This is a genomic window from Terasakiella pusilla DSM 6293 (assembly GCF_000688235.1).
Lineage (GTDB): Bacteria > Pseudomonadota > Alphaproteobacteria > Rhodospirillales > Terasakiellaceae > Terasakiella > Terasakiella pusilla.
On the sequence record NZ_JHYO01000013.1, the window covers coordinates 1 to 57,671 of the forward strand.

Annotated in this window: 49 protein-coding genes and 1 tRNA gene (1 of these 50 running past the window's edge); 26 read left to right on the plus strand and 24 right to left on the minus strand. The window is 51.5% G+C overall.

What is annotated here, in order from left to right:
• On the plus strand, positions 1-201 hold a 201-nt coding region (locus Q397_RS21965; protein WP_038012863.1), incomplete at its 5' end, for a transposase.
• A 174-nt stretch (positions 202-375) separates the two neighbouring features.
• Here Q397_RS21965 and Q397_RS0110155 read toward each other — a convergent pair.
• On the minus strand, positions 376-1,698 hold the full coding sequence (locus Q397_RS0110155; protein WP_028879329.1) for an acetyl-CoA hydrolase/transferase family protein: 1,323 nt from the start codon (positions 1,696-1,698) through the stop codon (positions 376-378).
• Positions 1,699-1,836: 138 nt separating this feature from the next.
• Here Q397_RS0110155 and Q397_RS0110160 point away from each other — a divergent pair, with 138 nt between their 5' ends.
• Positions 1,837-2,469 carry a class I SAM-dependent methyltransferase gene (locus Q397_RS0110160; protein WP_028879330.1) on the plus strand — a complete coding sequence of 211 codons (633 nt, stop codon included), beginning with the start codon at positions 1,837-1,839 and terminating at the stop codon, positions 2,467-2,469.
• A gap of 28 nt (positions 2,470-2,497) precedes the next feature.
• Here Q397_RS0110160 and Q397_RS0110165 read toward each other — a convergent pair whose 3' ends face one another.
• On the minus strand, positions 2,498-2,782 hold the full coding sequence (locus tag Q397_RS0110165) for a DUF1330 domain-containing protein (protein ID WP_028879331.1): 285 nt from the start codon (positions 2,780-2,782) through the stop codon (positions 2,498-2,500).
• Between the two features lie 107 nt (positions 2,783-2,889).
• Between Q397_RS0110165 and Q397_RS21970 the strand changes: the two genes are divergently transcribed.
• Positions 2,890-3,759, plus strand: a complete 870-nt coding sequence (locus Q397_RS21970) for a LysR family transcriptional regulator (protein ID WP_051609907.1) — start codon at positions 2,890-2,892, stop codon at positions 3,757-3,759.
• 86 nt (positions 3,760-3,845) lie between these two features.
• On the opposite strand, the gene Q397_RS0110175 is transcribed toward Q397_RS21970, so the two are convergent.
• From Q397_RS0110175 to Q397_RS0110190, 4 genes are all read right to left on the minus strand, one after another.
• Positions 3,846-5,453 carry a fumarate hydratase gene (locus Q397_RS0110175; protein WP_028879332.1) on the minus strand — a complete coding sequence of 536 codons (1,608 nt, stop codon included), beginning with the start codon at positions 5,451-5,453 and terminating at the stop codon, positions 3,846-3,848.
• Between the two features lie 69 nt (positions 5,454-5,522).
• Positions 5,523-6,020, minus strand: coding sequence for an SspB family protein (locus Q397_RS0110180; protein WP_156950685.1), 498 nt, complete (start codon positions 6,018-6,020; stop codon positions 5,523-5,525).
• A gap of 97 nt (positions 6,021-6,117) precedes the next feature.
• On the minus strand, positions 6,118-6,618 hold the full coding sequence (locus Q397_RS0110185; protein WP_028879334.1) for a hypothetical protein: 501 nt from the start codon (positions 6,616-6,618) through the stop codon (positions 6,118-6,120).
• 11 nt (positions 6,619-6,629) lie between these two features.
• A complete protein-coding gene (locus Q397_RS0110190; RefSeq protein ID WP_028879335.1) occupies positions 6,630-8,117 on the minus strand; it encodes a carboxypeptidase M32 in 1,488 nt (495 codons plus the stop codon).
• Positions 8,118-8,261: 144 nt separating this feature from the next.
• Between Q397_RS0110190 and Q397_RS0110195 the strand changes: the two genes are divergently transcribed.
• Together Q397_RS0110195 and pip are read left to right on the plus strand one after the other, a co-directional pair.
• Entirely contained in the window at positions 8,262-8,915 is a 654-nt protein-coding gene (locus Q397_RS0110195) for a thermonuclease family protein (protein ID WP_156950686.1), read from the plus strand.
• A complete protein-coding gene (gene pip / locus Q397_RS0110200) occupies positions 8,915-9,871 on the plus strand; it encodes a prolyl aminopeptidase (protein WP_028879337.1) in 957 nt (318 codons plus the stop codon). Before Q397_RS0110195 ends, pip begins: the two co-directional genes overlap by 1 nt.
• Here pip and Q397_RS0110205 read toward each other — a convergent pair.
• Positions 9,852-10,646 (minus strand): sugar phosphate nucleotidyltransferase, encoded by a 795-nt coding sequence (locus Q397_RS0110205; protein WP_028879338.1) that lies wholly within the window; start codon positions 10,644-10,646, stop codon positions 9,852-9,854. The two genes, pip and Q397_RS0110205, sit on opposite strands and share 20 nt — an antisense overlap.
• Before the next feature lie 103 nt (positions 10,647-10,749).
• Between Q397_RS0110205 and Q397_RS0110210 the strand changes: the two genes are divergently transcribed.
• From Q397_RS0110210 to Q397_RS0110230, 5 genes are all read left to right on the plus strand, one after another.
• Positions 10,750-11,178: a DUF411 domain-containing protein gene (locus Q397_RS0110210; RefSeq protein WP_028879339.1), complete on the plus strand. Its 429-nt coding sequence runs from the start codon at positions 10,750-10,752 to the stop codon at positions 11,176-11,178.
• Between the two features lie 43 nt (positions 11,179-11,221).
• Positions 11,222-11,298, plus strand: a tRNA-Arg gene (locus tag Q397_RS0110215).
• Between the two features lie 116 nt (positions 11,299-11,414).
• The gene (locus Q397_RS0110220) at positions 11,415-13,535 is read left to right on the plus strand and encodes an ATP-binding protein (protein ID WP_028879340.1); all 2,121 of its coding nucleotides are present in this window, start codon (positions 11,415-11,417) and stop codon (positions 13,533-13,535) included.
• Positions 13,536-13,623: 88 nt separating this feature from the next.
• Positions 13,624-13,818: a hypothetical protein gene (locus Q397_RS0110225; RefSeq protein ID WP_028879341.1), complete on the plus strand. Its 195-nt coding sequence runs from the start codon at positions 13,624-13,626 to the stop codon at positions 13,816-13,818.
• A 290-nt stretch (positions 13,819-14,108) separates the two neighbouring features.
• Positions 14,109-15,548: a glyceraldehyde-3-phosphate dehydrogenase gene (locus tag Q397_RS0110230; protein WP_028879342.1), complete on the plus strand. Its 1,440-nt coding sequence runs from the start codon at positions 14,109-14,111 to the stop codon at positions 15,546-15,548.
• A gap of 87 nt (positions 15,549-15,635) precedes the next feature.
• Here Q397_RS0110230 and Q397_RS0110235 read toward each other — a convergent pair whose 3' ends face one another.
• Complete coding sequence (locus tag Q397_RS0110235) at positions 15,636-17,468, minus strand: SLC13 family permease (protein ID WP_028879343.1); 1,833 nt, start codon at positions 17,466-17,468, stop codon at positions 15,636-15,638.
• A 124-nt stretch (positions 17,469-17,592) separates the two neighbouring features.
• On the opposite strand from Q397_RS0110235, the gene fumC reads away from it, so the two are divergent.
• From fumC to Q397_RS0110250, 3 genes are all read left to right on the plus strand, one after another.
• The gene (fumC, locus tag Q397_RS21975) at positions 17,593-19,011 is read left to right on the plus strand and encodes a class II fumarate hydratase (RefSeq protein WP_051609908.1); all 1,419 of its coding nucleotides are present in this window, start codon (positions 17,593-17,595) and stop codon (positions 19,009-19,011) included.
• Entirely contained in the window at positions 19,008-21,665 is a 2,658-nt protein-coding gene (gene acnA, locus Q397_RS0110245) for an aconitate hydratase AcnA (protein ID WP_028879344.1), read from the plus strand. Before fumC ends, acnA begins: the two co-directional genes overlap by 4 nt.
• Before the next feature lie 256 nt (positions 21,666-21,921).
• The gene (locus Q397_RS0110250) at positions 21,922-25,017 is read left to right on the plus strand and encodes a tandem-95 repeat protein (RefSeq protein WP_028879345.1); all 3,096 of its coding nucleotides are present in this window, start codon (positions 21,922-21,924) and stop codon (positions 25,015-25,017) included.
• 56 nt (positions 25,018-25,073) lie between these two features.
• On the opposite strand, the gene Q397_RS0110255 is transcribed toward Q397_RS0110250, so the two are convergent.
• A complete protein-coding gene (locus Q397_RS0110255) occupies positions 25,074-25,553 on the minus strand; it encodes an Lrp/AsnC family transcriptional regulator (RefSeq protein ID WP_028879346.1) in 480 nt (159 codons plus the stop codon).
• A 118-nt stretch (positions 25,554-25,671) separates the two neighbouring features.
• Here Q397_RS0110255 and putA point away from each other — a divergent pair, with 118 nt between their 5' ends.
• The gene (gene putA, locus Q397_RS0110260; RefSeq protein ID WP_028879347.1) at positions 25,672-29,163 is read left to right on the plus strand and encodes a bifunctional proline dehydrogenase/L-glutamate gamma-semialdehyde dehydrogenase PutA; all 3,492 of its coding nucleotides are present in this window, start codon (positions 25,672-25,674) and stop codon (positions 29,161-29,163) included.
• 77 nt (positions 29,164-29,240) lie between these two features.
• Here the strand turns inward: putA and Q397_RS0110265 are convergent, their stop codons facing one another.
• Positions 29,241-30,119: a LysR substrate-binding domain-containing protein gene (locus tag Q397_RS0110265; protein ID WP_028879348.1), complete on the minus strand. Its 879-nt coding sequence runs from the start codon at positions 30,117-30,119 to the stop codon at positions 29,241-29,243.
• Between the two features lie 119 nt (positions 30,120-30,238).
• On the opposite strand from Q397_RS0110265, the gene Q397_RS0110270 reads away from it, so the two are divergent.
• The 3 genes from Q397_RS0110270 to putP all read left to right on the plus strand — a co-directional run bounded on the left by Q397_RS0110270 (position 30,239) and on the right by putP (position 34,486).
• Positions 30,239-31,417 carry an acyl-CoA dehydrogenase gene (locus Q397_RS0110270; RefSeq protein ID WP_038013464.1) on the plus strand — a complete coding sequence of 393 codons (1,179 nt, stop codon included), beginning with the start codon at positions 30,239-30,241 and terminating at the stop codon, positions 31,415-31,417.
• 12 nt (positions 31,418-31,429) lie between these two features.
• Entirely contained in the window at positions 31,430-32,659 is a 1,230-nt protein-coding gene (locus Q397_RS0110275) for a CaiB/BaiF CoA transferase family protein (RefSeq protein ID WP_028879350.1), read from the plus strand.
• Positions 32,660-33,019: 360 nt separating this feature from the next.
• On the plus strand, positions 33,020-34,486 hold the full coding sequence (gene putP, locus Q397_RS0110280) for a sodium/proline symporter PutP (RefSeq protein WP_028879351.1): 1,467 nt from the start codon (positions 33,020-33,022) through the stop codon (positions 34,484-34,486).
• Between the two features lie 80 nt (positions 34,487-34,566).
• Here putP and Q397_RS0110285 read toward each other — a convergent pair whose 3' ends face one another.
• The gene (locus Q397_RS0110285; RefSeq protein WP_028879352.1) at positions 34,567-36,021 is read right to left on the minus strand and encodes an NAD-dependent succinate-semialdehyde dehydrogenase; all 1,455 of its coding nucleotides are present in this window, start codon (positions 36,019-36,021) and stop codon (positions 34,567-34,569) included.
• Positions 36,022-36,032: 11 nt separating this feature from the next.
• Positions 36,033-37,322 carry a 4-aminobutyrate--2-oxoglutarate transaminase gene (gene gabT, locus Q397_RS0110290; protein WP_038013466.1) on the minus strand — a complete coding sequence of 430 codons (1,290 nt, stop codon included), beginning with the start codon at positions 37,320-37,322 and terminating at the stop codon, positions 36,033-36,035.
• 243 nt (positions 37,323-37,565) lie between these two features.
• Between gabT and Q397_RS0110295 the strand changes: the two genes are divergently transcribed.
• Positions 37,566-38,117: a cupin domain-containing protein gene (locus Q397_RS0110295; protein ID WP_028879354.1), complete on the plus strand. Its 552-nt coding sequence runs from the start codon at positions 37,566-37,568 to the stop codon at positions 38,115-38,117.
• Positions 38,118-38,124: 7 nt separating this feature from the next.
• On the opposite strand, the gene Q397_RS0110300 is transcribed toward Q397_RS0110295, so the two are convergent.
• From Q397_RS0110300 to Q397_RS0110315, 4 genes are all read right to left on the minus strand, one after another.
• Positions 38,125-38,949: an ABC transporter permease gene (locus tag Q397_RS0110300; protein WP_028879355.1), complete on the minus strand. Its 825-nt coding sequence runs from the start codon at positions 38,947-38,949 to the stop codon at positions 38,125-38,127.
• Positions 38,950-38,953: 4 nt separating this feature from the next.
• Positions 38,954-40,228, minus strand: a complete 1,275-nt coding sequence (locus Q397_RS0110305; RefSeq protein WP_084149020.1) for an ABC transporter permease — start codon at positions 40,226-40,228, stop codon at positions 38,954-38,956.
• Between the two features lie 75 nt (positions 40,229-40,303).
• A complete protein-coding gene (locus Q397_RS0110310; protein WP_028879357.1) occupies positions 40,304-41,344 on the minus strand; it encodes an ABC transporter substrate-binding protein in 1,041 nt (346 codons plus the stop codon).
• A gap of 74 nt (positions 41,345-41,418) precedes the next feature.
• Positions 41,419-42,522, minus strand: a complete 1,104-nt coding sequence (locus Q397_RS0110315; RefSeq protein WP_028879358.1) for an ABC transporter ATP-binding protein — start codon at positions 42,520-42,522, stop codon at positions 41,419-41,421.
• A gap of 312 nt (positions 42,523-42,834) precedes the next feature.
• Here Q397_RS0110315 and Q397_RS0110320 point away from each other — a divergent pair, with 312 nt between their 5' ends.
• Positions 42,835-43,125 carry a cupin domain-containing protein gene (locus Q397_RS0110320; protein WP_028879359.1) on the plus strand — a complete coding sequence of 97 codons (291 nt, stop codon included), beginning with the start codon at positions 42,835-42,837 and terminating at the stop codon, positions 43,123-43,125.
• Between the two features lie 14 nt (positions 43,126-43,139).
• On the opposite strand, the gene mobA is transcribed toward Q397_RS0110320, so the two are convergent.
• The 7 genes from mobA to Q397_RS0110355 all read right to left on the minus strand — a co-directional run bounded on the left by mobA (position 43,140) and on the right by Q397_RS0110355 (position 49,814).
• Entirely contained in the window at positions 43,140-43,862 is a 723-nt protein-coding gene (gene mobA, locus Q397_RS21980; RefSeq protein ID WP_084149022.1) for a molybdenum cofactor guanylyltransferase MobA, read from the minus strand.
• The gene (gene modC, locus Q397_RS0110330; RefSeq protein ID WP_028879360.1) at positions 43,859-44,932 is read right to left on the minus strand and encodes a molybdenum ABC transporter ATP-binding protein; all 1,074 of its coding nucleotides are present in this window, start codon (positions 44,930-44,932) and stop codon (positions 43,859-43,861) included. The genes mobA and modC overlap by 4 nt, the downstream gene beginning before the upstream one ends.
• On the minus strand, positions 44,929-45,600 hold the full coding sequence (modB, locus tag Q397_RS0110335) for a molybdate ABC transporter permease subunit (RefSeq protein ID WP_028879361.1): 672 nt from the start codon (positions 45,598-45,600) through the stop codon (positions 44,929-44,931). Before modB ends, modC begins: the two co-directional genes overlap by 4 nt.
• 104 nt (positions 45,601-45,704) lie before the next feature.
• The gene (locus tag Q397_RS24975; protein ID WP_156950687.1) at positions 45,705-45,857 is read right to left on the minus strand and encodes a hypothetical protein; all 153 of its coding nucleotides are present in this window, start codon (positions 45,855-45,857) and stop codon (positions 45,705-45,707) included.
• A 204-nt stretch (positions 45,858-46,061) separates the two neighbouring features.
• A complete protein-coding gene (locus tag Q397_RS0110345) occupies positions 46,062-47,303 on the minus strand; it encodes a glycerate kinase type-2 family protein (RefSeq protein ID WP_028879362.1) in 1,242 nt (413 codons plus the stop codon).
• Positions 47,300-47,995: a DUF2927 domain-containing protein gene (locus Q397_RS0110350; RefSeq protein ID WP_028879363.1), complete on the minus strand. Its 696-nt coding sequence runs from the start codon at positions 47,993-47,995 to the stop codon at positions 47,300-47,302. The genes Q397_RS0110345 and Q397_RS0110350 overlap by 4 nt, the downstream gene beginning before the upstream one ends.
• Before the next feature lie 31 nt (positions 47,996-48,026).
• Positions 48,027-49,814, minus strand: coding sequence for an ABC transporter transmembrane domain-containing protein (locus Q397_RS0110355; RefSeq protein WP_028879364.1), 1,788 nt, complete (start codon positions 49,812-49,814; stop codon positions 48,027-48,029).
• A 188-nt stretch (positions 49,815-50,002) separates the two neighbouring features.
• Here Q397_RS0110355 and Q397_RS0110360 point away from each other — a divergent pair, with 188 nt between their 5' ends.
• Entirely contained in the window at positions 50,003-51,169 is a 1,167-nt protein-coding gene (locus Q397_RS0110360) for a type 2 periplasmic-binding domain-containing protein (RefSeq protein ID WP_028879365.1), read from the plus strand.
• Here the strand turns inward: Q397_RS0110360 and spbR are convergent.
• A complete protein-coding gene (gene spbR, locus Q397_RS0110365; protein WP_038013471.1) occupies positions 51,166-52,305 on the minus strand; it encodes a SpbR family protein in 1,140 nt (379 codons plus the stop codon). The two genes, Q397_RS0110360 and spbR, sit on opposite strands and share 4 nt — an antisense overlap.
• 282 nt (positions 52,306-52,587) lie before the next feature.
• Between spbR and Q397_RS0110370 the strand changes: the two genes are divergently transcribed.
• From Q397_RS0110370 to Q397_RS0110395, 6 genes are all read left to right on the plus strand, one after another.
• Positions 52,588-52,986 carry a c-type cytochrome gene (locus Q397_RS0110370; RefSeq protein ID WP_028879367.1) on the plus strand — a complete coding sequence of 133 codons (399 nt, stop codon included), beginning with the start codon at positions 52,588-52,590 and terminating at the stop codon, positions 52,984-52,986.
• Positions 52,987-53,197: 211 nt separating this feature from the next.
• Positions 53,198-54,268, plus strand: a complete 1,071-nt coding sequence (locus tag Q397_RS0110375; RefSeq protein ID WP_028879368.1) for a hypothetical protein — start codon at positions 53,198-53,200, stop codon at positions 54,266-54,268.
• 28 nt (positions 54,269-54,296) lie between these two features.
• On the plus strand, positions 54,297-55,280 hold the full coding sequence (locus Q397_RS21985) for a hypothetical protein (RefSeq protein ID WP_051609911.1): 984 nt from the start codon (positions 54,297-54,299) through the stop codon (positions 55,278-55,280).
• A gap of 77 nt (positions 55,281-55,357) precedes the next feature.
• Positions 55,358-56,194: a hypothetical protein gene (locus Q397_RS0110385; RefSeq protein WP_028879369.1), complete on the plus strand. Its 837-nt coding sequence runs from the start codon at positions 55,358-55,360 to the stop codon at positions 56,192-56,194.
• A gap of 4 nt (positions 56,195-56,198) precedes the next feature.
• Positions 56,199-57,380 carry a transglycosylase SLT domain-containing protein gene (locus Q397_RS24100; protein WP_028879370.1) on the plus strand — a complete coding sequence of 394 codons (1,182 nt, stop codon included), beginning with the start codon at positions 56,199-56,201 and terminating at the stop codon, positions 57,378-57,380.
• 24 nt (positions 57,381-57,404) lie between these two features.
• Positions 57,405-57,671, plus strand: the 5' portion of a protein-coding gene (locus Q397_RS0110395) for a hypothetical protein (RefSeq protein WP_028879371.1). It continues 264 nt past the right edge of the window; the window shows 267 of its 531 coding nt (coding positions 1-267); it begins with the start codon at positions 57,405-57,407; the stop codon falls past the right edge of the window.

Sequence of the window (57,671 nt, forward strand, 5' to 3'; positions counted from 1 at the left end):
AAGGAAACTGTGGAACGCAGTTTTGCTGATGCCAAACAACTACATGGGCACCGCTATGCCCGTCTGAGAGGCCTGACTAAAGTGAAAGAGCAATGCTTGATGGCAGCCACCGCCCAAAACATCAAGAAAATCGCCCTCATCTTAGCCCGTCTCAGGTTTTTATGGCGATATTTACCCACTGGAACGCCCACATATGCCTGAAAATGAAGCAGTGGAGCAACCTGCTTAAAGAAATGTCCAACAGAACAAAAAAACACAACCTTATAGAAAATAACAAACCCCGCCAAAATTGACGGGGTTTGTCAGAGATCTGAAGCCTTTCCCCTGCATAAGAGGAAAGGCTTTTTCTTTAGTCACTGCGCACTCGGAATCGATTTACATCATTCCCATTTCATGAGCTTCTTTTTCCAGCTCTTCACGGAAATTTGGATGCGCGATATCGATTAAGGCACGGGCACGTTCCTGCAAAGAACGGCCTTTCATGTCCGCAATCCCGTATTCCGTCACAATATACTGGACATCCATACGGGGATCAGTCACGGCCCCACCCGTAATATGGGGGGTGATTCGCGAGACAGTGCCTTTTTTCGCCGTCGAATGAAGCGCGATAAACGATTTGCCGCCCGGTGACGCATAGGCCCCACGCACAAAGTCAAGCTGTCCGCCCGTCCCGGAGAACTGATGCCCGCCGATACTTTCCGAGTTCACCTGCCCGGTGAAATCAACTTCGATCGCCGCATTGACGGAAATCATATTGTGGTTTTTGCGAATCACGGATGGATTGTTCACATAAGCCACCGGATAACCGACGATGGACGGGTTATCATCCATAAAATCAAACATCGCCCGATCCCCAAGGGCCAATGTATAAACATGCTTATAAGGCAGCAGTGTTTTTTGACGACCATTCAAGACACCCTTTTTGATCAGATCGACCATGGGAGGAGAGAACAGCTCCGAATGAAGGCCAAGGTCTTTATGGCTATCCAATTGACCCATTACAGAGTTCGGCACTGCACCGATCCCCATTTGCAGAGTCGCCCCATCGGGAATACGTTCGGCAATGTAATGGCCGATTTTTTCGTCTTCGATGCTGCCGCCGCCAATAATCGTTTCCATCAAAGGCGGGCTATTTTCCACAATCATATCAACGTCAGTAATATGCAGCAGACATTCCCCAAAGGTACGCGGCATATTTTCGTTGACCTCAACAATGATTTTTTTGGCTTTGCGTACAACCGTTGCACCGTAGTCCGGGTTTGTCCCCAAGGAGAAATACCCCGCTTTATCCATTTTTGAAACCGTGACCACAAAACAGTCCGGTGAAATAGATTCTGTCAGCAAACGGCCTGCCTGATGGAACAGACACGGGACGAAATGCACCCATTCTTCGCCCTGATCATACCCTTGTTTCGCCAACTGGCGGTCATGCCCACTCATGAACAACGGGTGCGGTTTAATCACATCCATCAATTCCGGCACAAACAATGATTCGATCGCAGCAGCACTCGCATGCATGTAATAGACGTTCAGACGGGTGAACCATTTCTGTTTCGCACGACTCGCAACGGCTTCCATGATCGCCGGCGGCATTGCCACGCTCATCCCCAAGATCAGGTTGGAGCGATCAGCAATGCTGGCAACAGCATCATGGGCCGACATTTTTTTAGATTCGTATAGGTCAGTATAAAGTGACACGGGGTCCCCCTTCGTCATATCCGCGTTATCTTGTTATTAGAACAACATAACCGATCCTTTCGCAACTGCAAAAAGAAACTCTTTTGACAATTGTAAAAACTGTTTCAAACTCTCGCTCAACAGGAAGAAGGAGAGGACATGAACAAAGTCATCCAGCAGTGGAATGAGAAATATGACGGGGACGATCTGGTCTTTGGATCAACCCCCAACGGGTTTTTGACCACACAAGCGCCCCACCTTAAAAAAGGCGGCCATATCCTGTGCGTTGGCGACGGGGAAGGTCGCAATGGGGTGTGGTTGGCGGCGCAAGGTTTCAAGGTGCATTCCGTCGATGGTGCCATCAACGGGGTGACGAAAGCTCGTGCACAAGCCGAGCAACGCGGCGTTGCGGATCTGTTTACAGGTGAATGTGCGGATCTCACCCAATGGGACTGGCCAGTTGATCAGTATGACGGTGTGGCCTGCCTGCATCTTTACTTTATGCCTGATGAGCGGACCGCGCTCCATCACAAAATGATTTCGTCTTTAAAGGATGGGGGGCTTTTTATACTGGAAGTCTTTCACCCCGACAATGTGGGGCGAAATTGCGGCGGGCCAAAATTACGTGAGCTTTGTTACAGTGCGGATATGCTGCAAGCAGACTTTCAGGACATTGCCGAGATTCTGTTACTGGAAGAAACCGAAAGGACGGTTGCACCCTCAAGTTTTCATAGTGGCGGTGTCGGAAAGGTGACACGATTGGTCGCGAGGAAAAAAGGGGTGGATGAATAAACACCCCTTTTCCAATCGCAAATTCAGATCAGCCTAACAGATGAATAGACCAATTTGCCGCCTTCATGCGCAAGTCATGAACATGAGCAAGGTCTTCATCATAACGCCATGCTTTTGCCGCTTCGATAGTAGGAAAAGATAAAATCACCGCCATCTCAGCCTGCCCGTCTGCGCCTTCCAATTTTGTCAGATCGAGGCTGGAAGACACCAACGCACCATCGTGCTTTTTAAGGGCAGTCGGTGCATGCTCCCGGTATTTTCCCAATGCTTCAAGATCGATATTCTTTGCCAATGCAACACAATAAACCGTCATTTTCTCTCTCCATTAAACGGGTTATGAAACAATAAACAGAGACTAGCGCAGGTCAGGCTGTGCGAAAATTATGTAAATCTTCAATCCTCTTGTGCAATAATGCAGATATGAAAAGCTGGGATGATCTAAAATACGTACTCTATGTCCATCGTCACGGAGGCTTGAGCGGGGCTGCACGTGCACTGGGTGTCAACCACACCACGGTGTCCCGGCGCCTAACCACCCTTGAAGATCAGATGGGCGTGCGCCTTTTTGATCGACTGCCGGGCGGCTTAAAGATAACCATGCATGGGGAACGCTGTCTGGAAGCCGCACAGGTGATAGAAAAACAGACCCTAGATTTGGATTTATCCATCGCTGCGAAAGATCAAGATTTGGCAGGACCGCTTAAAGTTTCCGCCCCCCAATTGCTTTTTCAACTTCTCCTCGCTGAGATTGTTCTCAAGTTCAAAAAACAATATCCCCAAATAGACTTGACCCTGATTGCCACCACGGATGCAATCAACCTTTATCGACGTGAAGCCGATGTTTCCCTACGCGTGGTAAATGAGCCGGAAAGTACCTTGTGGGGGCGCAAAGCTTTCTCGCAAAACTGTATGTATTATGCGTCACGAGAATATATGGAGAACCACAAAGACAACAGCAAGCTGGACTGTATCAACTTTTTATGGCGTGGGGATGAACCAGCGGGCGAAGTCCTGAAAGCCTATCCAAACGCCCAGGTCATTGCAAAGTTTGACGACATGATCGCGGTCCTGGGTGCCGTGCGCGCCGGTATGGGGATTGCCCGTATGCCCTGTTTTATCGGTGATTCCCAAACGGATTTTGTGCGCGTACCCAATATTGAAAGGGCACCTTATCATGATCTCTGGATTCTCACCCATCCCGATTTGAAAGATGTCGCACGCATTAAGACCTTTATGCGCTTTGCGACCTTAGAACTTAAAAAACATGAAAAGGCTTTCTTGGGGGTCTAATCATTTTTCGCCTCACCCAAAAAATAAAAACCCCGCCTGAAGCAGTGCTCCAAGCGGGGTTTTCTGTGTTCAAAAGATCGCGAGGATCAGACGAATTCTTTAAAGAAGTCGTTGCCTTTGTCATCCACGATGATGAAGGCGGGGAAATCTTCGACTTCGATTTTCCAAATCGCTTCCATACCCAGCTCTGGATATTCCAGACATTCCATATGTTTGATGGATTTTTGCGTCAATTCAGCAGCAACCCCACCGATGGACCCAAGATAGAAACCACCATATTTGTTACATGCATCTGTCACCGCTTTGGAACGGTTGCCTTTTGCCACCATCAACATGGACCCGCCATGGGATTGGAACAAATCAACATAAGCGTCCATACGACCCGCGGTTGTCGGACCGAAGGAACCGGACGCATACCCTTCCGGTGTTTTTGCCGGACCGGCGTAATAAACCGGATGGTCTTTAAAATATTGCGGCAGTTCTTTGCCTTCATCCAACAGCTCTTTCAGCTTGGCGTGGGCAATATCACGCGCAACAATCATGGTGCCTGTCATTTTAACGCGGGTTTTCACCGGATATTGTGACAGGGTTTTACGGATTTCATCCATCGGCTGGTTCAAATCGATCGCCACTTCCTGCGCTTCGGCTTCATCCGCTGTTGGCAGATAATCTGCCGGATTATCACACAGCTTTTCAATAAACACACCGTCTTTGGTGATCTTGGCAAACAACTGACGGTCCGCGGAACAAGACACACCGATGGACACCGGGCAGCTTGCACCGTGACGCGGCAAGCGGATCACACGCACATCGTGACAGAAGTATTTGCCGCCAAACTGCGCGCCCATGCCCAATTCTTGTGACAGTTTAAGAACTTCTTGTTCAAACGCCACATCACGGAAGGCTTGGCCTTTATCCCCGCCTTTGGTCGGCAGGTTATCGAGATATTTTGCAGACGCAAGCTTGGTCGTCTTCAGGTTGGTTTCCGCAGAAGTGCCGCCAATGGTGATGGCAAGGTGATACGGCGGACAAGCCGCTGTGCCCAAGGTGCGGATTTTCTCATCCAAAAACGCGAGCAAGGATTTTGGGTTCAGCAACGCTTTGGTCTGTTGGTACAGGAACGTCTTGTTCGCAGACCCGCCACCTTTCGCCATGAACATAAATTTATACGCGTTGCCTTCTGTCGCATAGAGGTCAATCTGTGCGGGCAGGTTGTTGCCGGTATTGACTTCTTCATACATATCAACAGGGGACACTTGCGAATAGCGCAGGTTCAAATCCGTATAGGCTTCGGAAACACCTTTGGAAATTGCTTCTTCGTCCTGGCCGTCCACCCAGCAATATTTGCCACGTTTGCCCATGACGATGGCGGTGCCGGTATCCTGACACAAAGGCAAAATACCATCGGCGGAGATCACCGCGTTTTTGATCATTTCCAAGGCGACAAAACGGTCATTATCGGACGCTTCCGGGTCATCCAAAATCGCAGCCACCTGCTTCATGTGAGCCGGGCGCAATTTATGGGAGATTTCCTTAAACGCTTCTTTGGTCAGAAGGCGGATCGCTTCCGGGTCCACTTTCAGGACTTCTTTGCCATCCACTTCAATTGTCGAAACAAAATCAGACGTCAGTTTGCGATAATCTGTTGTGTCTTCCCCCAAAGGAAACATGTCATGATAAACGGTGTCGCTCATCTCAAATACTCTTTTTTATAGACTGTGAAACAAAGTAAAGGGCCGAAAATGGCCCTTTAGAAAATAGAATTACTTCTTCTTTCGAAACGCATCCAGCGCAACGACGTTATCTTTATTCTCATCCTCGTCCTTCTCCGCCGAAAAGTCATCGGCAACGGGATCATCATCAGGATCGTCATCGTCGTCCAGATCATCAGAATCATCCAGCAGTTCCATTTTGAACTGGAGGCCAAATTTGACGCTGGGGTCCGCAAAACCGGTAATGGCTTCGAACGGCACATGGATCGGTGTTTTGATATCATTGAAGCTGAGCACGATATCAAAATACTCGTCCGTCACTTCAAGGTCCCAGTATTCATGTTCAATCACAATCGTGATTTCTTCCGGATACTGATCGCGCAGGCTATCTGGCATGATCACTGCGGGATGGTCTGTCGCAAAAGTGACGTAAAAGTGATGCTCACCCGGCAAGCCGTTTTGCTGACAATAGCTCAGCGCCTTGCGGACGACACTTTTAAGCGCGTCTTCGATCCAGCGGTCGTAACGTAGGGTTTCCATATTATCCATAAAGGCCTTCACCGAAAGGAAGTGTCAGAATTGCCCCTACTATAGAACTCTTAAGCAAGGCAGGACAAGTGTGCTTTGGAAAAAATAACAACTTTTATCATCGTCTACGCCGTTCCGGCCCCGTATAGGCAGCCTGACGTCTTCGCTCTTCTTCCATTGCCTTTTCCACGGCTTCGTCATCATCGGGGTCCACAAGGTCGGTCGCACGATAGGGGTAGGTGTATTTTTGAACCAATGGTTCCCCCGTATCGATTTGCCCGTCTTCATAGCCCTGAATGGTCTGATCCACAATCGCATCGATCAACAGTTTGGTGACTTTACGCAGACAATTGGGATCATAGAGATATTCTTTGTCAAAAATGATCTTTTGCAGCTGAACCTGATGATGGGTCACGAACTTAAGCAACAACAGCGCAAAAGCTTTCTTTTCAATATAGATCGGCGCGATATCGAGAATGTCCTTCAAGGACAGATAGACAAGGTTAGGAAAGCTCGCCGTTTGCGGCAATTCTTCCAGATAGCCGACCACATCATTAAAGTAGTTTGCCCGTTCCGCATCCAGTGTCTTAAGTGCTTTTTCAACAATTCTTTTATGCATAGGTTGCTCCCTTAAGACGAATATCTACCTTTAAGATGCGCGATAAACACTTCTGGATCAAGGGGCTTTCCGGTCGCTTGGATCAACAGGTCTTTGGTGGACAAGCTCGACCCTTTGGCGTGAATGTTTTCGCGCAACCATCCCATCAAGGGGGCAAAATTGCCTTTTGCGATCTCGCCTTCCACATCCGGCACGGCCTTTTTGATCGCATCGAAAATCTGTGCCGCCGTCATAGCCCCCAGCGTATAGGTCGGGAAGTATCCCCACGCCCCGTCATACCAGTGGATATCCTGCAAACAGCCATCGCGGTCATTCTCAACTGTGACGCCCAACATATCTTTCATCATGCTATTCCAGCGCTCGGGGATCTCCTCGATCTGCATGTGTCCTTCGATCAAAGCGCGTTCCAGCTTATAGCGCAGGATCACATGGGCCGGATAGGTCACCTCATCGGCATCCACACGGATAAAACCCGGTTTCACCTGACGATAAAGGTTGGTCATATTTTCCAAGGACCACGCAGCCCCTATCCCCTCAAAGGTCTGTTGCATGTGTGGATGCGCGTAAGTCAAAAACGCATCGGACCGGCACACCTGCATCTCCACCAGCAAAGACTGGCTTTCGTGCACACTCATGCCGCGGGCTTGTCCTACGGGCTGATTGCGCCAATCTTGCGGCAAGCCCCGTTCGTAAAGCGCATGTCCTGTTTCGTGCAGCACCCCCATCAAGGCGGAGGTGAAATCGCTTTCATCATAGCGGGTGGTCAGGCGCACATCATCGGCTGTCCCGCCGCAAAACGGATGCATGCTGACATCAAGGCGTCCATGGTCAAAATCAAACCCCAAGGCCGCCATAAACAAAGCACCCAGCTCTTTTTGTTTTTCAATGGCAAACGGACCTTGGGGCATCTGCACCGTCACGTCCTTCTGCTGATCCTGCACGGTCTGTAAAAAGTCTGGCAGGAAACCTTCCAGTTTTTCAAAGATCGGATCAATCTCGCTCGCTTTGCCATCAGGTTCATACTGATCCAGCAACGCATCATACAGGGAACACCCCAGCTTATCGGCCTTCGCCGCTGCGGCTTGGCGGGTCAGATTAAGCACTTCCTTCAACTGCGGGGCGACCTTGGCGAAATCCCCTTCGGCACGTGCCTCACGCCAGACCTGCTCACAGGCGGATGTGGTGCGGCTCAGGGCTTCGACCAAGACTTCATCCAGCGCAGTGGCGTGGGTATGGGCGCGGCGCATCTCGCGCAGGTTTGCCGCTTGCCAATCGGTTAAACCACCTTCCTGTTCTGCCTCATCCAACAGGTCGGATAAGCGATCCTCACACATCATGGAATGGCTGAGCGTTGCCAATAAGGCCATTTGCTCCATACGGGACTCCGCGCCGCCTTTAGGCATCATCGCGGCCATATCCCAATGTAAAATGGACGAGGCATCGCCCAGTACATGGATCCGTTTGAACTGTTTTTCCAATTGTGTGTATGATTGGCTCATGTCATTTTCTTCTTTCAGTCACCCAACAATCCCATGCGGCTCATCTGCCCTAAGACAAGAAGCAACCCCAACGTGATCATGATAGCAAGCAGCGTAAATCGATTCATCGACGCCTCGATTATAAAATTTATCGTCTGTGCGTTTGTGGGACTTCTCCTTGTTGAGGTCAAGCCTTCAGCAGCACAAACTTCACGCGATGAAGTCGTCAGCCTCACCCTGCCCTTTGAACTTCACTTGAAAAAAAGCGGCCCCGTGCGCCTCGCCGGATTGCTGTATGACAAAGACGCAACCGCCTTAAACAGCTACGTCAAAGCCGGTGATAAAGTGCGGGTGCGCCTGCTCAGTGACCAGCCCGATCGCTATGGACGAAAGCCCGCCCATGTCTATCTTGCGGACAAACGCTGGCTTCAGGGTGAACTGGTTCGTGATGCCCATGCCACCCCGTACCCATACGAAGACGAAGAAGACAATATCCGTGATCTCTATACCCTTGAACACCCTGCCAGCCATGATGCCCTTAAAGATAACATTCCGCTGAACAGTTTTGCGATTGTGAAAGGGACTGTGCGCGATGTTGCCCATGTGAAAAACACAACATATCTAAACTTTGGAGAAAACTGGCGCACCGACTTCACCGTCAAAGTCGTCAAGCAAAATCATAGGTTCTTCAAACGTTTCGGCTTCAACCTGGACACCCTCAAAGGACAGACCCTCCAAATAAGAGGGTGGGTTTCCAAACAAAATGGGCCTATGATAGAGGCTCGACATCCCACACAGATAGAAGTGATCAAACCCTGATGCCCTACACCCACACCACAGACCTGTTCCCCGCCCTGACACCTTACACATCCGGTCAACTGGATGTGGGCGACGGGCATCTGATTTATTGGGAAGAATGTGGCAACCCAGAAGGTGTGCCCATCCTCTTTTTACATGGTGGACCGGGGGCCGGGACCTCTTCTATCCATCGGCGTTTTTTTGATCCGGCCTATTACCGCATCGTTTTGCTGGACCAGCGCGGCTGTGGACGTTCCACCCCTGCCGCCTCTATCCATGCAAACACGACTGATCACCTGATCGCAGATTTGGAACAATTGCGGGAACTGCGCAAAATTGATCGCTGGTTTGTCTTTGGCGGGTCATGGGGCAGTACACTTGCACTTGCCTATGGCATTGCCCATCCTGATCGGTGCCTTGGCTTTATCCTGCGCGGCATCTTTATGGGGCGGGAATGTGAGCGCGACTGGTTTATCAACCGCATGGGCACGTTTGAGCCGGAAGCCGCGCGCAAATTCCAAGAATTCCTCCCCGTTGAGGAACGCGCCAATCTGTTAGATAATTATGTCGCCCGCCTCAATGATGATGACCCGACAGTCCACATGCCTGCCGCCATCGCGTGGTCATCCTATGAGGAAGCCTGCGCGACCCTTTATCCGAACACACCGGCAAGCCATCCAGACCCGCATAGCACCCTGTGCCTTGCCCGTCTGGAGGCGCATTATTTTAAGAACAACTTCTTCATGGAGGAAGGCCATCTGTTAAAGAAACTTCATCGCATCCTCCACCTGCCCTGCATCATCGTGCAAGGGCGCTACGATGTGGTTTGCCCCCCCATGACGGCAGAAAAGCTGGCACGTAACTGGGCAAAAGCGCAATATGTCGTCGTCCCCGATGCCGGACATTCCGCGCTAGAACCCGGCATCCGCGCCGGGTTGGTCAATGCGACTGAGACCTTTAAGTCTCTATCAAAGTAAGCGCTTTCCAGATACCGGGCCAGGTGGTCAGGTCCGCCCATGTGGTCAGCAAGGACACCACGCAGCGTTTCTCACTCTTGACCAACACGCCCTCCTCCAAGGACAGGTTTACCCGTCCGGACAGGGCGCCATGTTGGCGTTTTAATTCGGCAATCAACGGGTCGGGGCATGCGCACAACAGTCCCGCATTCCATACATAAGGGCCGTGTTGCAACGTTTGCTCCACCAGCTCACGGCTGGGGCGTTGATGGATCGATGGGACATGATGCCCGCTATAGCGCGTATCCAGTCTGGCCCCGACTTCCAAATAGCTGTGCTCGCTGGACAGGCGATCCGCCACCACGCCAAAAGACACCATGTAGCCTTTTTCTGCGGTCAAACAAGCATCCGTCACCGCACGCATAAAAGCCCCTTGGTCTGCGACAAAATGATCGGAGGGGATCACCAGCAAAGGATAAGTCTCCTTACGCGCCATCGCCCACTCTGCTGCCACCAAGGCCGCCATTGCCTCGCCCGCGGTTTCATCCAATAATAAAATTTCTTCATATTCGTAGGCGATATCGTCGCATTGATCCTGCACGATATCCTTCAATGCAGGTGTTGTGACGATCAACGGCAACAAAAATTCCGGATCACTGACCCGTTCCAGCGTATCCTGAAAGGAAGAATCCATGCCTAAAAACGAAAGAAACTTTTGGGGGCATTCAGCAGTGGAAAGAGGATGCGCGCGCAATCCGTCCGTTCCCGCCAGCACAACCGGTCGAAGCGTAATCATGCAGGCTTTATAATTTTTTTTCGGCCTTCCACCAACTAGAAAGACACAATCCGGTCTTATTTCAGGCGTAAAAAAAGATCAAACAGATTGAAGGACATCTAAAATGAAATATGTTTTTGCATTCCTAAGCCTCTTCCTCCTGACGCCAGACGCCCATGCAGAAGGCGAAAAGATCACCGTTTACAAATCGCCTTACTGTGGCTGCTGCACCGCCTGGAGTGACCATATGCGCGAAAACGGCTTTGATGTGACAGAAATCAAACGCGACGATATGGTTGCTGTCAAAAACCAACTGGGTGTCCCCGCCAAGCTGGAATCCTGTCATACCGCCAGCATTGACGGCTATGTCATTGAAGGTCACGTCCCGGCAAGTGATATACGTAAACTGTTGCAAGAACGTCCCAAAGCCGCGGGTCTATCCGTCCCCGGCATGCCCATGGGCTCCCCCGGTATGGAACAGGGCGACCAGAAAGATCGCTATGTGTCAGTCTTGTTCGACAAAGACAACATGAGCATCTTCAACCAGCACTAAGACGCTTGATTTTTCAAACAGGCTTGATAGTTTGCCCCCATGCGACCCCGTAGCTCAGCAGGATAGAGCAACGGATTCCTAATCCGTAGGTCGGAGGTTCGAATCCTCTCGGGGTCGCCATGTATCAAGCCTGTTTTACAATGACAAAAGCACGTCCCTCTAACACAACCTTCAACTAAAAGAATATACTTAGAGTTATCGTAAAATCGTGGTACCCTTCGCGCGGGAGTTATGTCATGCTAACGCGCTTTTACTTTGTACTTCTTGCGATTCTGCTTACAGCCACCCTCAACGAACCAGCACAGGCGTTGACGGAGGATTTTTTTAGCGACCACGCTGCGGTCATGCTCTTGATCGACCCTGCGGATGGGCAAATCGTCAAAGCCAACAAGGCCGCCGCCGATTTTTACGGCTACCCCCTCTCCAAGTTGGAGCGCAGCAAGATCCAGGACATTAACCAGCTCACTGCCGAACAGGTCGCCGAAGAACGCCAACTCGCGAAAGAACAAAGCCGATCCTATTTTATCTTCCCGCACAAAATGGCAGATGGCACAGTTAAAACGGTGGAAGTCCACTCCAGGCCCATTTCAATCGACGGGCGGCTTTTGCTCTACTCCACCATCCATCCTCTGGCAGAAAATCAGCAAGAACAAACCAGCCTGACCCAATATCAGGATAAGCTCGAAGCCTCCCTTGCCCAACAGGCCCAAGCGCTGGAAAGTCGAACGAAAGCCATCATTTTTCTGTTAAGCAGCGGAATCATCCTGACGTTCTTTCTCCTGAGCTATGCCATCAAGAAAAACCGCGATTTAAAAAGCGCCAATACCCTTGTTCGATCAGAGCGCCAAAAACTGGAAGAAATTATCTGGGGCACCAATGTCGGGACATGGGAATGGAATATTGTAACGGGTAAAACCGTCTTTAACGACATATGGGCAGAGTTGCTCGGGTACAGCCTCTCAGAACTCGCGCCCACCACCATTGAGACGTGGACGCAATTCGTTCACCCCGATGACTTGCCGGACTCTCAAGCAAAGCTCGATGCCTGCTTTACACGTACCCACGACCATTACAATTGCGAATGTCGCATGCGCCATAAGGATGGCCGCTGGATCTGGGTTCTGGATCGCGGCAAGGTCGTGGAATGGACAGAAGACGGCAAGCCACTGCGCATGGCCGGCACCCACACCGACATCACCTATCACAAAGAAATGGCCCAGCAACTGACGCAGGCAAAAAAAGAGGCTGACGCCGCCAACCTTGCCAAAAGCGAGTTTCTCGCCAATATGAGCCACGAACTTCGGACTCCCATGATGGGGATACGGGGTGTTCTAGACCTTTTGCGCAATGATGAAAGCGTTACAAAAAGCGCCAGTGATTTGCTGGACAGTCTTGATGTCTCCAGCAAATCACTGATGGCCTTGCTTGACGACATTCTCGATCTCTCCAAGATTGAAGCGGGTAAACTCAGCCTCCATCCGACGCCTTGTGAACCCGCAATCATCGTCAAAAGTCTCGTCAATATTTTCGCCACCAGTTCCTCGCAAAAAGGCATTCTCATTTCAACCAATGCCGACACATACGACACTTATTGTTGTGCGTTGGACGAACTGCGTTTTCGCCAGATTCTCGCGAACCTCCTCAACAACGCGGTCAAGTTCACCAGTGAAGGTGAAATTCATGTGGGTATGGCGCTGACCTCCCATACCAACCACGACACGCTGTGCATCCGCGTCACCGACACCGGGATCGGCATGTCAGAAACAGAACAAGCCAAAATCTTTGAACGCTTTAAACAGGCTGAAGGCGGGACCACACGCAAATATGGCGGCACCGGACTAGGTCTGGCCATTTCCAATGAGCTGACCGCCCTGTTCAAGGGGACATTAGAAGTCGAAAGTACACCAGGGGTCGGCACGACTTTCACGCTACAACTCCCCGTCCTACCCGCAGATAAAAGCGATAACACAGCAAAAAGCCTGAGCCTCCCACCCATGTCGATTCTCTTGGCCGAAGACAATACCATTAACCAAAAGGTCGTTTCACGCATGTTGATGCAATACGGGCACGAGGTTTCGATCGCCCCTGATGGGCTACAAGCGGAGGAACAAGCACAGGCGCGCCCCTTCGACCTGATTTTGATGGATATGCACATGCCGGAGATGGACGGGGTCGAAGCCACACGCACAATCCGCCAAAACGATGGCCCCAATCGAGGGACGCCGATCATCGCCTTTACCGCAGATGCCATCGCCTTACACCACGACTCTTTCCGTGAAGCCGGTGTCAACGGCATTATTACAAAACCTGTGATATTTGAAAAGCTCACCCACGAAATCAGTAAGATCATTCACTAGTCTTTGGGCGCGTGTCGTGCAGGTTCGTTTGCAATTTTTCAAGGCCTGTGATAGGGTCAAAATTGGTCAATATGAAAGGAGATCCAGAATGGATATCTCGACACTCGCAGCCTACAGCGTCGGAATGGCGCAGGGCATGCAAAAACAAGAAGCCAACGTTGCCATGACAAAACAGGCAATCGAAAGCAACACTGCCGCCGCACAAATGCTGAGTGAGCAAGTTGCCGATCAAGCCAAAGCAGCCGCGGCTGCCGCAAGTGGCGGTATCAACATCAAAGTCTGATTGTCAGAACAAGCTTAACCTCTTGACTCTGCACGCTTCCGATTTACCGATCGGGGGATAGGATAATCTGGGTCTATTCATTAGGCCCAGACTTTTCTGTTTGTCTGTAAACATGCGCCTTTCAGAGTCAGTTTAGGGTTTTCTTTTGCAACCAGTTTTGCTATCTACGGGCACAGAATTTGGGGGCCATGTTGAGAAACTGGATTCTGGACAACGTGACACGGGCGTTCCTGTCTTGAATCTGCAATATGGCTATTCCTGCTTTTTTATATTGTATGAGGAATATGAGTATGACGGATTCGAGCGCTGCACACTTTGATAAGTGGAAAGAGCAACAAAGTGCTGCTGAACAAATGATCCCGCTGGTTGGCCAATTATACCGCGACAACGGGGTTACAATCCGCGTCTTTGGACGCCGCATCCAAAACCACTCTACCATCGATATCCTGAAAGCCCACCGTTACTCCAACCAAATGGTTGGCGAGCATCTGGACGTGCGCAAAAGCCTTGAGCTGCTGCAAGTCATGATCAACATGGATCTGGCACCGGCACGTGTCGATATCGGCAAGCTGTGCTACAAATTCATGAACGAAGGCGGCGACGCTACTCAATTCCTCGCAGAAGAACTGTCCAGCATCAACACGGGTAAAGGCACGATCCTGCAAGAACCGCAAGACGTTGTTCTTTACGGTTTCGGTCGTATCGGTCGTCTGCTGGCCCGCATGATGATCGAACGCGTGGGCGCGGGTAACAAAATGCGTCTGCGTGCCATCGTTGTTCGCGGCGGCAAAGAAGGCGATCTGGCAAAACGTGCCAGCCTCTTGCGTCGTGACTCCGTCCATGGGGCTTTCAACGGGTCCATCAACGTGGATGAAAAAGAAAACGCGATCATCGCAAACGGCGTTTACATCAAAGTGATCTATGCCAACTCCCCTGCTGAAGTTGACTACACCAAATACGGCATCAAAAATGCATTGGTCGTGGACAACACTGGCCTGTGGCGTGACGAAGAAGGTCTCGGCCAACACCTGAAATGTCCGGGTGCGGCAAAAGCCCTTCTGACAGCGCCGGGTAAAGGCAACATCAAAAACATCGTTTATGGTGTAAACCACGAAGATATCAACGACGACGACACCATCCTGTCGGCTGCGTCTTGTACAACAAACGCAATTACACCGGTTCTCAAAGCCATCAACGACGAATTCGGCATTGAAAACGGTCACGTTGAAACCATTCACTCTTACACCAACGACCAAAACCTGATCGACAACTACCACAAAGGTGACCGTCGTGGCCGTGGGGCGGCGTTGAACATGGTTCTGACCAGCACAGGCGCGGCAAGTGCCGTTGCAAAATGTCTGCCGGAAATGGCGGGCAAATTGACAGGCAACGCGGTTCGCGTCCCGACACCAAACGTGTCCATGGCGATCCTGAACCTGAACCTGAAACGCGACACAAACAAAGAAGAAATGAACAACTATCTGCGTGACGTGTCCTTGTATTCTTCCATGCAGGATCAGATCGATTACACCGCTTCTACAGAGCTGGTTTCTACCGACATGGTGGGGTCTGTTCACGCCGGTGTGGTTGACAGCCAAGCGACCATCGTTGATGGCAACCGTCTGGTTCTCTATGTCTGGTACGATAACGAGTCAGGCTACAGCGCACAGGTGATCCGCATGATGCAGGAAATCGCCGGTCTGAAAATGACGACGGTACCTTCAGCATAACTCACTGCTGTCGGATCAAACGATCTACAAAAAACGGCTGAGGATGTATCTTCCTCAGCCGTTTTTTTATGCCGGATTGTATCTCCCCTAGAATCCGTAAATCATCGGGAGAATAAAACTAAAAACAGCCAACAACAGGACAATCAACGGCACCCCGACCTTTGTAAAATCGATAAAATGATAGCCCCCTGCGTTCATCACCAGCAGGTTTGTTTTATAGGCCATCGGTGTTGCGTAACTCATGTTCGCACCAAACAGAACGGCCAGCACGAACGCTTCCGGCGGCAAGCCCAAACGGTTGGCAATGGTAATCGCAATCGGCGTACCGATCACGGCAGCGGCATTGTTCGACACAATATTGGTCAGCACCGCCATGACGATCATCAGTCCCGCCAACACAAAGGCAGGCGAGGCACCATAGGTCAGGGCCAAGAAAACTTCGGCAAGATAATCCGCCCCACCGGTTTGCAACAAAGAAGACCCCAGCGCCAAACTCGCCGTCACGATCAGGATCACTTGGGCGTTTAACGAGCCTGCGGCATCCCGCCAGTTCAAACACCCTGTCATGACCATCAACAGCACGCCACAGACCGCACTGATGGTAATCGGGACAATGCCGACCGCAGCAACCAGCACCACCCCCGCCATAATGGACAAGGCAACAGGCGCTTTCTTGGTATGGGGCAAATCTTCGGTCGCATCCAGCACCAAGACTTCGGCAGCCTTTTTTAACTCTGTAATATTTTCTTCCGTCCCCTGCACCAACAGCACATCCCCGGTGCGCAGGACCACATTACTCATGTCTTTTTGCGAGATATATTTCACCTGCCCCTCACGATGCAGGGCCAAGACCACCAGATGGTGTGTCTCATCAAAGCGGGTGTTGGACAGCGTGCGCCCCTGCAAGGGCGATCCTTGCGTGACCACGATCTCCGCAATCTGCTGACCTTCCGCGCGCAGTTCAATATCTTCATCCAAACGCACGTTATCTTCGTTGTAAAGTTTAGTACCGAGCGTTTCTTCATATTCCTTGAGGTTTTCCGGTGTGTCCCGCACCGCGATCCGGTCCCCTTCTTTCAAGATCATATCCGGCAAGGGCACAATACGACGATCTTCGCCACGAAAAATCTGCGCAACCGTCATGTTGCCACCGGATTTTTCGATCACCTCTGTAACCGTTTTGCCATTGGCGAAGCTTTCTTCCTCCACATGCAGGTGTCCGACAAACACACGTGGCGAAAAGTTGCCAAGGGGCGTATCGCGATCCCCCAACAAGCGCGGTGCCACCAACCACAGATAAATCACTGCCACACTAGCCGCGATCACCGCTGGCAGAAAAAAGTCAAACATGCCGAAACGTTCCATGCCGAGATCACTTGCAATTGTCACCACCAGCAAATTTGTCGAGGTGCCAATGGTCGTGCTCATGCCGCCCACAATGGTGGCAAACCCCATGGGCATTAACAGACCGGAAGCTTTCTGTGAGGTGCGATGCGCCACGCTGACCAAGATCGGCAGCAGCAGCACCACAATCGGTACATTGTTGACAAAGGCACTCAACAACCCACTGATCACCAACGTCAACAAAAGAGATAAAGACGGACTATATTTCCACAGGGTCGCCAACAGACGGCCCAACGGTTCCAGCGCACCGGTCCTGACCAAGCCGTTGCCCACAATCATCAAGGCACACACGGCAATTAAGGCTTCATGTCCAAAACCACTGAAGAAGTCATCACCTCGGAGCTGCTCGCCATTTGCCTCATAGGGGAAAAGCTCAAAGCCGATCAGCAAAATCACCAACACCATCAAGCTGGAGGTTTCCAGTTTTAAGTGCTTACTGGTGAAGAGAACAAGAGCCAGTCCAACCAGGGCGAGGACGGCAATACCGTGCGGATCAGGAAGAGGTGGAAAGGACATATAAAAAAACCTTTATCTTTTTTTTAGCATTTACTCATTTCGAATTTAGGCGAACTGCCTATCTATAAAAGGGAGCCCATTCAATAATCAGTTGTTTTTACTGTAAATCATTAGAGAGGCCAAAATGGAAATGCGCAACGAAAAAGATGTCTTGGGCGAGGTCGCCGTCCCCGCAGACCGGCTTTGGGGCGCACAAACCCAGCGCTGCTTAAATAACTTTGACATCGGCACGGATACCCTGCCTTTTTCCGTGATCAGAGCCTTGGCGATCATCAAAAAATCAGCCGCTTGGGCCAATCACAAACTGGGCCAGCTGGATCAGACCACCGCTGAAGCCATTTCCAAAGCCGCACAAGAAGTGATTGACGGCAAACACAATCGCGAATTTCCCTTGCCACCTTGGCAGACCGGCTCCGGCACCCAAGCGAACATGAACGCGAACGAAGTCATCGCCAACCTTGCCAACCGCAGTCTTGGTTTTGAAATCGGTAAAAAACATCCGGTTCACCCCAACGACCATGTGAACCTGTCGCAATCCTCCAACGACACGTTTCCCAGCGCCATGCATATTGCCTATGCCATGGACGTTTGTGACAAGCTGATCCCCGCCCTTGATCACACCATTGCCTGCCTGCGCCAAAAGCAAACAGCCTATCAGGATGTGATCAAACTGGGTCGCACCCATTTTCAGGACGCAACCCCCATGCTTGCCGGACAGGAACTGGGCGCCTGGGCCAGTCAGTTGGAAGCCGTTAAAAAACGCATCCTTCGCGGCCTTGATGATGTCTTTGAACTGGCCCAAGGCGGCACAGCCATCGGCACCGGCCTCAACACCCCCGATGGATTTGACGAAGCCGTCTGCACTGAAATTGCCGAACTGACCCGCCTGCCCTTTAAGCCTGTAGCCGACAAGTTTTCAGGTCTTGCTGCCCACGATGTGCTGGTTGGAGCCTCAGGCGACCTCAACCAATTAGCGGTCGCCTTGCTTAAAATTTCCAACGACATCAAGACGCTGTGTTCCGGCCCGCGCGCCGGATTGGCAGAACTGATTATTCCGGCAAACGAGCCCGGTTCCTCCATCATGCCCGGCAAGGTCAACCCCACGCAGGCAGAAGCCATCGCCATGATCGCCTGTCAGGTCATGGGCAACCATCACACCGTCAGCATTGCCGGATCGCAAGGTCAGTTGCAGCTCAACGTCTTTAAGCCGGTGATTATCTTTAACCTGATTAAAAGCGTTGAAATCGTCAGCGACGGCCTCATGTGCTTTACAGACCATCTTTTGTCCGGCCTTGACTATGACAAAGACCATTTGCTTGAGGTACAGGACCGTTCCTTGATGCTGGTCACTGCCCTTGCCCCGATCATTGGTTATGATAAATGTGCCGAGATTGCCCGCAAGGCCCACAGTGAAAACACAACGCTAAAACAAGCGGCCCTCAGCCTCGGTTATATCAGCGAGCAAGACTTTGACGCCCATGTGCGCGCTGATCAAATGCTTCACCCTTTCCCGACAACCAACACAGATGCAGGTTCTTCATGACACAGTCACAAAATTCATTTAACGCCTTGCAAACCCTAACCCATGACGGGACGGAGTATCAGTACTACTCCCTGCCCGATGCACAAAAGAAGCTCGGCGATCTTTCCAAACTCCCCTTCTCTTTAAAAGTTGTTCTGGAAAACCTGCTCCGTTCCGAAGACGGCACATCCGTTACAAAAGAAGATATCGCCGAAATCGTAAAATGGCTGGTCACCGCCTCCAGTGATCACGAGATCGCCTTTCGCCCGGCCCGTGTGCTCATGCAGGATTTTACCGGTGTGCCTGCCGTGGTTGACCTTGCCGCCATGCGCGACAGTATGGTCAATCTGGGTGGTGATCCCAACAAGATTAACCCCCTAACGCCTGTCGATCTGGTGATCGACCATTCCGTCATGGTTGATTTTTTCGGCACGGACGATGCCTTTGAAAAAAATATGGAGATCGAGTTTAAACGAAATAAGGAACGCTATGAGTTCCTGCGTTGGGGGCAACAGGCCTTCAACAACTTCCGTGTTGTCCCGCCGGGCACAGGCATTTGTCATCAGGTCAATCTGGAACATCTCGCCCCCGTCATCTTTAACAATGCCGACACCAGCAAAAAGGCCTTGCTACATCCTGACACCTGCGTCGGCACAGACAGTCACACCACCATGATCAATGGCCTTGGCGTTCTGGGCTGGGGCGTCGGCGGTATCGAGGCCGAAGCCGTGATGCTGGGCCGTCCCGTCTCCATGATGATCCCGGAAGTTGTCGGCTATAAGCTGACGGGTAAACTAAAAGAAGGCGTGACCGCAACCGACCTTGTGCTGACCATCGTTGAAAACCTACGAAAACTGGGTGTTGTCGGCAAGTTCGTTGAATTTTTCGGCCCTGCTTTGCACGAACTATCTTTGCCCAACCGCGCCACCATCGCCAACATGGCCCCGGAATTTGGCGCGACCTGCGGCATCTTCCCCATCGATAAAGAAACCGTGCGTTACCTGAACTTCACCAACCGCGATGGCGCCTTGGTCGAAGCCTACGCCCGTGAAAATATGATGTGGTACGATGAACAATCAGCAGATCCGACCTTCAGCCATGTGATCGAGTTGGACCTGTCCAGCGTGGTGCCCAGCGTTGCCGGCCCCAAACGCCCACAGGATCGTATTTCGTTAAGCGAAGCCAAGCCTGCTATTGCGAATTTGCTGGCAGAAAATAACCTGCCTGAACGCGAAGCCAGCGTGGAAGGCCATGACTATACCCTCTCTGATGGCGATATTGTCATTGCCGCCATTACATCCTGTACCAATACCTCCAACCCGGATGTGCTGATCGGGGCGGGTCTGCTTGCCAAACGTGCCCTTGAAAAAGGCCTGACCACCAAGCCATGGGTGAAAACCTCCCTCGCCCCCGGCTCTCAAGTCGTGTCCAACTATCTGGAAAAAAGCGGCCTGCAGGATGATCTGGACGCCTTGGGCTTTAGCATCGTTGGCTTTGGCTGCACCACCTGTATCGGCAACTCCGGCCCGCTGCCGCCCCACATTGCCAAAACGGTGGAAGATAACGACATGCTGGTCGCGTCCGTCCTCTCCGGCAACCGGAACTTTGAAGGGCGCATCTCTCAGCAGGTCAAAGCAAACTTCCTTGCCTCCCCGCCATTGGTCGTCGCCTATGCCTTGGCCGGCACCATGAAGATTGATCTGGTAAACGATCCGCTGGGCAATGATAAAGACGGTCATCCGGTCTATCTAAAGGATATCTGGCCCAGCAATCAGGAGATTGCCGAGATTGTCGGCAAAACCCTGAGCGCAGGCATGTATGAAGAACGTTACGCCGATGTCTTTAGCGGCCCGCAAGCCTGGAAAGACCTGAACAGTCCCGAAGGCTCCCTCTATGAATGGAACGAAAGCTCCCTTTATGTGCGCAATCCCCCCTTCTTTGACGGGCTGACACCAACGCTTACCCCGTCACAAGATATTTTAGGCGCACGTATCCTTGGGATATTTGGCGACAGTGTCACAACGGACCATATTTCCCCCGCCGGCGCGATCAAGGAAGACTCGCCCGCAGGCAAATACCTGAAGGAACATGGCGTCAACCGTGCCGACTTCAACAGTTACGGCGCACGACGCGGCAACCATGAAGTCATGATGCGCGGCACCTTTGCCAATATCCGTATTCGCAACAAGATGGTGCCGGGCAGCGAAGGCGGGATCAGCGTTCACTACCCTTCCGAAGATGTGGACAGCATCTATGACACCGCCATGCGCTACAAACAGGCAGACGTCCCTCTGGTTGTCTTTGCCGGTAAAGAATATGGCACAGGATCATCACGCGACTGGGCAGCCAAAGGGACCAGCCTTTTAGGGGTCAAAGCCGTCATTGCAGAAAGTTTCGAGCGGATCCACCGGACCAACCTTGTCTGTATGGGTGTCTTACCTCTTGAGCTGATGGACGGTCAAACCGTTGAAGGGCTGACCTTAAACGGTAATGAAGTCATTACGATTACAGGAATTAAGGACAGCACCAAACCACGAACGATCTATGAGTTGTGTATCGAGGAAAATAAAACGCTCAAAGCCCGTCTAAACGTACGCTCCCGTATCGATACAGTGGATGAGATGGACTATTTCGATCACGGCGGCATCCTGAATTTTGTCCTGCGCAGCTTCTAAACGATACTACCTTACCTAGATTCGGTGCCAGCACGTCTGGCACCGCTTCTTTTTGTCACTGTTTTCAATCGTAAAAAATCATATGTGCGACATTAAAAAACCTTTAATTGATATACTCCCGTATAATTCCATAAAAGACTTGCCAACCCTTCGTCCGATCTGGCAGGGTGGTTAGTGCTTACAGTTCGCAAAAAGAACGAAGCAAAGCACAAAGCCTTGAGGGATAAAAAGGGGTGCTTACAATTGAGACATACTTATGCTGACTAATCATACAGACCAAAACGGTTTCGCAGACAATGCCAATTACATTGACCTGCGCACATCAACGCAAACAGACGTTGACCTTCCAGATATCTACTGGCTCACTTCCGCAGATTTTGACCGTCAAGGTCCCGATCTGGTCATTACAGGACCGGACGGACAGGAAATTGTGCTGGTTGGCTATTTTAATATGTCTCCCCTCCCGTCCCTGACTGGGTCAGGCGATATGACCATCCCGGCTAATGTCATCAACGTGATGGCAGGTCAGCGCGCACCACAACAAACCGCGCAAACAGGCGAGTTACAACTGGGTGAACCTATCGGCCAGATTGAAACCGCAGAGGGCAGCGTCTTTGCCGTGCGCGTAGACGGCACACGCGTAGAACTGAAACAAGGCGACCCGATCTATCAGGGCGACACGCTGGAAACGGGCGAAGATGGTGTTGTCGGCATCACCTTTGCTGACGACAGCACCTTATCCCTTGCGGAAAATGGACGCATGGTCATTGACGAGATGGTCTATGACCCGGGCGCACAGGACGGTTCTGCCTCCCTGTTCGTGCTGCAAGGCGCGATGAGCTTTGTTTCCGGTCAATTGGCGAAAGTAAACCCCGATGCCATGACCATTGAAACACCGGTTGCGACCATCGGTATCCGTGGGACATCTGCTCTCATTGAAACACAACCCCCGACCACCCCAGGCGGCACAGGCCAAACCAACGTTGGTATCTTGCCCGAAAACGGTCCGGGTGGAACGCCATTTGTCGGCGAGATTGCAATCATCACCCCCGGCGGCACCCAAATCCTGAGCGGTAGCTTCCAATATAGCCAAGTGACAGACCCGAATACGGGTCCGTCACCTGTTGCCTATGTCACACTGGCAGATGTGGGACGAATCTTCGGGAATTCGATCCTGAATAACCCGAACCAGAACGCCATGCCAGACAAACTGGTTGATGTAACCCGTAAAGTCGTTCAGCAAATTCAGGCCGAACGTAAGGAAGAAGAGGCCCAAGCGAAAGTCGATGACGCGCGCAATCGTGCGGACAGCCTGCGCGCGCAATCCGAGCAAGCGCAATCGGCGGAAGAAAAAGCCGCCCTTGAACAGCAAGCCCAGCAAGCTGAGCAAGAAGCTCAAGAGGCAGAGCAAGAACTGCAGGACGCCCAAGCCCAACAGGATCAAGCCGAACAGGAAGCCAAAGACGCCATCGTTGATTACGCCAACGAGGTTGGGAACGATGAAATCATTGGCGACAATAATAACCAAAATAACCAAAACGACCCACAAAACCAGAATACCGGTAACGGAAATGTTCCAAACCCTGAAACGCCCCCAACCAATAACGGCAGAGACATTACGGACGATATCGTTAATATCATCAAGGACGTAATCGCTATCGGTAATAAAGGGAATCAAGAGCCCACCGGAAACGGTGAAGATAACGGTGATGGTGAAGTCGACGATTCTGTCATCGACGAACCAGAACTCCCGAAGGAATTGACTGCAAACCCCTTTACCGTCAACGGGAATGAAGATGATCAATATATCACTTTTTCTCCTAGTGACATCGTCGCCATGGTCAAAAATTCATCAGATCCTATGACTGGTGATGATCTCGTGAGCATCGATGGCGTTGCGGTAACACCCGAAGTAAGTTGGGGAGAAACGCTCGCCATGGCAAATGGCTCCCTTTATTTTGATGGCTATTCCTTCACCTACACGCCAAATGCAGACTGGAACGGGGTTGAGAGTTTCAGCTACACCGTAGAAGACGGCGGCAAACAAATTTCAAGTACGGTCAATATCGATGTCGCACCGGTCGATGACCCGATCACAAACTCCGGTTCGGTTGAAATGACCACCATCGCTGAAGACACCAGCCTGACCTTCACCAAAGCACAGCTGGTTTCTAACGTCACCAACGTGGACAACGACACGCTGACACTCAGCAATGTCACCACATCCAATGGCACCCTTGTTGACAATGGCGACGGCACCTGGACCTACACCCCGCCAGCCAACTGGCATGGGTCTGTTTCTGTTAGCTATGACATCAGCGACGGGACAACCACATTAACCGCTCAAGGCGCCTTTTTTGAAGTCACCAATGTCAACGATGACCCCACACTTGATAACCCTACGCTTGGCAACGCTGAATATTGTGTTGCCACGGATACGCCTGTAAACCCTTTCAACCTGCTAACGATCACAGATATCGACGCGCCTGCTGACGATATTGTTTCGGCAACGATTTCAATTAGCGGCTTCGAAGCAGGGGACGTTCTCAGCATTACCAGTGCTGGACAGGTCTCAGGGAGTTATGATCCCATGACAGGGATCATGACCTTGTCAGGCACCGATATGACGACCACCTATGAAACCATTCTGCGTTCTCTCACTTTCGAAAACACAGGGGCGTCAACAGGGTCCAGAACGATCGTCATTGAAATTACCGATGAACATGGGGCGACAGCGACGATCAGCCGCTCAGTCGATCTCGTCAACACAGACCCGCTGGTCATTGACCTGAACGGCGATGGCGTTGGCCTTGTGGATGCAGATAACGGTGTGCAGTTTGACACCGACAATGATGGTGAACTGGAACAAACCGGCTGGGCCGATAGTAATGACGGCCTGTTGACCATTGACGTCAATGGCGATGGCATCATCAATGATATGTCCGAAGTGGTCTCAGCTCACCTTGACCATCCTGATCTGGCAGACTCAGACATGCCGCAATCCTCCCTTGAGGTGCTGGCGCTGTTTGATGACAATTATGATGGGGTCATTGATTCCCAAGACAGCATCTTTGATCAACTCTCCATCTGGCAGGACGCCAACCAGAACGGCATCACCGATGAAGGAGAATTGCTTGGCTTGGCCGAACGCGGGATCACCTCCATCCAACTGGATTACGACAGCACCAGAGAAGACGTCAACGGCAACACCGTCCTAAAAGGCGGGACAGTTACCTTTGAAGATGGCAGCCAGTCTGACTGGAATGAGGTCGCTTTCGACACCAAATCGCAAGACGGCTACACCACCACAGACACACCGGACGACACGCCGGATGTCTACGCGGCGGAATAGTCCAAAAAACGCTCCACAAAAAAACGCCTGAGGGATCATCCTTCAGGCGTTTTTTATTACAAAGCTTCGGAGAAACTATCCTTGATCGCTTCCATTGCCACATAGGTCGAGGTACTTGCCACATAAGGCAGTGTAGAAATGCATTCCCCCATCACCTGCCGATAAGACTGGATATCCGTGGTCCTGACCTTAATCAGATAGTCAAATGAGCCTGCGATCATATGGCACATTTCCACTTCGGGGATTTTCACCACAGCGTCGTTAAATTCCTTCAGGCCTTTTTCCGTCGTGTTGGACAGAGTGACAGTGGCAAAGGCGATATGTTCCAGTCCCAGCTTTTTGGGATTCAGGATCGCTTGAAAACCGAGGATATATTCTTCCTCGATCAACCGTTTAAGCCGGACCTGACACGGGCTTTTGGATAAGCCGACCCGATTAGCCAATTCAGTAACCGTCAAGCGCCCTTCTCTGGAGAGAATAGATAGGATTTTTGCATCGAACTGGTCCAAATCACTTTGTTTCAAAGATTTAACCATACAACGTCCCTTTGAATGACATTTTTAAAGTCAATAAAACTTGAATTATTAAATAATAAAGCAAATCTACCTGTGACTCAATGGTAGAATGGGCGAAACACATTTGAAAGGGACGGATATGGAAAGCATCTCCACAATCAGAAAAGAAATTCGTGCTGCGCATTTGATCGATGAACAGGTTCTGCTGAAACAGCTGGCCGCCAAAGCCCGCATCCAGCCGGAGGTTCGACAACGGATCACCGAACGGGCCGTTAAGTTGATCGAAGAAATCCGTAGCGACGATAAACCTGCATTGTTGGAAGTCTTTCTTGCGGAATACGGTCTGTCCACAGATGAAGGCGTTGCTCTGATGTGTCTGGCAGAAGCCCTGATGCGCGTGCCCGATGCGGAAACCATGGACGAACTGATCGAAGATAAGATCGCGCCGTCTTCCTGGTCTGATCACCGTGGCCATTCCACATCCCTGCTCGTCAACGCCTCCACATGGGGGTTAATGCTGACAGGTAAAGTGCTGGATGCTGATAAAAGCGAAGGTATCGTCAACGTCCTCCACAATCTGGTCAAACGACTGGGCGAACCGGTCATCCGTACCGCCGTCAAACGCGCCATGAAAGAACTGGGCGGTCAGTTTGTGCTGGGGGAAACCATTCAGGACGCGATCAAGCGCGGGGCGGAAAAAGCCAAAGCGGGCTACACCTTCTCCTACGATATGCTTGGAGAAGCTGCCCTCACACAAAAAGATGCCAACAAGTTCTTTGCCGCTTACAAAAACTCCATCGAAGTGCTGGCCGAACAGTGCAAATCCGATAGCGTTGCGGAAAACCCCGGCATTTCCATCAAACTCTCTGCGCTCCACCCACGCTATGAAGTCGGGCAAAAAGACCGCGTGATGAAAGAGCTGGTGGACAGCACATTGGCGCTGACGCTGTTGGCCAAAAACGCCAATATGGGCCTGAACATCGATGCGGAAGAAGCCGACCGCCTTGATCTCTCCCTCGATGTGATCGAAGCCGTCTTAAGCGATGATCGCCTTGCGGGCTGGGACGGCTTTGGCATCGTGGTGCAAGCTTACGGCAAACGCGCAAGCTTCGTCATCGACTGGCTCTATGCCATCGCCGAAAAATATGACCGCAAAATCATGGTCCGTCTGGTCAAAGGCGCCTATTGGGATACAGAGATCAAACGCGCCCAAACCGAAGGTCTGTCCGACTTCCCCGTCTACACCAAGAAAAACGCGACCGATTGTTCTTATATTTACTGTGCAGAAAAGCTACTGGAGAAAAACGACCGGATCTATCCGCAGTTCGCCACCCACAACGCCAACAGCGTTGCCATGATCCTTGAGATCGCACAGAAAGACGCGCGCTTTGAATTCCAACGTCTGCACGGCATGGGCGAAGCCCTGCACCGTCTGACCAAACAGCGCGAAAACGTGCGCTGTCGTATCTACGCCCCCGTTGGTCCACACCGCGACCTGCTCGCCTATCTGGTGCGCCGCTTGCTGGAAAACGGCGCGAACTCTTCTTTCGTGAACCAGATTGTCGACACATCGGTTCCCGCACGCGACATTGCGGTCGATCCCATTGCCATCATCGATGGGGAATATAAAGCAGACAAAGCCCAGATCACCCGCCCGAAAAACCTGTTCGGCACGGAACGTTCCAACTCCAAAGGTTGGGACTTGCACAACGACGATGACCTTGAGGCTATCGAAGCGGCGCGCAGCCCATTTAAAACCCATCAGTGGAATGTGGTGTCCCAAACCGTATCTGCCCCGACAGGGACAGAAACCGTACGCGTCTTAAACCCGGCTGACCACACTGACCTTGTCGGGATCGTCAGCGAAGCCAATGACGCAGATGTGGACGCCGCCATTGCCAACGCAACCGACTGGTCCCAAGCCAGTGCTGACGAACGCGCCCGTATCCTGAACAAAGCGGCTGACCTTTATGAAGAAAACTTCGGGGAACTGTTTGCCATCCTGACCCGTGAAGCAGGTAAAATCTCCGCCGACTGTATCGGGGAATTGCGCGAAGCTGTGGACTTCCTGCGCTATTATGCCGCACGTGGCCAAGAGCTGGAAAGCCGTCAGGCCCGTGGCATCTTCACCTGTATTTCGCCTTGGAACTTCCCGCTGGCGATCTTTACCGGACAAATTGCCGCTGCCCTCGCCGCAGGGAACGGCGTGCTGGCAAAACCTGCCGAAGCCACTTCCATCACGGCAACGCTGGCAACCCAATTGCTGCACAAAGCCGGTGTGCCTGCCTCCGCCCTGCAATTGCTGCATGGGAAAGGCTCCGTTGTTGGCGCGAAACTGTCGGCGAACCCGCGCATCAATGGCGTATGTTTTACAGGCTCCACCCTGACCGCCCAGCGTATCCACGCAGGCATGGCAGACCACGCCCACCCGAACGCACCACTGATTGCCGAAACAGGCGGCCTGAACGCCATGATCGTCGATTCGACAGCCCTGCCGGAACAAGCAGTCAAAGATATTATCGCGTCTTCCTTCCAATCTGCGGGGCAACGTTGCTCTGCCCTTCGCGTGTTGTACCTGCAACAAGATATCGCCGAAACCTTTATGGAAATGCTCTATGGTGCGATGGACGAACTGATTCTGGATAACCCGTGGGATCTCGCAACCGATATTGGTCCGGTCATTGATATCAACGCCAAAACAAAGATCGACGGCTATATCGAAAAGGCCCGCACAGAAGGACGCCTGCTGAAACAACTCTCACGCCCGAACGAAGGCACCTTTATTGCCCCAACGGTCTTGAAAGTATCCAGTATCCTTGATCTGGAAGAAGAGATCTTCGGCCCCGTTCTGCATGTGGCAACCTACCGTGCCAGAGATTTGGACAAGATTGTCAACGACATCAATTCCTGCGGCTTTGGCCTGACCTTTGGCCTACACACCCGCATTGATGATCGCGTTCAAACCATCACCTCCAAGCTGAAAGTGGGCAACATGTACGTCAATCGCAACCAGATCGGTGCGATTGTCGGCTCCCAACCGTTCGGCGGCGAAGGTCTGTCCGGTACGGGTCCAAAAGCCGGTGGCCCCAACTATGTGCGTCGTTTCACTCAAGATGAAGAAGTGAAACTGGCCGCAGAAAAAGGCACCTCAATTGACGGTGCGGCGGCACAAAAAGCGATCGACGCTTTGCCCGCAGCGTCAGCCGAAAAGCTGTCCTCTGTCACCCTGCCCGGACCAACCGGGGAAAGCAACGTCCTGTCCTTCTTCCCCCGCGGTGTGGTTCTCTGTCTTGGCCCAACCCTTGAGGCTGCGCAACAACAGGCCGACATCGCCCAAGCCCAAGGCTGTTCAACCTTGGTGATCGCGCCAGATGCATCGGGGGATTACACCCTCAATGGTGTACTAAATCGCGAGGCCTTAAAAACCCTAACCGGCTTCCAAGCTGTCGCTTGTTGGGGTGACGACGATGACTTACGCGCAATTCGTAAAGCCCTTGCGGCCCGCGACGGCGCGATCCTGCCCCTGATCACAGAAAAAGATATGGCTGCACGTTGTCATCTGGAACGTCACGTCTGTATCGACACCACAGCCGCAGGCGGTAACGCAGCATTGCTTGCTACGTCTTCCTAAGCTTTACACTTTCTTTCCTGTCATACTTACACAGGTACCCTTTGTTTTACAGAGGGTGCCTTTTTTCTGTCCCAGTGCTAAAACTGCTCAATCCAATGGCTAAAGGCTTTCACCTTTTCAAGCGCCTGTTTGCGCGGTGTGGTCACGAGATAATACCCCCGCTTACTGCGCACAGCTTCCCCAAAAGGCGAGATCAAGGCACCCGACTTCAACTCATCTTCAATAAACATTTCCGGGATGATGGCGATTCCCAACCCGGACAAGGCCGCGCGCGTCATCATGGAAAAGTTCTCAAAATTCGGCCCGCTGATCTTCCCCGTATATTCCACGCCTTGGGCGCGCAACCATTCCGGCCACGCATAGCGCCGGGTCTGCAAGTTCAACAGCGGATAATCCAGGACAGTTTCTGCCCCCACAGATTCACGCCCCTCAATCAGGGACGGAATGCAGGCGGCGACCACCGTTTCATCTACCAGCTTTTTAGTCACCACATCGGGCCAGTCGCCTTGACCATGTTGAATCGCAACGTCAATGTCCTGCGCCTTAAAATCAAACGGCCCCAGACCTGTCACCATGTTAAACTGAATATCCGGATGCTTGCGGGTAAAATCATGCAGCTTCGGGATCAGCCAACGCGACCCGATCGCGGGGAATGTCCCCACATTCAAACGCGCGTCATCCTGATCCTTGGTAATCAGTTTTAAAGTCTCATTTTCCAGACCACTTAGATGATCCGATACCACGCGGGCATAACTTTCCCCCTCCACAGTCAACACGAGTCGCTTCTTTACCCGTTCAAACAAATCGGTTTTGACAAATTCTTCCAGATTTCGCACCTGACGACTGACTGCACTTTGGGTTAAATTCAATTCTTCTGCCGCGCGCGTAAAGTTTAAGTGGCGTGCGGACGCATCAAAACACAATAAGGAGGTGAAAGTAGGTAGGTGCCGTCTCATAAAAACCCCACTTCATTCAAAAAATGAATGAATTAATGAAAAATCATCGCTTTAAATCCGTTTTATCATCATTTAAATGAATGATTAAGGATTAATATCTGTATATCTAAGGAAAAATCATGGCTGCTAAAGTTGCTTTTAAATGGGAAGACCCGTTTCTTTTTGACGATCAATTGACTGAAGACGAGCGTATGGTCCGCGAGAGTGCCTATGCATTCTGTCAGGACAAACTGATGCCGCGTATTCTGGACGCCAACCGTAACGAAGTTTTTGATCGTGAAATCATGAACGAATTCGGTGAGCTGGGTCTGCTGGGTTGTACAATCCCGGAAGAGTATGGCTGTGCAGGCATGAGCAACGTTTCTTACGGCCTGATCGGTCGTGAAGTTGAGCGCGTCGATTCTGGCTACCGTTCTGCCATGAGTGTTCAATCTTCTTTGGTTATGCACCCGATCTACGCTTACGGTAACGAAGAGCAACGCAAAAAATACCTGCCGAAACTGGCAACAGGCGAAATGGTCGGTTGTTTCGGTTTGACAGAGCCGGATCACGGTTCTGACCCGGGCAGCATGAAAACACGCGCTGAAAAAGTTGACGGCGGCTACCTGCTGACAGGTAACAAAATGTGGATCACCAACTCCCCGATCGCTGACATTGCGGTTGTTTGGGGCAAGCTGGACGGCGTGATCCGCGGCTTCATCGTTGAGCGCGGCACAGAAGGTTTCTCCACACCGAAGATCGAAGGCAAAATGAGCCTGCGCGCTTCCATCACAGGTGAAATCGTTCTGGATAAAGCTTTTGTTCCAGAAGAAAACCTGCTGCCAAACGTTCAAGGTCTTGCTGGCCCGTTCGGTTGCTTGAACAAAGCCCGTTACGGTATTGCATGGGGTGCTTTGGGTGCGGCTGAATATTGCTGGCACGCAGCACGTCAGTACGGTCTGGACCGCAAACAGTTCAACCGTCCGCTGGCACAAAACCAACTGTACCAAAACAAACTTGCGACCATGCAAGTTGAAATCACCCTTGGCCTGCAAGCGGCCCTGCGTGTTGGTCGTTTGATGGACGAAGATAACTGCGCTGTTGAAAACATCTCTATCATCAAGAGCAACAACGTAAACAAATCTCTGGAAATCGCCCGTATGGCCCGTGACATGCACGGCGGCAACGGCATCTCCGACGAATTCCACGTGATCCGTCATATGGTCAACCTTGAAACTGTGAACACATACGAAGGTACGTATGACATTCACCGTCTGATCCTGGGCCGTGCCCAAACTGGCCTGCAGGCATTCTTTTAAGGTGAAATGATCATGTCAGGCGCCCTTTCACATATTCGCGTTCTGGATCTATCGCGCATTCTGGCTGGCCCTTGGGCCAGTCAGACGCTCGGCGATCTCGGCGCAGAAATCATCAAGATCGAACGACCCAAAGCTGGTGACGACACCCGTCACTGGGGCCCTCCCTACGTGAAGGACCAAAACGGTCAGGACACGGATGATGCGGCCTATTTCATGTGTGCCAACCGCAATAAGCAGTCGGTTGCCATTGATATGGCCAGTGAAAAGGGTCAAGCCCTGATCAAAGAACTGGTCAAGGAATGTGATGTCGTTATTGAAAACTTCAAAGTCGGCGGCCTTAAAAAATACGGCCTTGATTACGACAGCTTGAAGGCGATCAAATCCGACATCGTTTACTGCTCGATCACCGGCTTTGGACAAACAGGTCCTTATGCCAATCGCGCAGGCTATGATTTTCTAATTCAGGGTATGTCTGGTCTCATGAGTGTGACCGGTCACCCTGGCGATGGGCCTGAGGCTGGTCCGGTAAAGGTCGGCGTGGCTTTGTCCGACGTCCTGACCGGACTGTACGCTGTCATTGGTGTGCAAGCCGCGCTTGCACACCGTGATCGCACCGGTGAAGGCCAACACATCGACATTTCCCTTCTGGACGTTCAGGTCGCAACCCTTGCCAACCAGGCACTGAACTATCTTGCCAGCCAGAAGGTGCCGCAACGTCTGGGGAATTCCCACCCCAACATCGTCCCTTATCAGGCCTTTGCCACCAGCGATGGTCACATGATCCTTGCGGTCGGGAACGATGGACAGTTTGCGAAATTCTGTCAGGTTGCAGGTCTCGATGGACTTGCAGATGACGCCCGCTTCACCACCAATACCGCACGGGTTGAAAACCGCGAGGCATTGGTGCCGATTTTACAAGACGCCATCAAAGCCAAATCCCTTGATTGGTGGATTCAAAATCTCGAAGCTGCTCACGTGCCATGCGGTCCGATCAACACAATTGATCGTGTGTTTGAAGACCCGCAGGTCTTGGACCGTGGCATGAAAATGGAACTGGATCACCCCAAGGCGGGCCGCGTCCCTAGCGTAGGTTCCCCCTTGAAACTGTCCGGCACGCCCGTTGCCTACGAATCGGCCCCACCGGTTCTGGCGCAACACACTCAAAATGTCCTGCGTGACATCTTGAACCTATCGGATAGTGATCTGGAAGCATTGGATGCTGAAGGCATTATCCAAATCTGATTGAACGTTTTTACTAACTCTCGACCCAATCTCCCTAGAGAGTTTACTTGCCTGCCGCCTCCCCTAGGGCGGCAGGCTTTTTCTTTGCCCGATCCCCTGCCATATTTAAAAACATCAATGCTGCATTGCAGAGATAGAATAGCTAAAACAACATTCTCCCGTTAAGTCTGAAAATTAAAGGTCATTTGACTTTCGATTTTCGAAAATAAGAAGCTTTACCCTAGGCCAGTTCGCTACCCTAGGCACAGACGCGACCTCTTCACGTCCAAAGCACATGACGTGCCCGGCTTCTTAAACAACATACGCGCAGCTTAATAAGCGCGAAGACGGGTCAATTTATCATAAAGGTATTCTCATCTAATGATTACGACGACTTTTATTGTCTACCTGGTTCTAATGTTAGGGATTGGCTTATACGCCTACAAACGTACTCAGGATTTATCCGATTATATTCTTGGCGGCCGTCACCTCGGCCCCCTTCCCAGCGCTTTGAGCGCCGGTGCCTCAGATATGAGTGGCTGGTTGCTGATGGGCCTGCCGGGCTATGCAATGGCTGCCGGTTACGGCGCTTTCTGGCTGGCCGGTGGTCTGCTGGTCGGCACATGGCTGAACTGGCTGTTGGTTGCCCAACGCCTGCGGGTTTACTCTTACCGCGCAGATAACTCTTTGACACTGCCGGCTTTCTTTGAAAACCGTTTTGAAGACAAAAGCCACGCGCTGCGCGTGATCTCTGCGATCTTTGTTTTGATCTTCTTCCTGTTCTACACCAGCTCCGGTCTTGTTGCGGGTGGTAAACTGTTTGAAACCGTCTTTGGTTTTGATTACGAAATCGCCGTCATCGTTGGCGCGGTTGCCGTTATCTCCTACACCATGTTCGGTGGCTTCCTTGCCGTATCCTGGACAGACGTTGTACAAGGCCTGCTGATGGTTGGCGCGCTCGTTCTGGTTCCATTGATGGCAATGGGGGAAATCGGTGGCCTTGGCGGTACATTGTCTGCCATTGAAGCGAAAAACCCTGAACTGTTAAACCTGTTTACCGATGCAGATGGTAAAACCATCACACTGATCGGCACTTTGTCGCTGGTCGGCTGGGGTCTGGGTTACTTTGGTCAGCCGCACATTCTCGCGCGTTTCAAAGGCATTGAGAGTAAAGACGCTGTCCCCTCTGCACGTCGCATTGCGGTGTTGTGGACAGGTGTATCCATGCTGGGTGCCTTGTTCATCGGCCTGAGCGCCATCGGCTACCTGCCGGAAGGTCTGGGCGATAATGAAACCGTCTTTATCGTGATGGTGGACGCCTTGTTCCATCCGGTCATCGCCGGTATCCTGCTTGCAGCGATTTTGGCGGCGATCATGAGTACAGCGGATTCTCAGTTGTTGGTGTCGTCTTCTGCCCTTGCTGAAGATTTCTACAAAGCCCTGTTCAACAAAGAAGCCTCACAGGAAAAGCTGGTCAACGTCGGTCGCTTGGCTGTGGTCGGGATTGCGGTCATCGCCACCATCCTTGCCATGGACAAAGATTCCAAGGTACTGAGCCTTGTGTCCTACGCGTGGGCAGGCTTCGGTGCTGCCTTCGGCCCAGCGCTCGTCCTGTCGCTTTATTGGAAGAATATGAATAAAGCGGGTGCGCTTGCCGGTATCATCGTCGGTGGCGTCACCGTTGTGGTCTGGAAACAACTGTCCGGTGGCTGGTTCGATCTCTATGAGATCATTCCGGGGATCATCTTCTCCACCATCGCGATCGTTGTCGCTTCCAAAGTCACAGCTGCCCCGTCTGACAGCATTCAAAAACTGTTCGACGATGTCGAAGCTGAAGTCAAAAGCTAAACCAGCTTGTCGACTGACACAAAAAAAGGAGGGATGCCAACCAGCATCCCTCCTTTTTTATTGTGATATTTTCTGGCGGCTTAAATTTCAGCCAGAAGAACGTATTTCAGTTCAAGGTAATCATCCAACCCGTAGACGGAGCCTTCACGGCCCAGACCGGATTGCTTGATGCCCCCAAATGGCGCAGCTTCGTTAGACAGAATGCCTGTGTTGACGCCCACCATACCGTATTCCAGTTCCTCAGCAACACGGAAGATGTTGCTCATGTCTTTGGAATAGAAGTAAGACGCCAAACCAAACTCTGTATCATTGGCTTGCGCAATCACGTCTTCTGCATCTTCAAACTTAAACAAAGGTGCAATCGGACCGAATGTTTCTTCGCGAGAAACCTTCATGTCCTTTGTGACGTTTTTGATGATGGTCGGTTCAAAGAAGCTATGACCCAAGGCGTGACGTTTACCGCCACACAAGATCTCGCCACCTTTTTCAACAGCGTCTTTCAAATGGTCTTCCACTTTGGCAACCGCTTTATCGTCGATCAGCGGACCTTGGGACACACCATCTTCAAAGCCGTTACCGACTTTCAGTTCTTTGACCTTTGCCGCCAGTTTGTCGGCAAATTCGTCATAGACACCCGCTTGAACGTAGATGCGGTTGGCACAGACACAAGTCTGACCCGCGTTACGGTATTTGGAGATCATCGCCCCTTCAACCGCTGCATCCAGATCCGCATCATCAAAGACGATAAACGGTGCGTTGCCGCCCAGTTCCAGACCCATTTTCTTGATGGACTGTGCAGACTGGCTCATCAACAGGCGACCGACGCCTGTGGACCCTGTAAAGGTGACTTTGCGGATGATATCATTGGACGTCATTTCCCCGCCGATTTCAACCGGATTCCCCGTGATGCAGTTGATCAGACCCGCCGGAATGCCCGCTTCTTCAGCCAAGACACACAAAGCCAATGCTGAAAGCGGTGTTTGTTCTGCCGGTTTCATGACAGATGAACAACCAACAGCCAAAGCTGGTGCAATTTTGCGTGTGATCATAGCGTTCGGGAAGTTCCACGGCGTGATGGAGGCGATAACCCCGATCGGCTGCTTCATCACCAGTACACGTTTATCATCACTTGGCGCAGGAATAGTGGAGCCATAGACGCGCTTGGCTTCTTCAGCATACCATTCGATATAGCTTGCGCCATAAGCGACTTCGCCACGGGCTTCCGCCAACGGTTTGCCCATCTCAGCCGTGATGATACGGGCGAGATCTTCCTGATTTTCCATAATCAGATTGTACCATTTACGCAAAATGTTACAGCGTTCCTTTGCAGGACGTTTCTTCCATGACTTTTGTGCCACTTCAGCCGCTGCGATCGCGCGTTTGGTTTCCGCTGTGCCCATCAAAGGCACGGTTGCGATGACCTCACCAGTTGCAGGGTTGTTGACTTCCAGCGTTTCACCGCTGTCTGCATCAACCCATTCACCGTTGATATAGGCCTGTTCTTTCAACAGGTTTGTGTTTGAAAGATTAAACATCTAAACTCCTTTTACTCGGCTGCTTGTGCAGTGGAAGCTGCATTCTTGATCGCAGCAGAAATTATCTCAAGCGCTTCGTCAAAGACACTATCTTCAATTGTCAGCGGCGGCAAGAAGCGGATGCAGTTTCCGTAAACTCCACAAGAAATTAGAATCAATCCATTTTCTTTCGCGGAAGAAATAACCGCCGGAACCATGTCCGCGCGCGGCTTACCATTTTCCATAAACTCGACCGCAACCATCAGACCTTGACCACGAACGTCTGCGATTTGTGGCACGTCTGCTTTCAGGCCATTCAGCATGTCTTTTAACTTCACGCCAAGCGCTGTTGTACGCTCATGGAAACCATCTTCGGCCATGATCTCACAAACAGCGTTAGCAGCCGCAACAGCAATTGCGTTACCGGCATAGGTGCCACCCAGACCGCCTGGGTTCGGTGCATCCATGATCTCGGCTTTACCAATGACCGCAGAGATCGGCAGACCGCCGCCCAAGCCTTTGGCGGAAGTTGTCAGGTCAGGCTCGACGCCATAATGTTCCATCGCAAACATTTTACCTGTACGACCAAAACCGGACTGAACTTCATCGGCAATCATGACAATACCATGTTCGTCACAAAGGGCGCGGATCCGCTCAACAAACTCTTTCGGAGCGACATAAAAGCCGCCTTCCCCTTGTGTCGGCTCAAAGATAATGGCCGCAACACGGTTTGGTGCGATATCGGATTTAAACAACTTTTCAAGCCCCGCCATTGCATCATCCACCGTGACGCCGTGTACTTCATTAGGGAAAGGGAAGTGATAGACTTCGTTCATCATCGTGCCGAACTCGGCTTTGTAAGGAACAACTTTACCTGTCAGGCTCATGCCCATGAACGTGCGACCGTGGAAGGCCCCGCCGCACGCAATAACACCCGTGCGCCCTGTGTGCGCCCGTGCAATCTTGATCGCGTTCTCAACAGCTTCTGCACCTGTTGTGACAAATGCGGTTTTCTTTTTGCTGGTGCCGGGGACAGCTGCGTTCAGTTTTTCTGCCAATTCCACATAGTTTTCATACGGTGTGACTTGGTGGCAGGTGTGGAAGAAAGACGCAACCTGCTTCTCAACAGCCGCAACCACTTTCGGGTGACGGTGACCGGTGTTACAGACCCCGATACCGGCGGCAAAATCGATAAAGCGACGTCCTTCAACGTCCCAGATTTCTGCGCCTTCAGCACGTTCTGCAAAAAAGTCTGTCAAAAAACCCACACCGCGGGAAATTGCATCGACACGACGATCAAAAAGAGCCTTGTTAGTAGCCATTATATGCCTCTTATCACATTGAAAAAGTTATAAGGGGGAGCCACATCATCGCGTAAACTCCCTGAACGTAAATCACCATATGCGTTTAACTTTACAAGACATAAACGGCCTTTATTGGTGAAATATTAAACAAGATACTATCATGTTTAATTTTTTAAACAATATCGTTTATTTTATTTTTTTGCGCTTTATAATCAAAGTCCTGCCACATTTCGAAAAGAGTACGAAACCAAAGGTTAAACGATGGAAGACTTCAATGTAGGCGCACGCCTGAAACAAGTCCGCAAGGAGCATAACTTATCCCAGCGGGAACTTGCCAGACGGGCTGGCGTTACAAACGGGACAATCTCGTTAATTGAGAAAAACCAGAATAGTCCGTCCATCGCCATGCTGCGCAAAATCCTTGAAGGGGTGCCCATGGACCTGTCCTCGTTCTTTTCCTCTATCGAACATGAAAAAGATAAAGTCTTTTTCACCCATGAGGAACTGACAGAACTCAGCAACGATTCTCGTCTCTCTTTCCTGCAAGTCGGTGATGCGAAACATCACAATCTGCAAATCCTCAAAGAGACCTATAAGCCCGGTGCTGATACCGGCAAAGTGATGTTGCGTCACCTCTCCACAGAAGGCGGTGTCGTCATCAAAGGCTGTATTGAACTGACCGTTGGTGATCACACCCAGATTTTAAAAGAAGGGGAATGTTACCTGTTTGACAGTACCATCCCCCACCGTTTCAGAAATACAAGCGACGAAAATTGCGAAATGATCAGCGCTTGCACCCCTCCTTATGTCTAACCAGCCCTTAAGACGGGCTGTTTAGCTTTTCACTACGTCTGCGCAGATATTCCAACACACTCAACAGCGCCAGAGCAAAGGCAATCAGCAAAGTTGCCGCCGCCATAATCGCAGGCGTGATATTCTCTTTGATCCCGTCAAACATCTGGCGCGGCAGGGTGCGTTGTTCCGGCCCTGCAGAAAACAGCACCACAACCACTTCATCAAACGATGTGGCAAAGGCAAACAAAGCGCCTGATACAACACCCGGCAGGATCAACGGCAAGACCACGGCAAAAAAGACCTTCACCGGATTGGCGCCCAAGCTGGACGCGGCGCGCATCAACGTATTGTCAAACCCTTGAAGCGTTGCCGTCACGGTAATCACAACAAATGGCGCGCCCAAGGCAGTGTGCGCAAGGATCAACCCCGTGTAAGTCGCGTTCAGGCCGATTTCCGCAAAGAAGAAATACAGGCCCAAAGCAGAGATCACGATGGGCACAATCATCGGGGACACCAACAACGCGTTGACCGCCCCTTTGCCACGGAAGTTCGCCTGCGTCAAACCCATGGCCGCCATAGTCCCTAAAACAGTCGCAAGGAAAGCCGAGGCCGAACCGATGATCAGACTGTTTTTAATGGCCCGTACCCAGACTTCCGACTGGAAAACTTCTGCGTACCAGCGAAGTGAGAACCCATCGAGCGGATAGCTTAAGAAGCTGGATCCATTAAACGACAGCGGCATAATGACGAGGATCGGGAGGACGAGGAACAACAGCCCCCCACCCGCAATCGTCAGGAAGGTATAGAACCAGACTTTTTGTCCGAATGTGGCGTATGGTTGTAGCTTCATTGGATTATCCCATTTTCACGCCGGATGCACCGGTCAGTCGGTTGTAAATCGAGAACAAGATCATGGTTGTCACCAGCAGGACCATCCCCAATGCGGACGCCAGACCCCAGTTCAGGGTGCTGTTTGCATGGTTTGCGATGAAATAGCTGAGCATCTGATCTTGCGGGCCACCGATCAACGCCGGTGTGATGTAATACCCAATCGCCAGAATAAACGCGAGAATACCACCCGCCCCGATCCCCGGCAGGGTTTGCGGCAGATAAACACGCACAAACGCAATCGCCGGATGGGCACCCAGACTTTCGGCCGCCCGCATATAAGCCGGTGAAATGGATGTCATCACACTATAAAGCGGCAGGACCACGAACGGCACCAGCAGATGCAAAAAGGCGATATAGACACCGGGGCGCGCAAACAAGAGCGTCATCGGTTCGTTAATCAAGCCCAAATTAATCAGCGTGCTATTCACCACCCCGTTCTTTTGTAACAAGACAACCCACGCACTTGTGCGCACCAACAAGGACGTCCAGAACGGCAACAACACGCAAAACATCAACAGGTTGGATACTTTGGAAGAGGTATTTGCCAGCAGATAGGCAATCGGAAAACCGATCAGCAGACTGCCAACAGTCACAACCCCTGCAATCCACATGGTACGCCAGAAGATGTTGGTATAAATCGCCTGACCTTCCGGCACACTTGTAATCTGCCCTTCGTCATTGATCTTCATATCAAAGGCATTGAGCACATAAAATGGCGTGAGGGAGCTGGAGGCGCGCTTTAACGCCTGCCAATAGCGTAGATCGGCCCAACGTTTATCCGCCTTGATAAAGTCATCCATCGTCGCCATTGCTGGCTGCGTGCTGTTAAACTTACGGGCCGTCCGCGTTACGAGAGAACGCATGCCCGACACATCATAGTTCAGACGCTTTGCAACGGTAGAGGCCGTCTTATCTTCATAGGCTTTGACCAAATCGGATGCAAAGGCGGTAGTCAACGCTGTCGTCGGCGTGCTTTCCCCATCCCAATTGCTCAGTTCAATCGCCGTTTGCGGCAGGTTATCCACCACTTCCGGGTTATCAATGGCACGCCACATCATAATGGCGATCGGGATAGCAAAGACGCCAAGAATAAATAGAAACAACGGCGCGATCAGGGCCATCGCACGATATTTGCGCATGCGCTCCGCGCGCTTGAGCTTTAGCTTAAGAGGAATTTCATCTTCCCCTTGAGCTAAACCTTCCGACTGATTGTTATTATTTGTCGAAACTTGTTCCATTATCCATCAACACTCAAAATAGGGTAAAGGGAGGCGGGGAAGGAACCAGTCTTCCCCGCACCTGTATATTCTGGATTATTTCGCAGCCCAGGAATTGAAGCGTTCGTTCAGTTCCTGTTCGAAATCAAGCCAGAATGACGTGTCGTTCGCCAAAGCGTTTTCAAGGTTTGCTTTGTCTGTCGGCAAATCAGCACTCAACGCTGCCGGAATTTGGGCAATCGCTTTTGTGTTTGTCACACCGTAAGGAATACCTTCCGGGAATTTGACCTGATTTTCAGCCTGAGATGCAAATGCAACGAAATCCATCGCTTTATCTTTATTCTCAGAACCGGCAACAACAGCCCAGGAGTCAACCGCGTAGATTTGACCATCCCAAGAGATTTTGAAGTTTTTGCCTTCTTTGTTGGCGTTTGTGATACGGCCGTTGTAAGCCGTTGTCATCACAACGTCACCAGACGCCAGCCATTCCGGCGGCTGCGCACCAGCTTCCCACCACTGGATGTTGGCTTTCAACTCGTCCAGTTTCGCAAATGCACGGGCCTGACCTTCTGCTGTTTCCAGTACAGAATAAACGTCACCCGGTGCCACACCGTCCGCCATCAACGCGATTTCGAGGTTGAATTTCGCGCCTTTACGCAGACCACGTTTGCCCGGATATTTTTTCACATCCCAGAAGTCCGCCCAGTTTTTCGGGCCGTCTTTCAACGCATCGCCGTCATATGCCAAAGCAACGGACCATACGTAGGAACCAACACCACATTCGCTAACAGCCGGACCGATAAATTCAGCTTTATCGCCCACTTTGTCCCAAGCGATCGGCTCGAACAGACCGTTTTCACAACCGCGCAACAGGTCCGGTGCTTCTACCAAAATAGCGTCCCAAGTGACGGAGTTTGTGTCGACCATCGCCTTGATTTTCGCCAGACCACCGTTGTAGCTATCTTCAATTACAGGCGCACCGCTTTTTTCGGAAAACGGTTTGAAGTAAACATTGCTATGTACTTCCTGAGACGCGCCGCCCCAACCAACAACAGTTAAATCGCGCGCTTGTGCCGTCATAGACGCAGACGCCAAAAGTGCCCCCGTCGCAATCGTCAAAGATAAAAGTTTCTTCATTGACATGAACTTTCCCATGATAAAGTTAAGTTAAAGATAGTTAGTCTTTGGGCAGGTTTGTCCCGCCTTTTGCCTTATGCCGAGATTGGGTCCAATGCCCGGCAGTCATTCTCTGAAAACCCGACGAAAATCTTATGCCCGGGATTTAGATCAGCATGAATGTTCCCAGAACGAATCATCGCTCTGAAATCCTTTTGACCGGCAACATCCAGTGACACACGCACGTGGTTGCCGTGATAAATTGTTTCAATAACTGTGGCTTCAAACACATTGGTCGCCGTTGGGCGCTCCTCGCTCAGCTGCACACGTTCCGGGCGGATCGACACAGAGGTTCTCGCCCCTGATTGACCGGCAATCACATTTTGTGCCGTGATCTCCGCACCGTTGGGCAGCTTGACCGCACATTCCCGACCTTCTGCGCGTAAAACTTCACCACACAGGGTATTTGTCTCCCCGATGAAATTCGCCACGAAACTGTTGGCAGGGCGTTCATAAAGTTCTGCCGGTGGCTCGATCTGCTGGATGATGCCGTCATTAAAAACAGCAACACGATCAGACATGGTCAAAGCCTCGTCTTGATCGTGCGTAACAAAAACCATCGTAACACCCAGATTTTCATGGATATGCTTGATTTCAATCTGCATCTGTTCACGTAATTTCTTATCCAACGCGCCCAGTGGTTCATCCATCAAGACCAGCTGCGGCTCGAACACCAACGAGCGCGCCAAGGCAACCCGTTGCTGCTGACCGCCGGACAACTGACCGGGACGACGATCCGCAAAGCTGCCCAGCTGCACCATTTCCAGCGCGCGGATGGCTTGCTTCTTCGCATCTGTCTTATTGATCTTACGCACGGTCAGCGGAAAAGCGACGTTTTCAGCAACGCTCATATGTGGGAACAGAGCATAATTTTGGAACACCACACCAATGTCACGTTTATGCGGCGGCACATTATTAATCGCCTGCCCGTTTAACAGGATGTCACCATGGGTCGGCGTTTCAAACCCTGCCAGCATCATCAGGCAGGTACTTTTGCCGGACCCACTCGGGCCAAGGAGCGTCAGGAATTCACCGCGCTGAATGTCTAGGTTAAGCTTTTTAACGACCAGATGTTCACCATCATAGGTTTTTTGAACATCCACAAATCTCACCAATGGATCGTTGACTGTCACAGTCATAAATGAAAACCCCTATTGCCTACCCATACATATTTTAGTTCGTACAGGCCGTTTGTTTAATAATTTTGCAAAAGGGTACACGCAATGTTTATTATTTCAATACAAAATTATCATTTTCGTGTAATAATTTTGTCTTTCTGCACTGCAACAGAAAATTCACAGCCAAAAGCTGTAAGAAAGCTTAGACGTTGTGCAACTGCACACTTGATGTGCTGATTTTTTAAACACTAACAAACCAAATGATCGATGCTTTAAGTCTCATTTATCCAAGAATCTTAAATCAGGATCGACAAATTACAAAGAGGAAATACCATGTTTGATACAGATATTGATTTTATCCTGACAAACCAGATCGAAAATGATCGGGTCAGTGTCAATCACCTGTTCTTCCCCGCCAAGGCTCAGACCAAATGGCACCGCCATGAACGCGACTACGTGATCGTCCCCATGGAAGATGCCATCTTAAAAATGGAAAGTACCGATGGCGTCAAAGATGCCAAGCTGAGCCGTGGGCAATGTTATTACCGCGATCAGGGCGTGGAACATAACGTCTATAACCCCAATGACTTTGACGTCACCCTGATCGAGATTGAGATCAAATAAGCCTGATGTTCTTCCTACCCTTTGCGCAGGTTTTGCACAAACTCACTGAGTTGACGATCCAGTCTTTCCGCCTGTGTCTGCAACTCATCCGAGGCCGTCAAAACCTGCTGGGATCGCCCGACATTGCTTTGCGCACCTTCTTTCACCTCCGCAACGGTTGACGACACCAAATCTTCCGGATGGTTGGCGTTAAAGAAAGGGTCTTTCTCCTCCACCGCCCATTCCACCGTCTGGTATCGGTACCGTGCGATCCATTTTTTCATCTTGCGCACATCTTCTTGAACCAGCGCCCGTTCCAACGCCCCAGACAATGACGTGGGCCATATCCCCACCACCGGATGATCAAACCCACCCGAACGGGCAATGACGATTTCGCCAGTTCCCTCTTTAATCGGTGCCATCAGGCGCTCAACCAAATCATGGGGCAAAAAGGGTGTGTCCGTGGGGACTGACAATATATAGTCATATGCCTTTAACGCCTGCATCCCCGCCAGGATCCCGGCAAGCGGCCCCACATGGCCTGCCACCGGATCGGATATAACGGGAAACCCCAAATGATCAAAACGTGATGCGTCACCATTGGCGTTAATCACCAGCTTGTCCACTTGCGGGGCAACACAGGCGATCACCCGCTCAATGATCGGCTGTCCGTCAATGCACTTAAATCCTTTATCCCCGCCGCCCATGCGGGTGGCTAATCCACCAGCTAACAGGACGCATCCGATTTGTTCCCTCATTTTTTCCTACGCTCCACCATGGAGACACCTTTGACCTGCGCATAGACCGTCTGCCCGACCTGAAAATCAAACTTGCGCAAAGATCGGGTGGTAATCCGTGCGATCAGTTTTGCCTGCCCCATTTCCAACACCACGTTGACGCGGGCTTCATCAATGGCGGCGATCTCTACAATCTTGCTATCAAACACGTTCAAAATCGTGGTTTGCGACGGTTTTTCCCGCGCAAGACTGACATCCGTTGCCAAAATCCGCACCCGACGGCGCTCCCCGATCGGGGCGACAAAACCGGGGACATACAAGGTTTTGTCCGCAACCTGCAACGTGCTGAGATGATCTGCGTCATCAAAGGCCGCAACCTCTGCTTCCAGCACACTCGCGGTTTTGGAGCTTTTGGCGATAAACAATTTCGGGTCCGCCAGCATGTCCAGTAAAGGGCCGCTTTGAGTCACCCGCCCTTTTTCCATCAACAGCATGTAATCCGCGAGCCGCTCCACCTCCTGACTATCGTGGGAGATATAAACAACGGGAATGGACAAGGCTTCGTGCATTTTTTCCAGATAGGGGATGATCTCATCCTTGCTAAACCGATCCAGCGCACTGAGTGGTTCATCCATCAACAGCAGGCGCGGACTGGACAATAACGCCCGTGCAATCGCCACGCGTTGACGTTCCCCCCCGGATAAAGTCCGCACAGGACGATCCAGCAAGTGATCGATTCCCATCAAACCGGAAATATCGGACAATTGCGGCCCGCGCTGATCGCGCGTGCGTTTTTGCGCAAACAGCACATTGCCTTTCACGTCCAAATGATCAAACAGATTGGCATCCTGAAAAACATAGCCAATGGGTCGTTTGTGGGGCGGTAAAAACGTCCGGTCATCCTGCCAGACCTCGCCATCAACCAACAGATGCCCGTCAGCCACCCGTTCCAACCCGGCGAGACAGCGCAGCACGGTGGTTTTGCCGCAGCCGGATTGTCCAAACAAGGCACTGACGCCTTGCATGTTCAGACTAAATTCTGCATCCAGATGAAAATCGTCAAACTGCCCTTTAAACCGTGCGGTGATCATGCACCCCTCCGGACCGCACGCAGGCGTTTTTCAAGGACCATCATCACCAAAATCACAACAAAACTAAAGCCCAGCATCCCAGCAGACAGGATATGGGCCTGCGTCCATTCCAGATTTTCCACATGATCATAAATGGCGATGGACAGCACTTTGGTTTCACTGGGGATATTGCCGCCAATCATCAAGACCACGCCAAATTCCCCGACCGTATGAGCAAAACCCAACACAGCACCCGTCATCAATCCGGGCCGTGCCAACGGCAGCGCCACATTAAAAAACGCATCCAACGGGCCTGCACGCAAGGTCGCTGCGGCCTCCAAGGGTTTATTACCAATGGCTTCAAAGGCATTGCGCACGGGCTGCACCACAAACGGCAGGGAATAAACCACAGACCCGACCACAAGTCCGGCAAAACTAAACGGCAACGCCTGACCAAACACACTCACCGCCCATTGCCCCAAGGGACTTTGCGGTCCCAAAGCAATCAACAGATAAAACCCCAACACGGTTGGTGGCAGCACCAGCGGCAATGCCACGATCGCGCCGATGGGTTCTTTGAAAACACTATGGGTGCGTGCCAGCCACCACGCCAAAGGCGTGCCGATCAACAACAGGATCAGCGTTGTTAGCCCCGCCAGTTTTATCGTCAGGAGAATTGGATCAAGCATTGATACATCCACACAAATTCGGTGATGCATTTAAGCAATGCTGTCAAAGATATGCAATGATTTTACCCGCCCCCCGGTAAATGAGGACCCCGGCGTCAATGACGCTAGCGCTGGTGCAGGTTTTCTTCCTTCGGGATCAGCAGAAAATGTTGCGGGATCGTTTTCACAAATTCCAGAAATTTGACCATTTCTTCACGACCAATGATCACACCGGGATTTTGCCTCAAATCAGCCTGAACGTATTTTTCGTCTAGCATCTCGATAACTCCTTTGACGTTCTGTCAACCTAACGAGTTAGCCCCCTGAAAGGCCATTTTTGGATGGTTCAACGCCAGCCTTTTCAAAAACTGTATCGCCATTCCCACACCCTGCCAAGGGAAAATACGTAATTATCAAAAGTTAAATTTTAAGAAAACAAATAACCAATAAATTTCATCATATTAGTGAATTCATACCGACCTTTATTTTTTAGGGGCAATATAGATCGCGCGAAAATCATTCACATTTGTCAAAGTTGGCCCCGGAATAAATAGATCATCCAAGGCTTTAAAAAAATCATAAGACAGGTTTTCGTCCAGATGATGATGAAGGTCCAGCCCCCGTTTTTCCATACGTTCAAGGCTGGTCGGATCAAACCACGCGCCCGCATTGTCTTCGGACCCATCAATCCCGTCCGTATCCGCCGCCAAGGCATAAACACCGTGCACACCGCGCAACTGATCACACAGCGCCAGTATAAACTCCGCATTTGGCCCGCCGCGCCCCTGAGGATTTTTAATCGTCACCGTTGCTTCCCCACCGCTTAGGAGCAGACATGGCGGTTTGATCGGCTGCCCGTGATCCTGAATTTGGCGCACAATTGCCGCATGGACCTTGGCAACTTCGCGCGCTTCACCTTCTATGCGATCGCTCAGGATCATCGCAGGGATAGCTTGTTGCACCGCCAAATCAGCCGCCCCTTGCAGGGATGTCTGCGGGGTCGCAATCAGCCGGTAGGTCATATTCTCCCAACAGGGATCATCCGGTTTGACGCTTTCCTGTAATTTGTCGTCATAGCCTTTGATGCCATAGCGCTGCAAAATTGCCGTTGCATCGGCAACACTTGTGCCATCCGCCACGGTCGGGCCAGACGCAATCACACTCGGGTCATCCCCCGGCACATCAGAGATCGCAAGGCTTAACACCCGTGCCGGATAACAGGCCTTTGCCAATCGCCCGCCCTTGATGGCACTCAGATGTTTGCGCACGCAGTTGATCTCGTCAATCGTTGCTCCGCTATGGAGCAATGCCTTATTGACGGCTTGCTTTTCTTCAAGGCTCACGCCGTCCAGCGGTAAGCTCAGGAGGGCCGATCCCCCGCCAGAGATCAGGGCGATGACCAGATCATCAGCCCCTAGCCCCTCTACCATCTCCTTCATCCGAGCCGCGCCCGCTTGCCCTGCGGCATCGGGTACGGGATGGGCAGCTTCCACCACCTCGATAAATCGGGTTGGGACGTTATGACCATAACGGGTAATCACAAGACCGCTAACCGGACCTTCCCATAAATTCTCAAGGGCACGGGCCATCTTTGCCGCCCCTTTTCCCGCACCGATGACGGTAACTTTTTGCGTGCGGTCCTGTGGCAAATGACGATCCAGCACAACATCCGCATCCGCCAGACGCACCGACTCATTAAATAACGCTGTCAGAAAATCTCTCATTCGCGTTGTGACTTCTTTTTGGAGATCCCCTCCAAGATATCGCGCATGACATCGCGCAGGATCGGTTGCGCCTCCTCGACCTTCAGGCCCGGGCGCATACGCGGGTCATACAAAGCTTTCAACAGAATCAGGTCTGAAACCGACATGCTGGTCCGGTCCGACTGCTCATTAAAGATCGAGTTTTCAATGATATTGCTGTCATTGGTCAGGCCAAACAGCTGCACCGTTTCTTCCACAATACAATGCATTGTCTTATCTTCACGATCTGACGGGATCAAGGCTTGGGCAAAGGTAATGGCATGTGTCTTTGAACTGCCTTTCATGGTGCCTTGGCAGTTAATGCCCTTTTTCAATTTTTTAGCCAGCTCGGCCTGCGGATGAAAGCTGATGTGCAGATTGACCTTATCGCCCTTTTTGGCTTGGCGCATATCCAGCTTGGTCATCTTTTTGATTTTAGTCAGAACCGAGCCCAGCTGCTTTAAATTTTCCTTGCTGCCCGAATTGGTGACGGCAAAGACAATCGGTCCCTGCCATTTAACCAACGGTTTAGGTTCGCGTCCCTGCTTGCCTTCTTCATGAATAAAGACGACTGCGTTAAAATGTTTAATCAGGTTGTCCAGATTGACGGTTTGTTGTTCTGCCTGTGCTGTGCCTGTCCACAGCATTGTCATCAGGATAAAAAACCACTTCATAGGACCCCCATATCATTTTTAACTGTTGGCCCTATTGTGGCACATCCGCTGAAAACTGCAACTTTGCCAAACGGGTATAAAGCGCATTTGTCTCCAAAAGGCTGGCATGGGTGCCGATGGCCTGAATTTCACCATCCGCGACGACACAAATCCGATCCGCCCCCACAACCGTTGCCAGACGGTGCGCGATAATCAAAGTGGTACGCCCGACCATCAGACGATCCAGCGCTTCCTGCACAATGCGTTCATTCTCAGAATCCAACGCACTGGTTGCTTCGTCCAACAACAGAATCGCCGGATCCCGCAACAAGGCCCGCGCAATAGACAAGCGTTGACGTTGGCCGCCAGACAAGCGCGTCCCTTTCTCGCCCAAAAACGTGCCAAACCCGTCCGGCAATTTCTCCAGAAACTCCGTTGCCTGTGCGGCATCGGCTGCGGCACGGACTTCCTCATCCGTGGCATCGGGGCGACCGTAGCGAATATTCTCCCACGCATTTGCGGAAAAAATCATCGGATCTTGCGGCACCAATGCCATGCGTCGTCGGACTTCAAGCGGGTCTGCCTCTGCCACATCCACGCCATCGACTTTCAAATGTCCCCTTTCCACATCAAAGAAGCGTAACAGCAACTGCATGATGGTGGTTTTTCCCGCGCCGCTTGGCCCGACAAGGGCAACCGTTTCGCCCGGTTTGATCTCCAGCGTAATATCTTTTAGCGCCAGTTGATCCGGTCGGGACGGATATCTAAAGCTCACCTTTTCAAAGGCCACATGACCTTGATGCGGGACCGGAAGTGCCTTGGGGTTTTCAGGCGCTTTAATTTCAATATCCGTATCCAGCAGTTCCACCAATCGCTCGGTTGCGCCTGCCGCGCGTTGTAATTCACCCATCACTTCGGAGATCACGCCCACGTTAAACGCAACCATGGTCGCGTAAAACAAAAAGGCCGCCAGTTCACCGCCTGTGATGGTCCCATCCATCACATCACGCCCACCGACCCATAACACCCCACCGATAGCGCCGAACACCAACAGGATAACAGTTGCCGTTAAGACACTGCGTGCCTGAATGCGCCGCACGGCAGCGTCAAACGCGCCTGTGACTTCCGCGCCAAAGCGGTTTTGATCCACCTGTTCGTGGGTGAAGGCTTGCACGGTACTGATGGCATTGATGGTTTCTTCCGCAAAGGCACCGACATCGGCGATTTTGTCCTGACTTTCCTTCGACAGTTTGCGCACACGACGTCCATAGACGATGATCGGCACAACCACAATCGGCACAACCAGCAGCACCAGTCCGGTCAATTTGACGTTGGTGATAAACAGCATGATGATCCCGCCCACCAAGTTCATCCCGTTGCGCAACGCCATAGACACGCTGGAGCCAATAACGGACTGTAACAGGGTCGTATCGGTGGTCAGGCGCGACAGGATTTCGCCGGTCTTGGTGACTTCAAAGAAGCTGGCATGCAGGGACAGAATCCGTTTAAACACCGCCTCGCGAATATCCGCGACCGCACGCTCCCCGATCCACGACACCATATAAAAACGTACAAAAGTACCGAGCGCCATCAACACCGCCACCCCAAGCAGCACCAGCAACGCCTGATCAAGGGCCTGCGGATTTTGTGCACTAAAGCCTGCATCAATCAGTTGTTTTAGACCTTGCCCCAACCCCAATGTCGCCAATACGGTCAATGTCAGGGCCACAAAAGCGATCAGAACTCGCAAACGATAGGGCTTTAAAAACGAGAAAAGGCGAACCAGCACATGCAGGTTTTTACTTTTGGGTCGATCGGCCGTTCGGGGGTTGGGAGCCACAGAAATCTTCCTTTATAATAATGTGATCGACCTTTATAGCGAACTTGTCCTGACTTTTCTGTGAAAAACTTAACAACCGCCTGTTCACGCTCACTGGTTTCAGGTCCCCTCATTCATGCCCTTGCCGATAGAGGGGAATTGGGCTACCTTCTGTGTCCAATTTTGCAGAAACCAAGCAGGAGCCTAAGATGCGCAATGCATTGATCGGGGTAATCATCGGTCTGGTGGTGGGTATCGTCCTTGGCGTTACCATATTGACCCCGCAATTGAAGACGCATGCCGCTTCTAAATCCGTTCTCAATGAACGGGATCTGAAAAAAGATGTCCCGGTGGAAACCGCCACTGTCCTCTCTGCTTTGCAAGACGGGGATGCGATCCATTGGCGCTCGGCTCCCCCTTTCCCGTCGGACCGCCCGAATGTGGCGACACAGGCTCATCAATATGCCAAACAATTGGCCCTGGTGTCCGGCGATAAAATGATCCTGCCCGTCCTGCCTGCAAAAGAAGTGATTGCCGCCGATAGTCTGTTTGCCGCCCTTGCTTCCGGTCGGATTGATGCGCTGTTTTCCACAGCCGATATCGCCATTCACAAAGAACCTGCCCTGAAAGTCTTTTCCGCCCTTCCCTTTGGTCCAAGCCCGCAAGACACACTGGCATGGCTGCAAGTCGGCAATGGGGAAAAGACCCTGCAAGACCTGTTTAGCGGACACAATATCCAAGCCCTTGTCTGTGGGTATCTGGCGCCTGAAGCTGGCGGCTGGTTCGTAAATGAAATCAGAGGCACCGAAGATATGAAGGGCCTGCGCATCCGCATCAATGGTCTGGGGGCCAAGGTTTGGGAAAAGGTGGGCGCTGAAGTTTCCCGGCTTTCTTCTGAAGAAATTATGGCCGCGTTTGATCAGGACCAATTGGACGCAGCGGTCTTTTCCACCCCTGCTGTTGACGCAAAAGCCGGTTTCGCAAAGTTTGCCAAAAACTATTACTATCCGGGATGGCAAAATCAGGGGCAGCCGCTGCTGCTGCTGGTCAACGCACGCGCTTGGAAACGTCTGGATCAGGCCCGACAAACTTTATTGAAAGCGACCTGTGATCAACAAACCACCCTCAGCCACGCCCGCACCGCCGCACTACAGGTGCAAGGGCTAAGCGACATTGCCAAACAGCAAGTCGCCTTGCGTCGCATGCCAACCTTTGTGGTTGATCGTTTGGAGAAAGAATGGCTGGGCGTCCTTGCAGAAGAAGCACGCCGCAATCAGACCTTCCGCGAAACATGGGAAGATCTGAACAGCTTCATCAAAAACAGAAAAACATGGACCGAGATCAGCCGCGTTAAAATTCTGGAACGTGATTATTAAACGCGAGGATCCAACGCCAAGGCGCCCGGCAATTCGTTGACCTTCCCCAATAAATAATCAAGGTCGTCGGAGTCGATCTCGACGCCCAGTTCTTCATACTGGGTCATGATCCGTTCAATCATCCGGCGCATATAGCGTTCGCGGTCGTTTTCCTCGCCGTCATATTCGTTTTCATAGGCCACATCCAAAGCAACTCGGATCAAGGGGAAGACGTTTTCCGGCAGACCGGTTGTGCGGTACACCCCTTCTACCCCTTTCATGCCGCCATCACGCAACAGGATGCGCGCATTCTCAGCGGGGATCGACGCCAGTTCAACCAACGCCGCTTCAAAGAATGCCACATCCCCAATACAAAGAGAACGCATGACAATTGACAGGGTCAAACGTCCATTGCGGTTCATGGAGTGAACAAGAGTTCCCAGATCGGCGTCACTGGATCCTTCCGACAGGCCCAAAGTGGCCTTTTCCCGGCTATGCAACACAAGGTCCATCGCCATATGGGGGGAAAGCTCGTGTTTCGTGACCAGACGTTCGCGATATTTTTCCGAGACGACAGAAACAAGACGTTCAGAAATTGCCAGCGGGAGGTAAGACCGATTAACCATCCCGTCCTGCACCCGATCACTTTTCCCAAACTGATCGACGACCTTATGAAAAGTCGCATCCGAAATATCCGCCCCCTCGTTAGACACCAACGTCGCCACCACCTCGTCATCACCATTGGCAACCAGCGCATCGGACAGCGATTGAGAGACCGTGGCACGATTAGCGATCGCGGCCTGCTTGCCCGACCCTTGTGTCTGGACCAGCTCCAGCAAATCTTCTTCGCTTAACACATCGGAAAATTCCAGCACCGGCAAGGAAACCGATTCCACGTCTTTTGCCAGTGACAACGCCACATCGTTGGGCAAAGAAGGATTGTCTTTCAAGTTTTCCGACAAGGCTTCCCGAACCCTGACTTCCGCATCACGCATCAGCAGGCGAAAAATCTCTTCTGCCAGCGTGCGCTCCTGATCACTCAGGTGATGGGAAAAGTCACGCGCGACTTTGGCGGCTGTTTCAATGCGTGCCTCACCGGAAGGATTCGATAGCAAGTTCGACACATCTTTTTGTGATAACACTTTCGAGGCGGTCATAATCGTCTTTCCTTACCAATGGGGCGTATATCTTATTTATTCACAATGTAGACTATATCGAAAGATTTTTTTTATGACCATCAAGAAAAACCGCCTCTCCTCCCTCCATATTATAAGTCAGGAAAGATAATTAAACCCTAGATATGAGGAAAGGAGCATATTAACAAAGGGTAATACGTGTTGTTCCCGTTAGGATTTTGGGGATAAACTATTGCAAAACCCGATCATCCTCGTTAATAATGTTGCTGATCGATTCACAGTCTAAAGCTTAGGAGATTAAGCATGCGTAAGGTTCTGGCTCTAGCCGTTGCTGGCATCGTAGCTATCGCAAGCGGTTCTGCACTTGCAGAAGGCGATGCAGCAAAAGGTGAGAAAGTCTTTAAAAAATGTAAGTCCTGTCACACTATCGAAGAAGGTGGCAAGCACAAAGTAGGTCCGAACCTGTTTGGTGTTTACGGTGCAGCAGGCGCTCACGCTTCTGATTACAAATATTCCAAAGGCTACCTGAAAGCGGCGCCGAACCTGAACTGGGACGAAGCAGCTTTGATGGAATACCTGATGGACCCGTCTGACTACCTGTCCAAACAGGCAGGCGAGAAGGTTAAATCTAAAATGACCTTCAAACTGAAAAAAGAAGACCAGCGCGCTGACGTAATTGCTTACTTGAAAACTCAAAAATAAGCATTTCGCGCACTTGCGTTTTAAAAGCTCCGGGCAGTATTGTCCGGGGTTTTTTTCGTTATAGAAGCAAAAAACACAACAGAAACAACACAAAGGACACAAAGACATCTTTTAACGTGCAAATATAAGTGATAACTTTCCCTAAAATGAAAAAATGCCTAGCCCTTTCATAGCCGGAGATATGTTTCACAATGCCGCTAAAAGGTTCCAAATGATTGTCCGCCTTTTCCTCTCCGGTCTTCTGCTGTTGGCCTATAGCTTTCTGCCGGCAAATGCGCTGGAAGTCACCGCCCAAGGTGCCACACAACGTCAGGCCCTCAACAATGCCCTGCGCCAAGCTGTCGAAATGACGTTCGGTAGCGACATTGAAGCCAATACACTCGTCGAAAATTTTCAGGTCGTGCGTCAACAGCTTCTCAAACAATCGCGCGGTTTTGTGCGCAGCTATGAAATTCTTAGACAAAGCCAGAGTGAAAACGGCCTCTATGAAGTTACACTCAACGCCGATGTAGACGACACAAATCTTAAAGACAGCACCCGCGCCCTCTCCACCATTATGCAAATGGCAAGCCATCCCCGTGTCATGGTGGCAGGTATTGATGAAGATTTCGACGCCCTGTCCAGCCTAAATCCTGACTTTCAAAAACTCACGGATACCGTCGAGCTCATCCTGAAAGACGACTTTAAATTTAAAGTCCTGAACAAGGATCTCATCCGACTGGAGAGCCAAAACAGCTATCGTTTTTCGGATCGTAAAAATAATCTCAAGCGCGCCCGTCAGGCCAAAGCCGATTACCTGATCTTTGTCGAACTGGTCCAAACCACCCAAACAAGCGCAACCTTAAAACTGGAAAGTCTGGACCTCGCCACAGGACATACACTGGCCCTTGAAGAAACCACCTTTGCCGCAGAGGCCAACGCCTTGGAAACCGCGCATCACCATGTTTATGCCCCCAGCGCACAGATCTCTGCTGCCATGGTCGAAAACCTGACGGCCGAAATCTACGACACCGGACAACGCTTTGAGCTGAGCTTTTTTAAATTCGATCCCAAAACACTGTCTTTTCTGGAAGCTGACCTGTCCAGCCTTCCCGGCTACGTGCGTCATAAAATGGCAGCACAAGATAAAAATGCCCTCAGCCTTTCATACTGGTCCATGCTGGAAACCGGTGCCTTGCACGAACATGTCTCGGCTCTGTTAAAGGCACAGGACATACCGTTTAATTTCTATATGCGTCAACGCAGCCTCACCTATCTGTTTGACGATCCAATGTTTGAATAATGAATTTGAGTTTGATTAGGGGAATATAATGAAACGCTCAACCGCCACTGTTTTTTTGGTTTGCCTGACCATTTTTGGCCTCAGTGCCCTTTTCGCCCCGCGCCACGTCCTGGCGGCGGAACTTCCCCACCTGATGGTCATGGGCGAAGACAACGACCAAGACGCCATCCCACGCGACAGCCGCGTCTTTCGCCGGGTGTTGAACGAGTTAGCAGAAGAACTCAACAATGACGGCTTCGACGTCTATGACGAAACCGCCGTGACATTGGATGACTTTGCCCAAGGCCGCGTACGCCGCAGTGATGCGGAACTGATCGATATCGCACGCTCCGTCACCCGTCCACCGATCGACATTGTGGTCCTGTTTGAGATTTACGCCAGCGCAGAACGTCTGGACTACACGACCAAAGTCCGCACCCGTCTATCCGGTCGTTTGCTGGATGTGCATTCCGGTCGTCGTCTTGGCAACTTTGAAGTGGCAAGCCCCCGCAACTTCCGCGCCCCTGTTGACTGTAACCGCGAATGTATCATCGAAACCGTCGGCAATAATGCCCGCCTGCTCGCGCGCGACGTTGCCGATGTGCTGATCCAGAAACTCGGCGATGAAGTAGACTACGGAAATAACACCGGCAATGATTTTGACAACACTGCCGATACGGGCACCACGTCTGACCTCGCACGCCGGGGCAATCAAGCGGGCTGCCGTGGTCGCGTACAGGATGTATACCTCAATTTCCAAAATTTCACCGAACAGGAAATGCTGGATATGGAAGATGTCATCCTCGCCAAATTCTCCTGTTATGTGGATCATCGCCCCGCCTCTTCCCAAGGGCGCACCCATGAATATGTTTATAAAACCCGACTCCATACCGGCAAGATGAAACGCAATCTGGTCCGTGCCCTTGAATATCTCGGCATGTCCGGTCGGGTCAGCTATCAGGGCAAAGAATTTACCGTGTCCAAAGTGAACAAGCGCCGCAACCGCTACTATAATGAAGGGGAGAAGTGGTAATCCGCTTCTCCTATCTCAAAAAAGTTCCACGCCTGTCCATAGTGACGATATCACATGATTTCGCCAAAGGTTCTCTCATGAAAACGCCCTTGCTCAGTCTACTTTTTGCGCTCGCCCTCCACAGCACCGCCTCGGCCCAGTCCCCCTTGGTGGAAGAAACCCCGTTTGGTAAAACTGATTGGCAAGGCGGATATGTGGAAGCAACAGGCCAAGGCACGTCGCGCTATATGGGCAACCGCATTCAGGAAGAACTGATGGCGAAACAAGCCGCGCGCACCACCGCCCAAGCCCGTTTGCTGGAACTGGTCAAAGGCGTGCGCCTAACCGGCCTGTCCACACTGGGTGCAGAAGCACAAGGCGATACCCGTGCGGCGACCCGTATCAAAGGCACCTTACAAGGGGCGCGCACCGTCACAGAAACCGTGACATGGCATAAGGATGAAAGCAGCCGACGCGGCGAGGTTGTCTTTGCAGAAGTCACCCTGCGCCTTTGTACTCAGCCAACCTGTACGGAAACGACGCAGAATTTAACCACCGCAAGCCTGACCCCACCTGTCACACCAAGTGAAAGCCCAAAACCGGCTGCACCTGAAGCCATCAACGGGTTGATCATTGATCTTGATAATGCTCTCTATCTGCCAGCTTTATCCCCGTCGATTATCAACGAAGACGGCACAGTGCTTTATTCTCAAGATACCGTCCCCGCCGCGACCGCGCGGGAAAAAGGCCTGATCCATTACACCAAAACTGTCGAACAGGCCCGCAAGCTTGCGATCAGCGGAGATTCCCCCTTGGTGCTGAGCGCCCAGCGTATTACCAAGGACAACCGCATCGTCTTGTCCAATGCCGATGGGGAACGCTTTGTCGAGACACAGGCCGCCCACCAAGGCCGTGTCATCGTGGCGTTGGATTAAGGCCATGAGAGGCGGTTTCACCTTTCCAGCCCTAACCCTTGGCCTGTTGATCGGTTTTCACCTTAGCATCCCTGAGGCGCGGTCTGACTGGCTCGATCAAATGGATGCGCAATTTGACGCAACCTTCCAACAAACGGACGCCGCCTTTGACAAAGCCATGCAAGACGGTGTTGACGAACTGGATCACGAACTCAGCGCCATCTGGGGGGAGGCCCGCGCCCTGCCAGAACCGAAAAAATGGGTCGGCTACAGCAAGGACCGCCAGACCCGCATTATCGTTGATTACGACAAAGGCGAGATGAGCCTTGAAGGGTTTGACAAATCCCAAGTCGATCTGCAACGCGAGTTCAGCGACATTCTGCTGGAAGACAGCGAAGGCCTTAATCAGCGCGCGATCTTACGCGACCGCCTGATCCAGAAAACCAGAACATTTTCCAAAGCCCCCGCGCCTTCGCCCCGCTTTACGCCTTCCCGTCCTGAACATAGCCAAAACACAAAACGCCGCGCAATCAAGTGGCGCCAACCCCATGAGCTCTCCCGCCTTGTGGAGCCTCGCACGCGCCCCGTATTTGTGAGTTTGCCCAAATCAGGCAAGGCGAGACAACTTAATCGCCTCAGCATCAAGCTGCGCAAAGACCGTGACCATCTCACGGCGGAAACCTTGCGCCCCTCGCTGGATGAAGCCGCGCTGACCTATGCCTTGCCGCGCTCCCTTCTGCTGTCCATGATCAAAAATGAAAGTTCGTTTAATCCGCGCGCCCGTTCCCATGCCAATGCCTTGGGACTGATGCAACTGGTCCCGACCAGCGGCGGGAAAGAGGCCTATAGCTATCTCAAAGGTGAAAGCCTGATCCCCAGCGCCGACGTCCTTTATGACCCCCATGAAAATATCATGCTGGGCGCAACTTATCTGCACCTGTTGAACACCCGATATTTTGGGGATGTAAAAGACAAACAGACCCGCCGCCACCTGATCATTGCCGCCTATAACACCGGAGCGGGCAATGTCGCCAAGGCCTTTACCGGCACCATGAAACTCAAAGCCGCCATCAAAAAAATCAACAAAATGAGCGCGGATGACGTCTATGACCATCTTATCGCCCATTTACCTTATGACGAAACCAGAACCTATCTGGCACGGGTCACAAAAGACACCCAAACCTATGCCTGCTGGGACAATGCCTAATGCGATTTGCAAAAGAGGATTGAAATGAAAAAACTTGCCGCAAGCCTTCTCGCCCTTGGTTTTCTAAGCGCCTGTCAGACCACAGGTAACCTGCGCCCCGGCGAAGTGATGGGCACAGATATCGGGAGCATTTTAATCGACGAATCGGGTGCGCCCGTTTCCTCAAAAGCTGCTGAAGATAAAATGAACATCGAAATTGACAAGGCGCTGTATTTCTCCCCCAATGGACTAACGACCCAATGGTATGCCGGTTTTGATGCACGCATGCGTCCACTGGCAAATGTCACCAAC

Excerpts from the sequence above, each read along its gene's own strand:
- modC (WP_028879360.1), bottom strand. The coding sequence starts at position 44,932 with ATGATCACCGCACGGTTTAAAGGGCAGTTTGACGATTTTCATCTGGAT.
- Q397_RS0110345 (WP_028879362.1), bottom strand. The coding sequence starts at position 47,303 with ATGAGAGATTTTCTGACAGCGTTATTTAATGAGTCGGTGCGTCTGGCG.
- Q397_RS0110255 (WP_028879346.1), bottom strand. The coding sequence starts at position 25,553 with ATGGTTAAATCTTTGAAACAAAGTGATTTGGACCAGTTCGATGCAAAA.
- Q397_RS0110270 (WP_038013464.1), top strand. The coding sequence starts at position 30,239 with ATGGCTGCTAAAGTTGCTTTTAAATGGGAAGACCCGTTTCTTTTTGAC.
- Q397_RS0110360 (WP_028879365.1), top strand. The coding sequence starts at position 50,003 with ATGCGCAATGCATTGATCGGGGTAATCATCGGTCTGGTGGTGGGTATC.
- Q397_RS0110205 (WP_028879338.1), bottom strand. The coding sequence starts at position 10,646 with ATGATTACGCTTCGACCGGTTGTGCTGGCGGGAACGGACGGATTGCGC.
- Q397_RS0110160 (WP_028879330.1), top strand. The coding sequence starts at position 1,837 with ATGAACAAAGTCATCCAGCAGTGGAATGAGAAATATGACGGGGACGAT.
- pip (WP_028879337.1), top strand. The coding sequence starts at position 8,915 with ATGCCCTACACCCACACCACAGACCTGTTCCCCGCCCTGACACCTTAC.
- Q397_RS0110305 (WP_084149020.1), bottom strand. The coding sequence starts at position 40,228 with ATGGAACAAGTTTCGACAAATAATAACAATCAGTCGGAAGGTTTAGCT.
- acnA (WP_028879344.1), top strand. The coding sequence starts at position 19,008 with ATGACACAGTCACAAAATTCATTTAACGCCTTGCAAACCCTAACCCAT.
- Q397_RS0110175 (WP_028879332.1), bottom strand. The coding sequence starts at position 5,453 with ATGAGCGACACCGTTTATCATGACATGTTTCCTTTGGGGGAAGACACA.
- Q397_RS21985 (WP_051609911.1), top strand. The coding sequence starts at position 54,297 with ATGAAACGCTCAACCGCCACTGTTTTTTTGGTTTGCCTGACCATTTTT.
- mobA (WP_084149022.1), bottom strand. The coding sequence starts at position 43,862 with ATGAGGGAACAAATCGGATGCGTCCTGTTAGCTGGTGGATTAGCCACC.
- Q397_RS0110210 (WP_028879339.1), top strand. The coding sequence starts at position 10,750 with ATGAAATATGTTTTTGCATTCCTAAGCCTCTTCCTCCTGACGCCAGAC.
- Q397_RS0110275 (WP_028879350.1), top strand. The coding sequence starts at position 31,430 with ATGTCAGGCGCCCTTTCACATATTCGCGTTCTGGATCTATCGCGCATT.
- Q397_RS0110310 (WP_028879357.1), bottom strand. The coding sequence starts at position 41,344 with ATGAAGAAACTTTTATCTTTGACGATTGCGACGGGGGCACTTTTGGCG.
- Q397_RS0110185 (WP_028879334.1), bottom strand. The coding sequence starts at position 6,618 with ATGCATAAAAGAATTGTTGAAAAAGCACTTAAGACACTGGATGCGGAA.
- Q397_RS0110350 (WP_028879363.1), bottom strand. The coding sequence starts at position 47,995 with ATGAAGTGGTTTTTTATCCTGATGACAATGCTGTGGACAGGCACAGCA.
- Q397_RS0110235 (WP_028879343.1), bottom strand. The coding sequence starts at position 17,468 with ATGTCCTTTCCACCTCTTCCTGATCCGCACGGTATTGCCGTCCTCGCC.
- Q397_RS0110320 (WP_028879359.1), top strand. The coding sequence starts at position 42,835 with ATGTTTGATACAGATATTGATTTTATCCTGACAAACCAGATCGAAAAT.
- gabT (WP_038013466.1), bottom strand. The coding sequence starts at position 37,322 with ATGGCTACTAACAAGGCTCTTTTTGATCGTCGTGTCGATGCAATTTCC.
- modB (WP_028879361.1), bottom strand. The coding sequence starts at position 45,600 with ATGCTTGATCCAATTCTCCTGACGATAAAACTGGCGGGGCTAACAACG.
- Q397_RS0110370 (WP_028879367.1), top strand. The coding sequence starts at position 52,588 with ATGCGTAAGGTTCTGGCTCTAGCCGTTGCTGGCATCGTAGCTATCGCA.
- Q397_RS0110180 (WP_156950685.1), bottom strand. The coding sequence starts at position 6,020 with ATGGATAATATGGAAACCCTACGTTACGACCGCTGGATCGAAGACGCG.
- spbR (WP_038013471.1), bottom strand. The coding sequence starts at position 52,305 with ATGACCGCCTCGAAAGTGTTATCACAAAAAGATGTGTCGAACTTGCTA.
- putP (WP_028879351.1), top strand. The coding sequence starts at position 33,020 with ATGATTACGACGACTTTTATTGTCTACCTGGTTCTAATGTTAGGGATT.
- Q397_RS21970 (WP_051609907.1), top strand. The coding sequence starts at position 2,890 with ATGAAAAGCTGGGATGATCTAAAATACGTACTCTATGTCCATCGTCAC.
- Q397_RS0110190 (WP_028879335.1), bottom strand. The coding sequence starts at position 8,117 with ATGAGCCAATCATACACACAATTGGAAAAACAGTTCAAACGGATCCAT.
- Q397_RS0110375 (WP_028879368.1), top strand. The coding sequence starts at position 53,198 with ATGATTGTCCGCCTTTTCCTCTCCGGTCTTCTGCTGTTGGCCTATAGC.
- putA (WP_028879347.1), top strand. The coding sequence starts at position 25,672 with ATGGAAAGCATCTCCACAATCAGAAAAGAAATTCGTGCTGCGCATTTG.
- Q397_RS0110230 (WP_028879342.1), top strand. The coding sequence starts at position 14,109 with ATGACGGATTCGAGCGCTGCACACTTTGATAAGTGGAAAGAGCAACAA.
- fumC (WP_051609908.1), top strand. The coding sequence starts at position 17,593 with ATGGAAATGCGCAACGAAAAAGATGTCTTGGGCGAGGTCGCCGTCCCC.
- Q397_RS0110285 (WP_028879352.1), bottom strand. The coding sequence starts at position 36,021 with ATGTTTAATCTTTCAAACACAAACCTGTTGAAAGAACAGGCCTATATC.
- Q397_RS0110315 (WP_028879358.1), bottom strand. The coding sequence starts at position 42,522 with ATGACTGTGACAGTCAACGATCCATTGGTGAGATTTGTGGATGTTCAA.
- Q397_RS0110250 (WP_028879345.1), top strand. The coding sequence starts at position 21,922 with ATGCTGACTAATCATACAGACCAAAACGGTTTCGCAGACAATGCCAAT.
- Q397_RS0110295 (WP_028879354.1), top strand. The coding sequence starts at position 37,566 with ATGGAAGACTTCAATGTAGGCGCACGCCTGAAACAAGTCCGCAAGGAG.
- Q397_RS24975 (WP_156950687.1), bottom strand. The coding sequence starts at position 45,857 with ATGCTAGACGAAAAATACGTTCAGGCTGATTTGAGGCAAAATCCCGGT.
- Q397_RS0110225 (WP_028879341.1), top strand. The coding sequence starts at position 13,624 with ATGGATATCTCGACACTCGCAGCCTACAGCGTCGGAATGGCGCAGGGC.
- Q397_RS0110300 (WP_028879355.1), bottom strand. The coding sequence starts at position 38,949 with ATGAAGCTACAACCATACGCCACATTCGGACAAAAAGTCTGGTTCTAT.
- Q397_RS24100 (WP_028879370.1), top strand. The coding sequence starts at position 56,199 with ATGAGAGGCGGTTTCACCTTTCCAGCCCTAACCCTTGGCCTGTTGATC.
- Q397_RS0110220 (WP_028879340.1), top strand. The coding sequence starts at position 11,415 with ATGCTAACGCGCTTTTACTTTGTACTTCTTGCGATTCTGCTTACAGCC.
- Q397_RS0110385 (WP_028879369.1), top strand. The coding sequence starts at position 55,358 with ATGAAAACGCCCTTGCTCAGTCTACTTTTTGCGCTCGCCCTCCACAGC.
- Q397_RS0110265 (WP_028879348.1), bottom strand. The coding sequence starts at position 30,119 with ATGAGACGGCACCTACCTACTTTCACCTCCTTATTGTGTTTTGATGCG.
- Q397_RS0110165 (WP_028879331.1), bottom strand. The coding sequence starts at position 2,782 with ATGACGGTTTATTGTGTTGCATTGGCAAAGAATATCGATCTTGAAGCA.